At 73.8% G+C, this 56,854-nt stretch carries 43 protein-coding genes (1 of these 43 running past the window's edge); 29 read left to right on the top strand and 14 right to left on the bottom strand.

Going from position 1 to position 56,854, the window contains the following annotated elements:
* Positions 1–192: 192 nt before the first annotated feature.
* On the bottom strand, positions 193–1,299 hold the full coding sequence (locus tag ACFTWP_RS15200; RefSeq protein WP_380264969.1) for a polyprenyl synthetase family protein: 1,107 nt from the start codon (positions 1,297–1,299) through the stop codon (positions 193–195).
* A 162-nt stretch (positions 1,300–1,461) separates the two neighbouring features.
* On the opposite strand from ACFTWP_RS15200, the gene metF reads away from it, so the two are divergent.
* A complete protein-coding gene (gene metF / locus ACFTWP_RS15195) occupies positions 1,462–2,376 on the top strand; it encodes a methylenetetrahydrofolate reductase [NAD(P)H] (RefSeq protein WP_380264968.1) in 915 nt (304 codons plus the stop codon).
* A gap of 150 nt (positions 2,377–2,526) precedes the next feature.
* Complete coding sequence (locus ACFTWP_RS15190; RefSeq protein WP_380264967.1) at positions 2,527–3,453, top strand: hypothetical protein; 927 nt, start codon at positions 2,527–2,529, stop codon at positions 3,451–3,453.
* A gap of 15 nt (positions 3,454–3,468) precedes the next feature.
* On the opposite strand, the gene ACFTWP_RS15185 is transcribed toward ACFTWP_RS15190, so the two are convergent.
* From ACFTWP_RS15185 to ACFTWP_RS15175, 3 genes are all read right to left on the bottom strand, one after another.
* Complete coding sequence (locus tag ACFTWP_RS15185; RefSeq protein ID WP_380264966.1) at positions 3,469–4,815, bottom strand: glycosyltransferase 87 family protein; 1,347 nt, start codon at positions 4,813–4,815, stop codon at positions 3,469–3,471.
* A 178-nt stretch (positions 4,816–4,993) separates the two neighbouring features.
* Positions 4,994–6,496 carry a phytoene desaturase family protein gene (locus ACFTWP_RS15180; RefSeq protein ID WP_380264965.1) on the bottom strand — a complete coding sequence of 501 codons (1,503 nt, stop codon included), beginning with the start codon at positions 6,494–6,496 and terminating at the stop codon, positions 4,994–4,996.
* 26 nt (positions 6,497–6,522) lie between these two features.
* A complete protein-coding gene (locus ACFTWP_RS15175; protein WP_380264964.1) occupies positions 6,523–7,176 on the bottom strand; it encodes a DUF4126 domain-containing protein in 654 nt (217 codons plus the stop codon).
* A gap of 907 nt (positions 7,177–8,083) precedes the next feature.
* On the opposite strand from ACFTWP_RS15175, the gene ACFTWP_RS15170 reads away from it, so the two are divergent.
* The 3 genes from ACFTWP_RS15170 (at position 8,084) to ACFTWP_RS15160 (ending at position 10,413) form a co-directional block, all read left to right on the top strand.
* Complete coding sequence (locus tag ACFTWP_RS15170; protein ID WP_380264981.1) at positions 8,084–8,698, top strand: SAV_6107 family HEPN domain-containing protein; 615 nt, start codon at positions 8,084–8,086, stop codon at positions 8,696–8,698.
* A gap of 158 nt (positions 8,699–8,856) precedes the next feature.
* Positions 8,857–9,609, top strand: a complete 753-nt coding sequence (locus ACFTWP_RS15165) for a methyltransferase domain-containing protein (protein WP_380264963.1) — start codon at positions 8,857–8,859, stop codon at positions 9,607–9,609.
* A 420-nt stretch (positions 9,610–10,029) separates the two neighbouring features.
* Positions 10,030–10,413 (top strand): DUF3040 domain-containing protein, encoded by a 384-nt coding sequence (locus ACFTWP_RS15160; RefSeq protein WP_380264962.1) that lies wholly within the window; start codon positions 10,030–10,032, stop codon positions 10,411–10,413.
* A 134-nt stretch (positions 10,414–10,547) separates the two neighbouring features.
* On the opposite strand, the gene ACFTWP_RS15155 is transcribed toward ACFTWP_RS15160, so the two are convergent.
* The 4 genes from ACFTWP_RS15155 to ACFTWP_RS15140 form a co-directional block, all read right to left on the bottom strand.
* A complete protein-coding gene (locus ACFTWP_RS15155) occupies positions 10,548–13,019 on the bottom strand; it encodes a transglutaminaseTgpA domain-containing protein (protein WP_380264961.1) in 2,472 nt (823 codons plus the stop codon).
* On the bottom strand, positions 13,016–14,365 hold the full coding sequence (locus tag ACFTWP_RS15150) for a DUF58 domain-containing protein (protein WP_380264960.1): 1,350 nt from the start codon (positions 14,363–14,365) through the stop codon (positions 13,016–13,018). The genes ACFTWP_RS15155 and ACFTWP_RS15150 overlap by 4 nt, the downstream gene beginning before the upstream one ends.
* Before the next feature lies 1 nt (position 14,366).
* Positions 14,367–15,329: an AAA family ATPase gene (locus tag ACFTWP_RS15145; protein ID WP_380264980.1), complete on the bottom strand. Its 963-nt coding sequence runs from the start codon at positions 15,327–15,329 to the stop codon at positions 14,367–14,369.
* Positions 15,330–15,799: 470 nt separating this feature from the next.
* Entirely contained in the window at positions 15,800–16,381 is a 582-nt protein-coding gene (locus tag ACFTWP_RS15140) for a beta-class carbonic anhydrase (RefSeq protein ID WP_380264959.1), read from the bottom strand.
* 706 nt (positions 16,382–17,087) lie between these two features.
* Here ACFTWP_RS15140 and rsmH point away from each other — a divergent pair.
* The 16 genes from rsmH to ACFTWP_RS15060 all read left to right on the top strand — a co-directional run bounded on the left by rsmH (position 17,088) and on the right by ACFTWP_RS15060 (position 35,918).
* Positions 17,088–18,062, top strand: a complete 975-nt coding sequence (rsmH, locus tag ACFTWP_RS15135; RefSeq protein ID WP_380264958.1) for a 16S rRNA (cytosine(1402)-N(4))-methyltransferase RsmH — start codon at positions 17,088–17,090, stop codon at positions 18,060–18,062.
* Positions 18,063–18,178: 116 nt separating this feature from the next.
* Complete coding sequence (locus ACFTWP_RS15130; protein WP_380264956.1) at positions 18,179–18,790, top strand: septum formation initiator family protein; 612 nt, start codon at positions 18,179–18,181, stop codon at positions 18,788–18,790.
* Positions 18,787–21,099, top strand: coding sequence for a penicillin-binding transpeptidase domain-containing protein (locus ACFTWP_RS15125; protein WP_380264955.1), 2,313 nt, complete (start codon positions 18,787–18,789; stop codon positions 21,097–21,099). Before ACFTWP_RS15130 ends, ACFTWP_RS15125 begins: the two co-directional genes overlap by 4 nt.
* Positions 21,100–21,105: 6 nt before the next feature.
* Complete coding sequence (locus ACFTWP_RS15120; protein ID WP_380264954.1) at positions 21,106–22,812, top strand: UDP-N-acetylmuramoyl-L-alanyl-D-glutamate--2,6-diaminopimelate ligase; 1,707 nt, start codon at positions 21,106–21,108, stop codon at positions 22,810–22,812.
* Positions 22,809–24,233, top strand: a complete 1,425-nt coding sequence (gene murF, locus ACFTWP_RS15115) for a UDP-N-acetylmuramoyl-tripeptide--D-alanyl-D-alanine ligase (RefSeq protein ID WP_380264953.1) — start codon at positions 22,809–22,811, stop codon at positions 24,231–24,233. Before ACFTWP_RS15120 ends, murF begins: the two co-directional genes overlap by 4 nt.
* The gene (gene mraY / locus ACFTWP_RS15110; protein ID WP_380264952.1) at positions 24,233–25,294 is read left to right on the top strand and encodes a phospho-N-acetylmuramoyl-pentapeptide-transferase; all 1,062 of its coding nucleotides are present in this window, start codon (positions 24,233–24,235) and stop codon (positions 25,292–25,294) included. Before murF ends, mraY begins: the two co-directional genes overlap by 1 nt.
* Positions 25,291–26,727: a UDP-N-acetylmuramoyl-L-alanine--D-glutamate ligase gene (gene murD / locus ACFTWP_RS15105; protein ID WP_380264951.1), complete on the top strand. Its 1,437-nt coding sequence runs from the start codon at positions 25,291–25,293 to the stop codon at positions 26,725–26,727. The genes mraY and murD overlap by 4 nt, the downstream gene beginning before the upstream one ends.
* Positions 26,728–26,961: 234 nt before the next feature.
* Positions 26,962–28,335 (top strand): putative lipid II flippase FtsW, encoded by a 1,374-nt coding sequence (gene ftsW, locus ACFTWP_RS15100; RefSeq protein WP_380264950.1) that lies wholly within the window; start codon positions 26,962–26,964, stop codon positions 28,333–28,335.
* Positions 28,336–28,341: 6 nt separating this feature from the next.
* Positions 28,342–29,448, top strand: coding sequence for an undecaprenyldiphospho-muramoylpentapeptide beta-N-acetylglucosaminyltransferase (gene murG, locus ACFTWP_RS15095; RefSeq protein WP_380264949.1), 1,107 nt, complete (start codon positions 28,342–28,344; stop codon positions 29,446–29,448).
* Entirely contained in the window at positions 29,441–30,217 is a 777-nt protein-coding gene (locus ACFTWP_RS15090) for a cell division protein FtsQ/DivIB (RefSeq protein WP_380264948.1), read from the top strand. Before murG ends, ACFTWP_RS15090 begins: the two co-directional genes overlap by 8 nt.
* A 335-nt stretch (positions 30,218–30,552) precedes the next feature.
* Positions 30,553–31,758, top strand: coding sequence for a cell division protein FtsZ (gene ftsZ / locus ACFTWP_RS15085; protein WP_380264947.1), 1,206 nt, complete (start codon positions 30,553–30,555; stop codon positions 31,756–31,758).
* 11 nt (positions 31,759–31,769) lie between these two features.
* Positions 31,770–32,501: a peptidoglycan editing factor PgeF gene (gene pgeF, locus ACFTWP_RS15080; RefSeq protein WP_380264946.1), complete on the top strand. Its 732-nt coding sequence runs from the start codon at positions 31,770–31,772 to the stop codon at positions 32,499–32,501.
* Positions 32,501–33,289, top strand: coding sequence for a YggS family pyridoxal phosphate-dependent enzyme (locus ACFTWP_RS15075; protein WP_380264945.1), 789 nt, complete (start codon positions 32,501–32,503; stop codon positions 33,287–33,289). The genes pgeF and ACFTWP_RS15075 overlap by 1 nt, the downstream gene beginning before the upstream one ends.
* 209 nt (positions 33,290–33,498) lie before the next feature.
* Positions 33,499–34,101 carry a cell division protein SepF gene (locus ACFTWP_RS15070; protein ID WP_073923336.1) on the top strand — a complete coding sequence of 201 codons (603 nt, stop codon included), beginning with the start codon at positions 33,499–33,501 and terminating at the stop codon, positions 34,099–34,101.
* 117 nt (positions 34,102–34,218) lie between these two features.
* Entirely contained in the window at positions 34,219–34,506 is a 288-nt protein-coding gene (locus tag ACFTWP_RS15065) for a YggT family protein (RefSeq protein ID WP_073923337.1), read from the top strand.
* Between the two features lie 53 nt (positions 34,507–34,559).
* Positions 34,560–35,918 (top strand): DivIVA domain-containing protein, encoded by a 1,359-nt coding sequence (locus tag ACFTWP_RS15060; RefSeq protein ID WP_380264944.1) that lies wholly within the window; start codon positions 34,560–34,562, stop codon positions 35,916–35,918.
* A 572-nt stretch (positions 35,919–36,490) separates the two neighbouring features.
* Here ACFTWP_RS15060 and ileS read toward each other — a convergent pair.
* The gene (gene ileS / locus ACFTWP_RS15055) at positions 36,491–39,619 is read right to left on the bottom strand and encodes an isoleucine--tRNA ligase (protein ID WP_380264943.1); all 3,129 of its coding nucleotides are present in this window, start codon (positions 39,617–39,619) and stop codon (positions 36,491–36,493) included.
* Between the two features lie 699 nt (positions 39,620–40,318).
* On the opposite strand from ileS, the gene ACFTWP_RS15050 reads away from it, so the two are divergent.
* The 7 genes from ACFTWP_RS15050 (at position 40,319) to ACFTWP_RS15020 (ending at position 50,035) form a co-directional block, all read left to right on the top strand.
* Positions 40,319–40,825, top strand: a complete 507-nt coding sequence (locus ACFTWP_RS15050) for a TraR/DksA family transcriptional regulator (protein ID WP_380264942.1) — start codon at positions 40,319–40,321, stop codon at positions 40,823–40,825.
* A gap of 84 nt (positions 40,826–40,909) precedes the next feature.
* A complete protein-coding gene (lspA, locus tag ACFTWP_RS15045; RefSeq protein WP_380264979.1) occupies positions 40,910–41,716 on the top strand; it encodes a signal peptidase II in 807 nt (268 codons plus the stop codon).
* A gap of 103 nt (positions 41,717–41,819) precedes the next feature.
* Complete coding sequence (locus ACFTWP_RS15040; protein ID WP_380264941.1) at positions 41,820–42,758, top strand: RluA family pseudouridine synthase; 939 nt, start codon at positions 41,820–41,822, stop codon at positions 42,756–42,758.
* A 1-nt stretch (position 42,759) separates the two neighbouring features.
* Positions 42,760–43,221, top strand: a complete 462-nt coding sequence (locus ACFTWP_RS15035; protein WP_380264940.1) for a GNAT family N-acetyltransferase — start codon at positions 42,760–42,762, stop codon at positions 43,219–43,221.
* Positions 43,222–43,373: 152 nt separating this feature from the next.
* On the top strand, positions 43,374–46,217 hold the full coding sequence (locus tag ACFTWP_RS15030) for an alpha/beta fold hydrolase (RefSeq protein WP_380264939.1): 2,844 nt from the start codon (positions 43,374–43,376) through the stop codon (positions 46,215–46,217).
* A complete protein-coding gene (locus tag ACFTWP_RS15025) occupies positions 46,214–47,083 on the top strand; it encodes an ABC transporter permease (protein WP_380264938.1) in 870 nt (289 codons plus the stop codon). The genes ACFTWP_RS15030 and ACFTWP_RS15025 overlap by 4 nt, the downstream gene beginning before the upstream one ends.
* A 279-nt stretch (positions 47,084–47,362) precedes the next feature.
* Entirely contained in the window at positions 47,363–50,035 is a 2,673-nt protein-coding gene (locus ACFTWP_RS15020) for an MXAN_6230/SCO0854 family RING domain-containing protein (RefSeq protein WP_380264937.1), read from the top strand.
* A 27-nt stretch (positions 50,036–50,062) separates the two neighbouring features.
* On the opposite strand, the gene ACFTWP_RS15015 is transcribed toward ACFTWP_RS15020, so the two are convergent.
* The 5 genes from ACFTWP_RS15015 to ACFTWP_RS14995 form a co-directional block, all read right to left on the bottom strand.
* Complete coding sequence (locus tag ACFTWP_RS15015; protein WP_380264936.1) at positions 50,063–51,259, bottom strand: MFS transporter; 1,197 nt, start codon at positions 51,257–51,259, stop codon at positions 50,063–50,065.
* Positions 51,260–51,360: 101 nt separating this feature from the next.
* Positions 51,361–51,858 carry a GNAT family N-acetyltransferase gene (locus ACFTWP_RS15010; RefSeq protein ID WP_380264935.1) on the bottom strand — a complete coding sequence of 166 codons (498 nt, stop codon included), beginning with the start codon at positions 51,856–51,858 and terminating at the stop codon, positions 51,361–51,363.
* An 83-nt stretch (positions 51,859–51,941) separates the two neighbouring features.
* Complete coding sequence (locus ACFTWP_RS15005; RefSeq protein ID WP_380264934.1) at positions 51,942–53,315, bottom strand: DUF6271 family protein; 1,374 nt, start codon at positions 53,313–53,315, stop codon at positions 51,942–51,944.
* The gene (locus ACFTWP_RS15000) at positions 53,312–54,343 is read right to left on the bottom strand and encodes a phytanoyl-CoA dioxygenase family protein (protein ID WP_380264933.1); all 1,032 of its coding nucleotides are present in this window, start codon (positions 54,341–54,343) and stop codon (positions 53,312–53,314) included. The genes ACFTWP_RS15005 and ACFTWP_RS15000 overlap by 4 nt, the downstream gene beginning before the upstream one ends.
* 371 nt (positions 54,344–54,714) lie before the next feature.
* Entirely contained in the window at positions 54,715–55,911 is a 1,197-nt protein-coding gene (locus ACFTWP_RS14995; protein WP_380264932.1) for a type III PLP-dependent enzyme, read from the bottom strand.
* Between the two features lie 761 nt (positions 55,912–56,672).
* On the opposite strand from ACFTWP_RS14995, the gene ACFTWP_RS14990 reads away from it, so the two are divergent.
* Positions 56,673–56,854 carry the start of a Scr1 family TA system antitoxin-like transcriptional regulator gene (locus ACFTWP_RS14990; RefSeq protein WP_380264931.1) on the top strand. 931 nt of this gene lie beyond the right edge of the window, so only the first 182 of its 1,113 coding nucleotides appear in the window; its start codon is at positions 56,673–56,675; the stop codon falls past the right edge of the window.

The following is a 56,854-nucleotide window of genomic DNA, read 5'->3' as shown; positions in this document are numbered from 1 at the left end:
ATCCAAGTACGTCCAGTACGAGGACGATCCGGGCGCACGCCCAGACGGGCGCCCGACCCCGCGCGCCGATCCGCCAAGATCCGCCGGACAGGCCCCAGGACAGGTCACCAGCGGCGCGAAGCCGTCGGGAGGGCTCGACCGAGCCCGCCCGGCGGCTTCCGTGCTGTCGGGAGGGCTCGTCGGCGCCCGGGCTCAGTACCGCCGGACGGTCGCGGCCTCGGCCAGCGCCAGCAGGACGGTCCGGGCCGCCGGGTCCGCCAGCGGGGCCGCCTCCAGGGCCGCCAGCGACTGCCGCAGCAGCTCCTCGATCCGTGCCTCCACCCGCTCCGGCGCACCGCTGCGCTCCACCAGCTCCCGCAGCACCGTCACCTCCTCGGCCGCCAGGTCGGGCGCGCCGAGCCGCTCGTCCAGGTGCCGGGCGTCGGCCGCCGGCAGCCCGCGCATGGCGTGCGCGACCAGCAGGGTCCGCTTGCCCTCGCGCAGGTCGTCGCCGGCCGGCTTGCCGGTGACGGCCGGGTCGCCGAACACCCCCAGCAGGTCGTCCCGCAGCTGGAAGGCCTCGCCGAGCGGCAGGCCGAAGTCCGAGTACGCCGCGACCAGCTCCGGCGACGCCCCGGCGAGCAGCGCCCCGACCTGCAGCGGGCGCTCGATGGTGTACTTCGCGGACTTGTAGTGCAGCACGGTCTGCGCGCGCTCCAGCGCGCCCTCGTCGGTGGAGTCGCCGGCGACCGGCTCCAGCACGTCCAGGTACTGGCCGACCATCACCTCGGTGCGCATCAGGTCGAAGGCCGGCTTGGCCCGCAGCACCGCCTCGGCCGACAGCCCCGAGCGCAGGAAGAGCTCGTCGCACCAGATCAGCAGCAGGTCGCCGAGCAGGACGGCGGCGGAGGCCCCGAACTGCTCGCGGTCGCCGCGCCAGCCGCTGTCCCGGTGCAGCGCCTCGAAGCGCCGGTGCACCGAGGGCACCCCGCGCCGGGTGTCGCTGCGGTCCATCAGGTCGTCGTGCACCAGGGCGCTGGCCTGGAGCAGCTCCAGGGCCGCCGCCGCGTGCTCGATGCCGGCGCTCGCCGCGTCCCCGCCGGCGCCGCGCCAGCCCCAGTAGCAGAAGGCCGGCCGCAGCCGCTTGCCGCCGTCCAGCAGGAAGTCCCGCAGGGCGTCGACGGCCGGGCCGAGCTGCGGCGAGATCTTGCCGAGCAGGACCGCCTGGCCGTCCATGAACTCGCCGAGGGCGCCGTTGACGCGCATCCGCACGCCCTCCACGTCGATCGGGTTGGCCGGCCGGCTGCTGGACGAGGTCACGATGAGGCTCCGGGAGTCGCTGGGGGTACCGGTCAGCCTAACCGGGCGGTCGGGAACGGACGTACGACGACCCGTACCGGGGGCGCGTCGGGCGTCCAGGGGGTGTCTCAGTCGGTGGACCTGAGTTGTCCCGCCGCTCCGACCGGCGGCTAACCTGCCAGCATGGCACTCGGCATCGCTTCCACCAGAACCGACCGCGCACTGACCGTTCGCGAACTGCTGGCGGCGGGCAAGCGGTCCTACTCCTTCGAGTTCATGCCGCCGCGCACGGAGGCCGCCGAGAAGCGGCTCTGGGACGCGATCCGCCGGGTCGAGGCCCTCGACCCCAACTTCGTCTGCATGACGTACGGCGCGGGCGGCTCCTCGCGCGGCCGGACCGTCAACCTGGTCGGCCGGATCGCCACCGAGACCACGCTGACGCCGGTCGCCCACCTGACCGCCGTCGACCACTCGATCGCCGAGCTGCGCAACATCATCGGCCAGTACGCGGACCAGGGCGTGCGCAACGTCCTCGCGGTGCGCGGCGACCCGCCCGGCGACCCGATGGGCGAGTGGGTGCGCCACCCGGAGGGCGTCACCTACGCGGCCGAGCTGGTCGAGCTGATCAAGGGCATCGGGGACTTCTGCGTCGGCGTCGCGGCCTTCCCGCAGATGCACCCGCGCTCCGAGAACTGGGACGAGGACATCCGTCACTTCGTCGCCAAGTGCCGGGCCGGCGCGGACTACGCGATCACCCAGATGTTCTTCGAGGTGGACGACTACCTGCGGCTGCGCGACCGGGTCGCGGCGGCCGGCTGCGAGGTGCCGATCATCCCGGAGATCATGCCGGTCACCAACATCAAGCAGCTGGAGCGGTTCCCGCAGCTCAGCGGATCGGACTTCCCCGAGGCCCTGGTGCGCCGGTTCCGCGCCGTCGAGGACGACCCCGGGGCCGTCCGGGCGGTGGGCATCGACCACGCCACCGCGATGTCCGAGCGACTGCTGGCGGAGGGCGCCCCCGGGCTGCACTTCATCACCCTCAACCACTCCACCTCCACGCTGGAGATCTACCAGAACCTCGGCCTGCACCAGCGCTGATCCGGGCCCGCGCGGGCACCGCCGCCGGGCCCGCACGGGCGTGCGGTCCGGGCCCGCGCGGCCCGCACGATGCGGGTCGGGGCGCGATGACCCGGTACAGTCTCGGCACACGCGCGGGGCGCGCGGCACGCGACTGGAGGTAGCGGGCGGATGGGCATCGGATACCTGCTGCTGTACGCCGCGTTGGCGGTGGTGGCGCTCTGGCTGGTGGCCGAGCTGCTGCTGCAGAACCGCGCTCCGCTGCACTGGCGCGCGGTGGCGCTCGGCGGCTTCCTCGGCGTGGTCGCCGGGATGGCCCTGCGCTCGGTCGTGGTGATCGGCGCCGGCGCGGTGCTCTTCGCGCTCGGCCAGGTCTTCGTGACCCTCTCCGTCAAGCGGGGCTTTCGCGGCGGCTGGTCGCTGCGCCGGTCCGACGGCGAGCTGCCCGGGCCGCTGGCCAAGGTGCCGCTGCTGAGCGCGGCCACCGGCGGCGAGGACGTGGCCGAGGCGGTGGTCGTGCAGCAGGTCGGCGAGATCGGCGCGATCGAGGCCGACATCGCCGACTTCGAGACCGCCGCGTACGAGGCCGTGCCCTTCGAGGGCGGCGGGTTCGGGGCTCCGGCGCCGCAGCCGGCCGACCCGCGGGCGGGCGCCTTCGAGCAGCCCGAGCCGGCCGCCGACGGGGTCTACGCCGAGGCCGCCTACTACGGGCAGCAGCCCGGCCAGTCCGAGCAGTGGCAGCAGCAGGGCGCCGGCTACCAGCAGCAGGCCGCCGGCTACGAGCAGCAGGGCACGGGCTACGACCAGCAGGGCTACCAGCAGCAGTGGCAGCAGCAGCCCGCCTACGGGTACGACCAGGGCTACGCCGGCTACCAGCAGCAGGACGCGTACGCGGGCCAGGCCGACCAGCAGCAGTGGCAGCAGCAGAACCCCGGGTACGACCAGCAGGGCTACCAGCAGCAGCCGCAGCCCGGCTGGGACGGCGGTCAGCAGCAGGGCGGCCAGCAGCAGCAGTGGGAGCAGCAGCCCGGGCAGCCCCAGCCGGGGTACGACTACCAGCAGCAGCACCAGCAGGGCGGCTGGCAGCAGCAGGGCTGAACCGGGCCCGGGGCCCTACGTCCCCTCGTGGGCCAGCACCCGGCCCTCCGGGGCGGGCCCGGTCGGTCCGGCCGGTACCGCGGCCGCCGGACCGTCCGCCGGGGCCTCCGCGCCCCGGGCACCGTCCCCGCCCCGCGTACCGTCCCCGCCCGGCGTCCGCCGGAACTCCAGGGCGGTGGCCCGGACGGCGGCGACCATCGCCAGGGCCATCAGGGCGCCGAAGAGCTCGACCTTGGTGTACTGCGCCGCGTCGTGCGCCAGGTACTGCAGGTAGGTGCCCGCGGAGGCCAGCTGGACCAGCACCGGCAGGTACCAGAGCCGGCCCGGCAGGTAGAACGCCGCCACCACGCTCAGCACGTCCGCGAGGAAGAAGTACCGCTCGTGCATGGAGGGCAGCAGGAACGGCACCAGGATCACCGAGGTCGTCGCGAGCAGCACGATCTGCGTGTCGGTCAGCTCCCGCGCCCAGCCGCCCGGCCGTAGCGGCCCCCGCCCGGCCCGGCGCAGCACCACCCAGGCCACCAGGGCCAGCACCACCGCGCCGGTGACCAGGATGCCCGCCCGGCGGACGCCGTCGGCGTGGTCGCCCGGCTGGAAGAGCAGGTAGACGGTCGGCGCGTTCATCGAGAGGGTCTGGTAGGTGCCGGTCTGCCGCGAGTAGACGGACAGCAGCTGACCCGGGTCCGCGCCGAGCAGCAGGGCGGGCACGTCCAGCAGCAGGTACACCGCGGGGACGGCCAGCAGCGCCCGCCACGGCACCCGCCGGGTCAGCAGCAGGACGAGCAGGAACGGGAACACGAAGACGGTCTGCAGCTTGAACGCCAGCGCCACGCCGAGGAAGGCGCAGGCCCACCACGGCCGGTGGCGCAGTACGAGGTAGACGCCGCCGAGCGCGAACGAGGAGTAGACCGAGTCGGCCTGCCCCCACCAGCCGCTGTTGGCCACCACCGTGGGCAGGAAGAGCACCACCGCCCCCGCGAGCGGCGGGCGCCACGAGCCCCCGGGGTGGCGCAGGGCCACGATCCGGTACGCGAAGAAGGCCGTCAGCAGGTCGAACAGGGTGGAGACGGTCTTGATGCCGGCGAGGTCCTGCACCGGCAGGTGGCTGAGCGCGGCCAGCACGTAGAGGTACGGGACGTTGTAGTCGGAGAACCCGATGTCGCTCAGCGCCCGGAACCCGCCGTGGTCGGCGATGTGGGTGTACCAGGGGTGCAGGAAGTACCGGTAGTCGTCCGACTCCCAGGCGAACATCAGCTTGCGCACCGCCATCGCGGCCGTCACCACGGCGACGGCCGCGACGGTCTGACCGGTCGTCCGGCCGCGCGGGCCCGGCCGCTGCTCGGCAGCGGGAATGCTCGACATGACGGACCTCCGGTAACGGCGTGCACGGCCGGGCGACGCCTGGATGCTAGCCCGTGCGGAACTGACTGTCATTCACCCTGCGCCGGCCTGCGGCCACGCCCCGGCGGACGGTCGCTCCGCCCACGGACGGACCGCCGGCCGCCGCGGCCCGGGCGGGGCCGGTGGACGGCCTCAGGGGTCAGGCCGGGCCGATCAGACCGGCCGTGATGCAGGCGGACATCCCCACCCGGGCCAGGCCGCCGCCGGGGTGGGCGGCGCCCCCGATCACGAACAGGCCCGGCTGCGGCCGCCGGTTGGGCGACTGGAGCAGGCCACCGCCGGCACCGGCCAGGGCGGGCCGCGGGACGGAGCCGGACCACGCGCCGGTCTCGGCCTCGGTGTCGAGCGGCGTGCGGACCACCCGCCACATCAGCCGTTCGCGCAGGCCGAGGCCGGCCGCGTCGGCGTGGTCCAGCACCTGGTCGGCGAAGCGGTCGGCCACACCCGGCGCCGCCCAGTCGAGGCCCCGGCAGGGCACGGTGACGGTGAGGACGGCGCTCTCGTACCCGTCCGGCCGCAGTGCGGGGTCGTCGGGCCGCAGGACCTGGACGGTCGGACGCCCCGTCGGCGGCGCGTCGCGGTCGAACACCCAGGACTGCTCGGCCGCCGGGTCGGCCGCGTGCACCACGGTGCGGTGCGCCGTCCCGGCCGGCCGGGGGCCGCGCAGTGCGAGCAGCACGCTGACCCGGCCGGGAGCGTCCGGCCGACCGTCGGAGGGTGCGGGGCCACCGTCACCCCGCGGGCCGGCCGCGCCGATCCGCTCGGGGTCGAAGAGCCGGGTGTCCGTCGAGGAGACCACGATGTCGCCCGCCACCCGCTCGCCGCCGGTCAGCACCACGCCGCTCGCCCGCCCGGCGTCCAGGGCGACCCGGGCGACCCGGGCGTCGAACCTGACCTCCACCCCGCGGTCCAGGCACCGCCGGTACACCGCGTCGGCCAGCGCCCGCAGGCCGCCCCGGACGTACCAGACGCCGAAGGACTGCTCCATGTACGGCAGCACGGTGGCGCCGGCGGGGGCGGTGCGGGGGTCGAAGCCGAAGCGCAGGGCGTGCTCGTGGAGCAGCGCGGTCAGGCCCGGGTGGCCGCCGAGCTCTTGCCGGGCGACGTCGGCCAGCGTCCACGGCGTGCGCCGCAGGCGGGCCAGGCCCCTGCGCGGCGGGGCCGGGTAGGGGTCGGTGCCCAGGCGCGCCGGGTCCTCGGGGAGCGGCTCCTCCAGCAGCGGACGGCGGGTGGCCTCCCAGACGGTCCGGCCGCGGTTCACCACCTCGCTCCAGCGCTCGCCGGAGCCGGCGCCGAAGGCGGCGTCCAGGGCCTGGGCCACGCCGCCCCGGGAGGCGTTGGGGAGCAGCAGGGAGGTGCCGTCGGGCAGCAGGTGCCGGCTCTCCGGATCCACCGGGGCGAGCTCGACCAGCTCCTCCAGCGGCTCCCGGCCGGTCTTCAGGGCCAGGTCGCGGTAGACGGCGGGCAGGGTGAGCAGGCCGGGGCCGGTGTCGAAGGCGAAGCCGTCCCGCTCGTGGCGGCCGAGCATGCCGCCGTACGTGCCGGAGGCCTCGCAGACCGTCACCCGGTGCCCGAGGGTGGCCAGCCGGGAGGCTGCCGCGAGCCCGCTCATTCCTGCGCCGATGACGACGATCCGTGCCATGGCCCCGATCCTAGGACCGACCGGCTCTACCGTGCCCCCGTGGGGCCGCCGTAGCGGCTCCCGGCGGGCCCCGCGGTCGCGGCCGTACGGCCGGCGGCGCGGGCGGCCCTGCGGTCGCGGCGCCGGGCCAGGAAGCGCCGGATCCGGGACACGGCGAACCAGACCAGGACGAGGCCGATCACCAGCAGCACCGAGGCGATCGAGGCGGCCAGCCAGGGATGGAAGACCGCCAGGGTCACCAGCCCGGCCACCGAGAGGTCCTCGGCGAGACTGATGCCGATGTTGCTGGCGGGTTCGGGCGAGGTGTTGACGGCCATCCGCAGCGAGGCCTTGACGGCGTGGCTGAGCAGCGCCGTGGTGCCGCCCATCGCCCCGGCCGCGACGGTGCCGAGCGAGCCGGGGTCGTGGCTGGCGAGCAGCGCCGCCACGGTGGCGCCGGCCACCGGACGGATCGCGGTGTGCACGGCGTCCCAGGCGCTGTCCAGGTACGGGATCTTGTCCGCCACGGCCTCCAGGAGGAAGAGCACGGTGGCGGCGATCAGCACGTCGGGGCGCTCCAGCACCGGCGGCACGCTGTCGGCCACGCCGAAGCGTCCCAGCAGGCCGAGCAGCAGGACCACCGCGTACGCGTTGATCCCGCTGGCCCAGCCGCTGGTGAAGATCAACGGAATGATCGACATGCCTCTCCTGCTCTCTGCCGTCGCCGCGGGGGCGCCGCCTCTGGTGGTGCCGTTCGGTGTCCATGGTGCGGGTAGGGCCGGTGGTGCGTTCAAGGCCGGTGGTGCGGGTAGGGCCGGTGGTGCCCGGCCCGCGGCACGTCCGGCGCTCTCAGGACGCCCACCGCCGCCCGGCGGTTCCCGCTCCGCCCGGTCGGCGCGAATCTGAGTACGGGTACTCAGGCCGACGGTTGAGTAGGGCAACGGATAGTGCTCCGACCTGCAAGGACGAGAGAGTTGGGGCACCGGGAGGACGGGCCGCGAGGCACGGGGGCCCCGGGAGCGGACCGGATCTGGTCCGCCGGTCACGGGGGTGCCGGCGGACGGGTACGTGCCGTGCACACGAGCCGGTTCGAGACCGCGCACCGCCGACACGGGGCGGCGGAGCGCGGTCACGGGGGACACCGGCGGTGGGGGAACCGGAGCGCGCTGGCGCTCCGGGGGACGTGCGGGGCGACACCGCGCGGCCGGCTCGGACGGGGGACACGTCGGGCCGGCCGCCGGGGTGTCGCTCGCACGCGTTTCGGCCCGCGCGCCGCTCGCGGCGGCTCCGCGCCGCCCGCCCGCGGTGCGCCGGCCGGTGGTCCCGGGGTGGTCCGCGTACGGCCGGCCCCGTACCGAATGTCAGTGGCGACCTTCACGATGGAAGCGCACGGGTCGACCGGCCCGAGCGAGTCGCCTCGGACCGGGGGAGACCATGACCATCAGCCACCCTGAGCCCGTCACCGCCAGCCACCGCCACCCCGACGACGACCAAGCGCAACCCGGCCGGCCGCCGGCCGGCCAGCACCGGCCTCCGGCAGCGCCGCCCCAGGGCCAGCAACCCCAGGGCCCGCACTCCCAGGGCCAGCATCCCCAGGCACACCGGCCCGTGCCGCACCAGCCGGTGGAGCGCCGCCCCGCCGCACGCCCGCCCGCGCCGCACCAGCCCGTGATCCCCTTCCCGCCGGCCGGCCCACCCGCGCCGGCCTTACCCGCGCCCGCACCCGCGCCCGACTCCGCGGCGCCCGCCCCGCCAGCATCCGGCCGCACGGCGGACGTGCACCCGGTGCTGCGCCGGACCGCCGCCCCGCCCGGCGCGCTCGACCTGCTCCGGCAGGCCCAGCGCACCCTCGTCCAGGCCGGCCGGACGGAGGACCCGCTCCAGCGGTACGCCACCGCCCACCTCGCCGCGCTGCGCACGGTGGCCGCCGTGCTCGCGGTCCGCGGCCGGCCCGAGAAGAACCCGCGGCGCCGCAAGGCCATCCGCAGCGCCTGGGAGGTGCTGCCGGAGATCGCGCCCGAGCTGGCCGAGTGGGCGGTGTACTTCGCGGCGGGCGCGCGGCGCCGGGCGGCCGCCGAGGCCGGCATCAAGAGCGCGGCCAGCGCCCGGGACGCGGACGACCTGATCCGCAACACCGCGCTGTTCCTGCGGATCGTCCAGCGGCTGCTGGGCCTGCACCCCACGCCTCCGGCGCCCCGGCTGCCCCTGGACGGTGCGGCCTGAGAGCGGGGGCGGGCCGCTGATCGCGGGCGGGGCGGCGCGGAGCCCGCAGGGCCGGACCGGCCCCGGACCGACCGGCCCCGGTGGGGCGCCGCCCACCGTGTGCCGGTCGGTCTAAGGTGGAGCCGTCCGACGTACCTGCCCGTCAAGGAGTCCTCACCTTGTACCCGACGCGTCCCCGCAGTGCCCTGCGTACCGCCGTGGTGTGGGAGGTGGTGCGGGCGGCCCTGGAGAAGCGGGCCGCCGAGCTCGACCAGCCGGTCCTCGACGTCGTCGACACGGGCGGCGGGACGGGCAACTTCGCCGTGCCCGTGGCCCGGCTCGGCCACCGCGTGACGGTGGTGGACCCGAGCCCGGACGCGCTGTTCGCGCTGGAGCGGCGGGCCGCCGAGGCCGGCGTCACCGAGCTGGTGCGCGCCGTCCAGGGGGACACCCAGACGCTGCCCGAGCTGATCGCTCCCGGCAGCGTGGACGCGGTGCTCTGCCACGGCGTGCTGGAGGTCGTCGACGACCCGGCCGAGGCGCTCGGCAGCCTGGCCGGGACGCTGCGCCCCGGCGGGCTGGTCAGCCTGCTGGCCGCCAACCGCAACGGGGCGGTGCTCGCCCGGGCCCTGGCCGGCCACTTCGACGAGGCCCGCGCGGTGCTCGGCGCCGCCGAGGGCCGCTGGGGCGCGGGGGACCCGATGCCCCGCCGGTTCACCGGCGAGGAGCTGGGCCTGCTGGCCGGCGCGGCGGGCCTGCGGGTGGACTCGGTGCACGGCGTCCGGGTCTTCGCCGATCTGGTGCCCGGGGTCCTGGTGGACACCGAGCCGGGGGCGATGGAGGCCCTGCTGAAGTTGGAGCAGGCGGCGGCCGAGCAACCGGCGTTCCACGCCGTGGCCACCCAGCTTCACCTCCTGGCCACACGCTCCTGACCTTTCCTTCGTATGCGGTACACCTCTCGTTCGGTTACGTATCCGCCCATGTCCGGGGTGATTCCGGCGACTCGGGCACTTGTACGCCCCCTCCTCCGTTGGGAAGCGTGCGGATCCAAGCGTTCCGACGTGGCCCGACCCCGCGTGGTCGACCACGCCGGAAAGCGCCGGTGGACCGTATGATCTGGGTAAAGCCGGAAAGCATGACAGCCGGACGCATGGGGCATATGGACGACACAAGGCCGGGCCGGTGGACCCTTCGGGGCACCCACCGCGACCGTCCTGACCGGGCGGTGGCGGTATGCGCCGGAGTCGGGTTCCACGCAAGCGTCTGACTGGTGTCTTGAAAGCTGAATGGACTGGCCGCCCCGCCTGGGGCGGCGGACCGGTCGCCCCGCGACCGACGAGTAGGAGGACTCCGTGCCGCTCTCGGAGCACGAGCAGCGTCTGCTCGAGCAGATGGAGCGAGCGCTGTACGCCGAAGATCCCAAATTCGCGTCAGCGCTTGAGGGAACCGGGCTGCGCGCCTACACCCGTCGGCGGGTCTACCAGGCCGCGGCGGGGTTCGTGGTGGGCATCGCCCTGCTGATGGGGGGCATGGTCGCCCAACTGATCTGGGTGAGCGTCGTCGGGTTCCTGGTGATGCTGGGTTGCGCGGTCCTCGCCGTCACAGGCTGGAGGCGCGGCCCGGCCGGGCACGGGGCGGGGCCGAAGCCGGCCACGACTCCGCGCCGCAAGGCCGGGGTGATGAACCGGATGGAGCAGCGCTGGCAGCGCCGCAGGGATGAGCAGAGCGGCCTCTGAGGCAACGGCCTCCGCAGGCGGTCGCGGGCCCCGTGCGAACGCGGGCCCGGAGCGGGGACCGGCCCTGAAGCGGAGACGGACGAGGGCGGGCAGTCGATCGACTGCCCGCCCTCACCCGTGTCGCCGTCCCGCCGCTACTCCGGCGGCCCCTGCGGGTCGCCCTGGCCGGTGTGACCGGAGCGGCCGGGCCGCAGCCGGGCCAGCGCCCGGCGCCACGGGCCGGTGATCGCGGCGGTGGCCCTGGAGCCGCGGTCGCGCACGGCGTCGCGGACGTCGTCCACGCGGTCGGTCGCCCGCCACCACAGTCGCGCCGAGGACGGCGGCAGCAGCAGCGCCCGGGCCCGCCCGGCCCGCTTGGCGGAGGCCCGCAGGCCCGCGCGGGCGGCCCGGACGTCCGGGGCCAGCGGGGCGGCCGGCACGCCGGGCCGGGCGTACAGCACCCGCTCGGTGGCCAGCGCGATCCGCCCGGCGGCGGCCGTGGCGCTCTCGTCCAGCTCGCCCGCCTCGGCGATCCGCCGGGCCGCCGACCGCGGGGTGCGGGCGTCGTCCGGCGGGATGCCGAGGTCCCAGGCGGAGTCGACCAGTTCCTCCCAGGCGGCGAGCACCTGCTGGTCCGACAGGTCCGTCCGGGCGTCCGAGCCGGGGCGCCGCCGGCCGCTCAGCCCGAGCCGCCGGCGGCGCAGCCGGCTGCGCCAGAGCATCGGCGCGGCCAGCAGGCCGACCAGCGCGATCCCGCCGGCGATGCCCGCCAGGACCTGCCAGGACATCCACCAGGACCGCTCCGCGGCCGCCTTGGCGGCGGCCTTGTCCTGGTCGGCGCAGTCGCCGAGCTGCTTCTGCTTGCCGTCGCAGGCGGTGCTGGCGCTCGCCGAGGGCAGCGCGCCGGCGCTCGGGGCGGCGGTGGTCGGCTGCTGGGTCGGGGCGGCGGTGGGAACGGCGACCGGGTCGGTGTAGTCCGGGGTGCTGCCCCGGGTCGGGGTCGGCTCGAAGCGCAGCCATCCGGTGCCCTGGAAGTACAGCTCGGGCCAGGCGTGGTACTCCCGGTCGGTGACCTTGAAGCTCTTGCCGCCCAGGCCCTGGCCCGGCGTGAAGCCGAGCGCCACCCGGGCGGGGATGCCCAGGGCGCGGGCCATCGCCGCCATCGTGGAGGCGTAGTGGACGCAGAAGCCCTTCTTGTTCTCCAGGAAGGTGATGATCGCGTCGTTGCCGGTGCCGCCGGCCACGTCGGTGCTGTACTGGAACCCGCCGGTGCGGGTGAACCAGGTCTGCAGCGCCACCGCCTTGTCGTAGCCGGTGCCCTTGCCTCGGGTGACGTCGGTCGCGATCGTCGCCACGGCCTGCGGGAAGTCGCCGGGCAGCGTCAGGTAGCGCTTGGCGATCGCCTCCGGGACGGGCCCGGCGGTGCGCAGCTGGGCGGCGGTCGGCCGTACGTCCAGGCTGGTCACCTCGTACTTGAGGCCGCGGGTGGTCTGCTTGCCGTCGCCGATGAGGGTCCGGGTGGAGCCCTCGTACCGCCAGTTGCCGGGCGGTGCGGCCTCGGTCACCGGGTAGGGCATCGGCAGCCAGGCCGAGTCCATCCGGTCCGTCACGGTGAACGCGGTCGCGACCGGGTCGGCCGAGACGCTCGGGGCCAGGCCCTCGGGGGTGGGCATGGTGCGGGGGTTGGCGGTGACGTCCTTCGGGCTGAGCTTCCACTCGGTGCCGTTGAACTCGTCGAGCGCGCCGGTGCGCAGGTAGGTGCTGCCGGCGTTGTCGCCCGACATCGTGTAGGTCAGCATCTCCTCGCCGCTGGGCCGGCTCACCTTCGCGGCCAGGGTGACCAGCGGGTCGAGGGTGGTGACCCCGGTGCCGTTGCCGCCGGAGCCCAGCCCGTTGCCGGTGCCGTGCCCGAACGGGCTGTCCCAGTGGCCGATGAACATCGGCAGCACCAGGGCGGTGGCCAGCGCCAGGACGCCGATCGGGTGGCCGTTGTGCGAGAGCCGGCCCCCGCGGTCGGTGCCGCGGGCGCCGCCGTGGAAGACCCGCCCCCAGCGCGAGAGCCGGTCCTGGCCCTCGGCGAGGAGCAGCAGCAGGTAGCCGAAGGCGGCGCACAGGAACCAGAGCCAGGCCCGGCCGTCCTCGTCCGCGAGGCCGGTGCCGACCGAGTACAGGGCGAGCAGCGGCAGGCCGGCCAGCGCCGCCCGGCGGAAGGTCACCGCGACGGTGTCCACCACGACGGCGACCAGCGCCACCGAGCCGACCAGGATCAGCCGCAGCCCCGGCGAGGCGGGCGCCGGGATGGCGTACTCCTGGATGTCCTGGAAGCCCCGGTCGAGCAGGGTGCCGACGGCGTCGATGGCCTGCGGCCCGGGCAGCACGCCGCCGGTCAGCGCGGAGCCGGTGAAGCCGAGCATCAGTGCGTACACCAGCACCAGCAGCTGGCCGGCGGGCACCAGCCAGCGGGGCAGCGGCAGCCGGCGCAGGCCGGCGCCGGCGCCGGCGACGAGGGCGATCAGCAGGCAGGCGTGCAGGTACCAGCCGCTGGAGGTGACCAGCGGCAGCAGGCAGAAGGTGGCCAGGGCGCACGCCAGCGCCGAGTAGACCGTGAGTTTGGCCCGGGGGGTCACGCGTCGGCCTCCTCTCGGTGGGCGGGGGTGGAGCCCGCGCGGTCGGCGGCCCGCCACAGGTCGGGAACGGAGTCGCCGGCCTGCGCGGGCAGCACCGTCCAGCCGGCCTCGCGCAGTTGCCGGACCCGGGCGCGCTGCTCGGCGCCGCCCGTCCCGGGGGCGACCATCCGCAGGCCGGTCCAGGTCTCGGTGTCGATCAGGAAGGCCACGGCGGTGCCGGTGCGCCGGCGCAGCCGGGCGAGCCGGGCGGTCTGCGCCTCGTCCAGCGAGCCGAGGACGGCGACCAGCAGGCCCTCGCCGGCGATCCGCACGGCCTCCTCCCCGCGGGAGAGCGAGCCGCCGTCGGAGAGGTCGACCAGGGCGAGCGCGTCCAGCAGCAGTCCGGAGGCCTCGGCGGGGCTGTTGACGCCGCCCTCCGGGCCCGGCACGGACAGGCCGGTGTCGGTCAGCAGGCGGACCTGGTAGCCGCGTTCCATCAGGTGCACGCCGACCGAGGCCGCGCAGCTGACCGCCCACTCGAAGGAGGAGGCCGGGCCGGTGCCGCGGTGGCCGATCTCGCGGGTGTCCAGCAGGACGGTGGCGCGGGCCTTCTGCGGCTGCTCCTCGCGGCGGACCATCAGCTCGCCGTACCGGGCGGTGGACTTCCAGTGCACCCGCCGCAGGTCGTCGCCGTGCCGGTACTCGCGCAGGATGACGTCGTCGTCCCCGGCCAGGGCCAGGGTCCTGGTGTGGCTCTCGCCCTGCCCGGCCCACTCGCCGCGCAGCCGGACCTCGGGCAGCGGCTGCACCCGGGGGACGACGGTGAGGACGTCGGAGGTCGCGAAGGCGCGGGTGAGCTCGCACATCCCGAAGGGGTCGGACAGGCGCAGTTGCAGCGGGCCGAGCGGGTACTGCCCGCGCAGGTCCGAGCGGACCCGGTAGGAGACCTCGCGGTGGCCGTGCGGCTCGATCCGGTCCAGGACGAAGCGCGGGCGCGGCCCGAGCACGTACGGGACCTTGTCCTCCAGTTGCAGCAGCCCGGTGGGGACCCGCGAGACGTTGTCGACCCGCAGGTGCACCCGGGCCTCCTGGCCGGCCGTCGCCCGGTGCGGGGTGAGCCGGCGACCGCTGGCGACCCGGTAGCGGGTGCGCAGCAGCAGGAGCGCGGCGGCCAGCGGCAGGGCCATCAGCAGCACGCCGACCCGGAGCAGCGCGTCCTGCCCGAGCAGCAGCGCGCAGAGCACCGCGGTGACGCCGGCGGCGAGGAAGGAACGCCCCCGGGTGGTCAGGCCGGCCAGGCCGGTGCGCAGTCCGTGGGGGGCCCTCCCGCCCGCAGCGGTCGGGGGAGGCGAGCCGGACGGAGCCACCTCAGCCCCTCCGGACGGCCGGGCCCTGCGGGCGCGGCAGCGGCAGCCGGGCGACCAGGTCGAGCACGATCTGCTCGGAGGTGCGCCGGCTCAGCTGGGTCTCGGCGGTCGGCATCAGGCGGTGCGCCAGCACCGGGACGGCGAGCGACTGGATGTCGTCCGGGGTGACGTAGTCGCGGCCCTCCAGCGCGGCGGCGGCCCGGGCGGCCCGGACCAGGTGCAGGGTGGCCCGGGGGGAGGCGCCCAGGCGCAGCTCGTGGCTGGTGCGGGTGGCGCCGACCAGGTCGACGGCGTAGCGGCGCACCGGGTCGGCGATGTGCACGGTGCGGACCAGCTCGATCAGCTTCAGGATGTCGGCGGCGTGCGCGACCGGGGTGAGGTCGTCCAGCGGGTTGGCGCCGCCGTGCACGTCCAGCATCGCGAACTCGGCCTCGGGGCTGGGGTAGCCGATGGAGATGCGGGCCATGAAGCGGTCGCGCTGGGCCTCGGGGAGGGGGTAGGTGCCCTCCATCTCGACCGGGTTCTGGGTGGCGATCACCATGAACGGCGAGGGCAGCTCGTAGCTGGTGCCGTCGATGGTGACCTGGCGCTCCTCCATCGACTCCAGCAGCGCGGACTGGGTCTTCGGCGAGGCGCGGTTGATCTCGTCGCCGACCACGATCTGCGCGAAGATCGCGCCGGGCCGGAACTCGAAGTCCCGCTGGTGCTGGTCGAAGATGTTGGTGCCGGTCACGTCCGAGGGCAGCAGGTCGGGGGTGAACTGGATCCGGCGCACGGTGCAGTCCACCGACCTGGCGAGCGCCTTGGCCAGCATGGTCTTGCCGACGCCGGGCACGTCCTCCAGCAGCAGGTGGCCCTCGGCGAGCATCACGGTCAGCGCGATCCGGACGGCCTCCGGCTTGCCCTCGATGACGCTCTCGACGGACGCGCGGACGCGCTCCACGACGGCGCCCAGCTCGTGCAGTCCGCCGCGCTGGAAGCTCTCGGGCTGCCGGTCGCCCCCACGACCGCTCTGACCGGCCTGATCGTATGTGCTCGTCACCCGTACGCTCCCTGGCATTGCGCCCTCATCCCGAAGGCGGCCCCCACCCCGTGACTGACGCGGCGTACCCGGGTGCGGTTCCGGTCGGAACGGCGCACCCGCACCACCTGCGGCCAGGCCGCCCCAGGTGGTGCGGGGTCAGGCCTGCCGTCGCATTCTTCCCTGTTCGGCGGCCAGAAGTCACCCTCCGCCCTCGCGGGCGGCCGCACGGGAGGGACGGGGCGGGCGACAAGAGCGCAGTGTCCCGGTTCGTCCCCGCAAGATTCCCCGCCGGGCCCGGTGACCTTGCCCGATCGGCCGCCCGGCGCCGGCCGGGCGGCGCGGCCGGGTGCTGCGGCGCGGGCACGGGAAAGGGCCCGGACGGCGCTGGCCGGGCCCTCGACGACGGGGGACTAGTGGATCTCGCGGAGCAGCCCGGTGTGGACGTCGAAGACGAAGCCGCGGACGTCGTCGGTGTGCAGCAGGAAGGGCGAGGTGCGCACCCGCTGCATGGACTGGCGGACGTCGCCGTCCAGGTCGACGAAGGACTCCACGGCCCACTGCGGGCGCTGGCCGACCTCCAGCTCCAGCTCGTGGCGGAAGTCCTCGGTGAGGCCGAGCAGGCCGCAGCCGGTGTGGTGGATCAGCGCGATCGAGCGGGTGCCCAGGGCGCGCTGGCTGATGGTGAGGGAGCGGATGGTGTCGTCGGTGACGACGCCGCCCGCGTTGCGGATGACGTGGGCGTCACCGAGTTCGAGGCCGAGCGCCGCGAACAGGTCGAGCCGGGCGTCCATGCAGGCCACCACGGTGACCTTCTGGACGGGGCGGGCGTCCATGCCGCCGTCGCGGAAGTCGACGGCGTACGCGCGGTTCGCGGTGACGAAGCGGTCGATGATGTCGGGGGTGCCCGCTGCCGTCGGGGCGCCGTCGGCGGGGACGGTGGTGGTCGCAGCGGCAGCGGCGGTCGGCGAGTGCCGGTCGGGGGTCACTGTCATAGCCCCGACGTTAGTGCGATTCGGGCGTCCGCGGTGAGGTGAGCGGCCCTCTGACCGGCCGGCTGTGATCGAGGGCATACCGCCGGCAGCGGGAACGGCCGGCGGTGTGCGGCGGTCTGGGGCGGATTGTCCGGATCCCCGTCCGGCGCGTGACACCCGGCGTGGCACCCGGCGTGGGCGGCCGTCCCGGGGCGCCGCCGGGCCCGGCGCGCTCCGTCCGGGCGGGCCGTCCGCGGACGTGCCGGAGGAGGTCGGCGGCCTGCGGGAATCCGTACCGCCGCCCGGGTGGCGCGCCGTCGCGGGCCATTGACGGGCAAGGTGTCCGCGATAGAGTTTGCGGCGCAGTGCAGCACAACCGCCGAGCACCGTCAACCGGGCCTTTCGGCCTTCCTGGCGGCGTCGGTGCGGCGTACGCAGCCCGCGGCCTCCTCCCGCTCCGTGTCACCTGGCGCACCTTCCCCGGTGCCGGGCGGTCACACTCTTCCCCAGTGAGCGGGCGGGGACCACGGGCGGCGTACGGGCCCCGTGCGGTGGGCCGGGCGCGGAGTGGGCCAAAATGGTCCCAGTCTCCCCGCGCCCCGGGCCCCTCCTCGCCGATGGGCCCCTCGTCCCCCGGTCTCCGGCCGGGGGCGCCCCCGCCCGACGTCGGGCGGGAGGACGGGGCAAGGAGGGAGGCTTCGCACCGAGGAAGGGCGCCACAGCGCACATGAGCACCAACGACCCGGCACCGAAGCACGTCCCGGTAATGCTCCAGCGGTGCATGGACGCGCTGGCCCCGGCGATCTCGGCCCCCGGAGCGGTGGTGGTGGACGCCACCCTGGGCCTCGGCGGGCACAGCGAGGCCCTGCTCACCCAGTTCCCCGAGGTCAGGCTGGTCGCCGTCGACCGCGACCCGGCCGCGCTCAAGCTGTCCGCCGAACGCCTCGCCCGCTTCGGCGAGCGCGCGACCCTGGTGCACGCCGTCTACGACGAGATCCCCGAGGTGCTGGAGCGCCTGGGCATCCCGCGGGTCCAGGGCGTCCTGTTCGACCTCGGCGTCTCCTCGATGCAGCTGGACGAGGCCGAGCGCGGCTTCGCCTACGCCCAGGACGCCCCGCTCGACATGCGGATGGACCAGACCCGGGGGCTGAGCGCCGCCGAGGTCCTGAACACCTACAGCCACGGGCAGCTGGCCCGGATCCTCAAGGTCTACGGCGAGGAGCGGTTCGCCGGGAAGATCGCCTCGGTGATCCTGCGCGAACGCGAGAAGGAACCGTTCACCAACAGCGCGCGTCTGGTGGAACTGGTGAGGAACGCCATCCCGGCCGCCACCCGGCGCACCGGCGGCAACCCCGCCAAGCGGACCTTCCAGGCGCTGCGGATCGAGGTCAACGGCGAGCTGGAGGTGCTGGACCGGGCCGTGCCGGGGGCGCTCGACGTGCTCGCGGTGGGCGGACGGATCGTGGTGATGTCCTACCAGTCGCTGGAGGACCGCCTCGTGAAGCAGTACTTCGCGGCGGGCGCCACCAACACCGCGCCGCCCGGGCTGCCGGTGATCCCCGAGGAGCACCAGCCCTGGCTCAAACTGATCACCCGCGGGGCCGAGCAGGCCACCGAGGAGGAGATCGAGGAGAACCGGCGTGCCGCGCCCGTGCGACTGCGGGTGGCGGAGAGGATCAGGGACCGGGGCAACCGGCGCTGACCAGCGCGGGGGCGAGCAGACGACACGACGGACGCGGGGGCGAGGAGAGCGTGGTGCCAGTGGCCGGCGGCGGGACCCGCCCACCAGCGGGGCAGGTCCGGGGGAGCGGTGCCGGGATGCTTCCCGGGCAGGGCGGCGCCGCCCGGATCACCGTCCGCCCGGGCCGGCGGCCGGTCCGCGGCCGCACACCGTTCGCCGTCCTGGTGGTGCTGCTGCTCACCGGCGGCCTGCTCGGCCTGCTGGCGCTCAACACGGCGCTCAACGAGGGCTCCTTCGAGCTCTCCCGGCTGCAGCGGCAGACCACCGTGCTGACCGACCAGCAGCAGACCCTCCAGCACCAGATCGACCAGGGTTCGGCCCCGGACGCGCTGGAGCGGCGGGCCCGCGAGCTGGGGATGGTGCCGGCCGGCGGCCCGGCCTTCCTCCAGGACGACGGCAAGGTGCTCGGCAAGCCCGGGCCGGCCCAGGACAACCCGCCGGTCAAGCGCTCCGGCGCGGAGCCCTGGCAGCTCCAGCCCGGCGTTCCGGCACCCTCCCCGGCCCCGGCGCCGGCCGCCCCGGCCCCCGCGCTGTCGCCCGCCCCGGGGTCGTCCACCGCGCCGCCGGCTCCCGCCCCGGCGGCCCCGGCGCCGTCGGCCGGCGCGACCGGGGACACCACCGTCCAGATCAACCCGGCAGGCCCGGCCACCCGGCCCGCGCCGAGCCCGAGCGGAGGCCCGGCCCGATGAGCACGCCCCGTCAGCCACCCCGTGGATCGGGCGACGGCAAGCCCGCCCGCGCCTCCGACGGCCGCCCGCGGGCGCAGGCGCCCCGGGCTCCCCGGGCGGCGCAGCCTCCGCAGGCCCGTCGCGCCGAGGGGCGGACGCAGGACGGTCAGTCGAAGCGGGCCCAGCCGAAGCCCGCCCAGCCCAAGTCCGCGCAGCCCAAGTCCGCGCAGCCGAAGGGGGCGCAGCCGAAGCCGGCGCAGCCCCGGGCGGCCGGGACCGCCCAGCGGAGGGCGGCCCGCCCCGCCGCCGGCGGGGCCTCGGCCAGGCCGTCCGCCAAGTCACCCGCCGGGCCGTCCGCCAAGTCACCCGCGAAGCCGCCCGCCAGGGCGCAGTCCAGGCTGCGTTCGGGCCCCGCCGGGCCCCGCCCGCCGGCCCGGCCGCCGACCCGCACGATCCGGCTGGCCGACCCCCGCAAGCGGCTGCGCTTCGTCACGGTGGTGCTGTCCCTGGTCTTCTCGGTCTTCGCCGGCCGGCTCGTCCAGCTCCAGCTGATCGACTCCGACGCGCTGGCCGCCGACGCGAACACCAACCGGTACCAGGTCGTCCCGCTGACCGCCGAGCGCGGCTCGATAACGTCCTCCGACGGCGTCGCCCTGGCCACCACCGTCGACGCGTACGACATCACCGCCGACCCGCAGATGTTCACCCCGGAGTCGACCGGGCTGCCCGACGCGCCCGAACAGGCGGCCGCCCTGCTGGCGCCGATCCTCGGCGTCTCCAAGGAGCAGCTCGCCGCCGACCTGCACACCCCCAAGACCCGCTACAAGCGCCTCGCCACCCAGCAGACGCCCGACGCCAAGAACCAGATCAGCGACCTCAAGTCGGCCCTGGACAAGAAGGCCGGCAGCAAGGCCTGCACGGCCCAGAAGGCCCAGTTGAAGCTGCCCGCGGACAAGGGCGGCCGCACCCGGGTCGACAACGAGTGCGCCAACCCGCTGGCCGGCGTCTTCAACCGGGAGACCCAGCGCCGGGTCTACCCCTCGGACGGGCTGGCCGCCAACCTGGTCGGCTTCGTCAACGCCGAGGGCGTCGGCGCCGGCGGCCTGGAGCAGCAGTACCAGGCCGAGCTGGCCGGCAAGGACGGCCGCAGCAGCTACGCCCAGGCGGGCGGCCGGCTGGTCCCCACCGCCGGCGGCTCCACGGACGCCGCGGTGCCCGGCACCGACCTGCGCCTGACCGTCAACCGGGACATCCAATGGGCGGCCCAGCGCGCCATCACCGACCAGGTGTCCAACGCCGGGGCGGAGAAGGGCTACGTCGTCGTCCAGGACGTCAGGACCGGCCAGGTGCTGGCGATGGCCACCTCGCCCGGCTTCAACCCCAACGACCTGGCGTCGGCCAAGGCCGGACAGCTGGGCAACGCGGCCGTGCAGGACGCCTACGAGCCCGGCAGCACCGCCAAGCTGATGACGATGGCCGCGGTGCTGGACACCGGCAAGGCGACCTGGGACACCCATGTGACCGTCCCGAACACCCTGCAGCGCGCGGACCGGGTCTTCCACGACGACGTGGACCACGAGACCTGGTACCTGACGCTGGCCGGGGTGCTCGCCAAGTCCTCCAACATCGGCACCATCGAGGCCGCCGAACAGCTCGGCGCCACCCAGCCTGAGGCCAACCAGGTGCTCGGCGGCTACCTGCAGAAGTTCGGCATCGGCCAGCCCAGCGGGCTGGGGTTCCCCGGCGAGACCCGCGGCATCCTGGCCAAGCCGGAGGACTGGAAGGGCTCGCAGCAGTACACCATCCCGTTCGGCCAGGGCCTGTCGGTGAACGCGCTGCAGGCCACCTCGGTCTTCTCCACCATCGCCAACGGCGGCGTCCGGGTGGCCCCCAGCGTCGTCCAGGGCACCACCTCGCCGGACGGGAAGTACACCCCGGCCGCGCCCGGCGCCCAGAGCCGGGTGGTCAGCGAGCAGACGGCGAAGACGCTGACCGAGATGCTGGAGTCCGTCGTCACCGACGAGCAGGGCACCGGCGGCAAGGCGGCGGTGCCCGGCTACCGGGTGGCCGGCAAGACCGGGACGGCCAACCGGGTGGACCCGAAGACGGGCCGGTACTCCGGCTACACCGCCTCGTTCATCGGCTTCGCGCCCGCCGAGCAGCCCCGGGTCACCGTCTCCTGCGTCATCCAGGACCCGGTGAACGGCCACTTCGGCGGCCAGCTCTGCGGGCCGGTGTTCAAGCAGGTGATGGAGTTCAGCCTGAAGACCCTCCAGGTGCCGCCGAGCGGCAGTGAGGCGCCCAACCTGCCCGTCGACTGGAAGCCGTGATCAACGATGATCCCCGAGCCCGACCGCGCCGAGAACCCGTCGGACCCGAGCGCCGCCCCGCGCCCGGCGGCGCCCGGCGAGCCGAGACCGAGCGGGGGAACCGGGCGGTTTGGCCCTGGACGCCCTTCGGCCGATAGCCTGCCCGCCGTGCCGAAACCCGATCAAATCACCGTGAGCCCTCCCCGCCCCGAGCGGGTGGCGGCGCTGCCGCTGCCCGAGGTGGCCCGCCTGCTGGGCCTCGACCCCCTCGAAGGCGGGCCGGTCACCGGCGTCACCCACGACTCCCGCGCGGTGCGCGCCGGCGACGTGTACGTGGCCTTCCCCGGGGCCAACCACCACGGTGCCGCCTTCGCCGCCCAGGCCGCCGCGGCCGGCGCGGTCGCCGTGCTGACCGATCCGGCCGGCGCCGAGCTCGCCGCCGGCGCCGGTGTCCCGCTGCTGGTGGTGGACCGCCCCCGGGCCCGGATGGGCGAGCTCGCCGCGGCCGTCTACGGCCACCCGTCCGAGCAGCTGCTGACCATCGGGCTGACCGGTACCAACGGCAAGACCACCACCTCCTACCTGGTCGAGGGCGGCCTGCTCGGCGCCGGCCGGGCACCGGGGGTGATCGGCACGGTGGAGATGCGGGTCGGCGCCGAGCGGATCAAGAGCGAGCGCACCACCCCCGAGGCCACCGACCTGCACGCGATCCTCGCGGTGATGCGCGAGCGCGGCGCCGACGCGGTGACGATGGAGGTCTCCAGCCACGCGCTGGTCTTCGGCCGGGTCGACGGCGTGACGTACGACGTCTCGCTGTTCAACAACCTGACCCCGGAGCACCTGGACTTCCACCCGGACATGGAGGACTACTTCCAGGCCAAGGCCCGGTTGTTCCAGCCCGGCAAGTCCCGGGCCGGCGTGGTCAACGTGGACGACGCGTACGGCCGTCGGCTCGCCGCCGAGGCGGCCATCCCGATGACGACCTTCTCGGCCACCGGCGCGGCCGGCGCCGACTGGCGCGCGGTGGACGTCCAGCTCGGGCCGGTCGGCTCGACCTTCCGGGTGCTCGGGCCCGGCGGCGCGGCGGCCGACGCCTCGGTGCCGCTGCCCGGACCGTTCAACGTGGCCAACGCGCTCGCCGCGATCACCCTGCTGGTGACCGCCGGGCTGCCGCTGGAGCGGGCCGTCGCCGGCATCGCGGCCGTCCCCGGCGTGCCGGGCCGGCTGGAGCGGGTCGACGCCGGGCAGCCGTTCGTCGCGGTGGTCGACTACGCGCACAAGCCGGACGCCCTGCAGGCCGTGCTGACCTCGCTGCGCGAGGTCACCAAGGGCCGGCTGCACGTGGTGGTCGGCTGCGGCGGCGACCGCGACCCGCACAAGCGCGCCCCGATGGGCGCCATCGCCGCCCGGCTGGCCGACACCACGGTGCTGACCAGTGACAACCCGCGCAGCGAGGACCCGTTGGCGATCCTCGCCACCATGCTCGGCGGCGCCGCAGGCGTCCCGGAGGGGGAGCGCGGCGCCGTCCTGGTCGTCCCCGACCGGGCCGAGGCGATCGCCGACGCCGTCGCCCGCGCGCACGCCGGCGACACCGTGCTGGTGGCCGGCAAGGGCCACGAGCTCGGCCAGTACGTACGAGACGAGATCCGCCCCTTCGACGACCGGGAGGTCCTCCGGGACGTCATCGCCCGCTCGTCGGCCGCCCGGGGCACCCGAGGAGTGGAACAGCCGTGATCGCACTGACCCTGGCCGAGGTGGCCGCCGCTGTCGGAGGAACCCTGGTGGACGGCGCCGACCCGGCCGCCCGGGTGACCGGCCCGGTCGAGTACGACTCGCGCAACGTCCGGCCCGGCGGGCTGTTCGTGGCCTTCGCGGGCGAGCACGTGGACGGCCACGACTACGCCGCCCGCGCGGTGGCCGCCGGCGCCGTCGCGGTGCTGGCCGCCCGCCCGGTCGGCGAGCCCGCCGTGCTGGTGCCGGACGTGCTGGACGCCCTCGGCAAGCTGGCCCGCACCGTGGTGGGCCTGGCCGACGCCACCTCGGTGGTGGCGCTGACCGGCTCCGCCGGCAAGACCAGCACCAAGGACCTGATCGCGCAGCTGCTGAGCCGCCGCGGCGAGACGGTCTTCACCCCGGGCTCGCTGAACAACGAGATCGGGCACCCGATGACGGCGCTCAGGGTCGAGCCGACCACCCGTCACCTGGTGCTGGAGATGGGCGCCCGGCACAAGGGCGACATCGAGTACCTGACCGCCATCACCCCGCCGGTGATCGGCCTGGTGCTCAACGTCGGCACCGCGCACGTCGGGGAGTTCGGCTCCAAGGAGGCGATCGCCGAGGCGAAGGGCGAGCTGGTCGAGTCGCTGCCGGCCGAGGGCGTCGCGATCCTGAACGCCGACGACCCGCTGGTGCGGGCGATGGCCTCGCGCACCAGGGCCCGGGTCCTGCTGTTCGGCGAGGCCGGCGACGCCGACGTACGCGCACAGGATGTTCGCCTGGACTCCACCGGACGGCCATCGTTCACGCTGACCACCCCGGCCGGTTCCGCGCCCGTACAGCTGCGCCTGTACGGTGAGCACCACGTCTCGAACGCCCTCGCCGCCGCTGCGGTGGCGATGGAGCTCGGGCTGTCCGTCGACGACACCGCCGCCGCCCTGGGCGAGGCGGGTGCGCTGTCCCGCTGGCGCATGGAGGTCGTCGACCGGGCCGACGGTGTCACGGTCGTGAACGACGCCTACAACGCGAACCCGGACTCGATGCGGGCCGCGCTGCGGGCGCTCGTGTCGATGGGGGGCCGCGGTCCGGGGCGCCGCCGTACCTGGGCGGTGCTCGGCGAGATGCGGGAGCTGGGCGAGGAGAGCTTCGCCGAGCACGACGCCATCGGGCGGCTCGTGGTCCGGCTGGACGTCACCAAGCTGGTGGCGGTCGGCGGACGCGAGGCGGCCTGCATGGAACTGGGCGCGAGGAACGAAGGTTCGTGGGGTGAGGAGTCGGTGCTGGTGTCCGACGCGGACGCGGCGGTCGAGCTGCTGCGCAGTCAGCTGCTGCCAGGGGACGTGGTCCTGGTGAAGGCCTCCCGTTCGGTGGGTCTGGAGAAGGTCGCCGAGGCACTGCTCTCGGACGGCACGCAGTCGACGGACGGTGCTGCCCTGTGATGAAGCAGATTCTCATCGCGGGCATCATCGGCCTGGTGCTGTCGCTGCTCGGCACCCCGGCGCTGATCAAGGTGCTGGCCAAGCGCGGCTACGGCCAGTACATCCGCGACGACGGGCCCAAGGCCCACCACAGCAAGCGCGGCACGCCCACCATGGGCGGCATCGCCTTCATCCTGGCCACCCTGATCGCCTACGCCGCGACCAAGGTGATAGCCGGGGAGAGCCCCACCGCCTCCGGGCTGCTGGTGCTGTTCCTGACGGCCGGTCTGGGCGTGGTGGGGTTCCTCGACGACTACATCAAGGTCGTCAAGCGGCGCTCGCTGGGCCTGCGGGCGAAGGCGAAGCTGCTCGGACAGTCCTTCGTCGGCCTGGCCTTCGCCGTGCTGTCGCTGCAGTTCAGCGACAGCCGGGGGCTCACGCCCGCGTCCCAGCACCTGTCATTCGTGCACGACTTCAGCTGGTCGATCGGCCCGGTGCTGTTCGTCATCTGGGCCTACTTCATGATCGCCGCGATGTCGAACGGCGTGAACCTGACCGACGGTCTGGACGGCCTGGCCACCGGCGCCTCGGTGATGGTCTTCGGCGCCTACGTCTTCATCGGCGTCTGGGAGTACGGCCAGAGCTGCGCCTACGCCATCTCCGCGACGGCCAACTGCTACGACGTGCGCGACCCGCTCGACCTCGCGGTGGTCGCCTCCGCCCTGATGGGCTCCTGCTTCGGCTTCCTGTGGTGGAACACCTCGCCCGCGAAGATCTTCATGGGGGACACCGGCTCGCTCGCCCTCGGCGGCGCCCTGGCCGGCCTGGCGATCTGCTCGCGCACCGAGATCCTGCTGGCCCTGCTCGGCGGCCTGTTCGTGATCATCACCCTGTCGGTGATCATCCAGGTCGGCTCGTTCCGGATGACCGGCAAGCGCGTCTTCAAGATGGCCCCGCTGCAGCACCACTTCGAGCTCAAGGGCTGGAGCGAGGTCCTGATCGTGGTCCGGTTCTGGATCATCCAGGGCCTGTGCGTCGCGGTCGGCCTCGGACTCTTCTACGCAGGATGGGTCACCGGATGACCGTCAACCCCGACTGGACCGACCTGCCGGTCGTGGTGGCCGGCCTCGGCGTCTCCGGCATCAGCGCCGCCCGCGTCCTGCACGGCCTCGGCGCCCGCGTCACCGTCGTGGACGGCGGCTCCGGAGCCGGGCTGTCGGCCCGCGCCGCCGAACTGGAGACCCGGGGCGTCGCCGTACGCCTCGGCGACGGCGACAGCCTCCCCGAGGGCACCCGGCTCGTCGTCACCTCGCCCGGCTGGCCGCCGAACAGCCCGCTGTTCCTGGCCGCCGACGCCGCCGGCGTCCCCGTCTGGGGCGACGTCGAACTCGCCTGGCGCCTGCGCCGGCCGCTGCCCGCCACCGGCGAACCCGCCCCCTGGCTGGCCATCACCGGCACCAACGGCAAGACCACGACCGTCCAGATGCTGGCCTCGATCCTCACCGCCGCCGGCCTGCGCACCGCCGCCGTCGGCAACGTCGGGGTCTCCGTCCTGGACGCGGTGCTCGCCGACGAGCCGTACGACGTGCTCGCCGTCGAGCTCTCCAGCTACCAGCTGCACTGGGCGCCCTCGCTGCGCCCGCACTCGGCGGCCGTGCTCAACCTGGCCCCCGACCACCTGGACTGGCACGGCTCGATGGAGGCCTACGCGGCCGACAAGGGCCGGATCTACCAGGGCAACCTGGTGGCCTGCGTCTACAACACGGCCGACCCGGCCACCGAGGCGCTGGTCCGCGAGGCCGACGTCGAGGAGGGCTGCCGGGCGGTCGGATTCACGCTGGGCGCCCCCGGCCTCTCCGAGTTCGGCGTGGTCGACGGCCTCCTGGTGGACCGCGCCTTCGTGCCCGACCGGCAGAAGAACGCCGCCGAACTCGGCTCGGTCGAGGACGTCCACCCGCCGGCCCCGCACAACATCGCCAACGCCCTCGCGGCGGCGGCGCTGGCCCGGGCGTACGGGGTGGACCCCAAGGCCGTCCGCGAGGGCCTGCGGGCCTTCCGGCCGGACGCCCACCGGATCGCCGAGGTCGCCGTCGTCGAGGACGTCACGTACATCGACGACTCCAAGGCCACCAACACCCACGCCGCGGCGGCCTCGCTGGCCGCCTACCGGCCGGTGGTCTGGATCGCCGGCGGGCTCGCCAAGGGCGCGGCCTTCGACGAGCTCGTCCAGGGCGCCGCGGGCCGGCTGCGGGCCGCCGTCCTGATCGGCGAGGACCGCGCGCTGATCCGGGACGCCCTGACGCGACACGCGCCGGATGTGCCCGTGATCGAGGCGGCCGAGGGCCAGACTGGCGCGGTGGCGATGGCCGAGGTGGTCGACGCGGCCGCCGGACTCGCCCGACCGGGTGACACGGTGCTGCTGGCCCCGGCCTGCGCCTCGATGGACATGTTCACCAACTACGCCGAGCGCGGCGACCTGTTCGCGGCGGCGGTACGGGAGCGGGCGGCCCGGTAGCGGCCCGGACCGGGCCCCGCGGGGCGACGGCCGGCGAACCGGTTTCCGTTCGGCAGGCACCGGTGGGCGTCCGGCACGAAGGGTCCGGCGAACGGGCCGAAGGGGTGCGCCGGTGCCGAAGGGGAGAAGGGCCGAGGTCCCGACGGAGGAGGGGCCGCAGCGCCCGCCGACCGTCGGCACCGGACGAGAAGCGCCCCCGGAGGCGAGTGAGCCACGAATCAGAGGGGAGCGTGCGTGGTGGCGGGTCAGGGCAAGGGCGGGACGGCGGCCCCGCCGGAGCGGGGCGACTCGCCGCTGAAGCTGATCTCGGCCACCACCACGACCTTCAAGTCGGCCGGGCCGCTCGCCCGGCTGCGGGCCTTCCGGGCCCGGCTGCGGTACACCCTGGACCGCCCGCTGACGCCGTACTACCTGATCCTCGGGGCGGCGCTGCTGCTGGTGGTGCTGGGGCTGGTGATGGTCTTCTCCTCCTCCCAGATCCTGGCGCTCGGCCAGCACCGCTCGGCGCTGTTCTACTTCCTCAAGCAGCTGGTCGCCGTGCTGCTCGGCACCGCCCTGCTGGTGACCCTCGCCTGGCTGCCGGTCGCGGTGCTCCGGGTGATCGTCTACCCGCTGATGTTCGGAGTGATCGGCGCCCTGGCGCTGGTCGCCGTACCGGGCATCGGGGTGGAGGTCGGCGGCAACCGGAACTGGCTGGACTTCGGCTTCTTCCAGGTCCAGCCGTCCGAGTTCGCGAAGCTCGCGCTCGTGCTGTGGGCCGCCGACCTGCTGGCCCGCAAGCAGAAGACCGGCATGCTCGACCAGTGGAAGCACCTGCTGATCCCGCTGGTGCCCGGGGCGCTGCTGCTGCTGATGCTCATCATGCTCGGCGGGGACATGGGCACCGCGATGATCCTGGTGGCCATGCTGTTCGGCCTGCTCTGGATGGTGGGCGCCCCGCTGCGGCTGTTCGTGGCCACCCTCGGGGTGGCCGTGGTGGCCTGCACCGCGCTGGTCGTCACGGTGCCGCACCGGGCCGAGCGGCTGTCCTGCATCGGGGTCACCCGGCTCGACGCCAACGGGGCCTGCTTCCAGGCCCTGCACGGCGTCTACTCGTTCGCGCTGGGCGGCCCCTTCGGCTCCGGACTCGGCGCCGGCGTCGAGAAATGGGGCCAGCTCCCCGAGGCCCACACGGACTTCATCTTCGCCGCGACGGGCGAGGAACTCGGACTGGTGGGGACGCTGTCGGTCATCGGACTCTTCGCGGCACTAGGCTACGCGGGTATCCGTGTGGCCATCGGTGCGAAGGACCCCTTCGTCAGGTACGCCGCGGGAGCCGCCACCACCTGGATCATGGCGCAGGCCATGGTCAACCTGGGGTCGGCGCTGGGACTGCTGCCCATCGCGGGCGTCCCGCTCCCGCTGTTCTCCTACGGCGGTTCCGCCATGCTGTCGGCCATGTGCGCCATCGGTGTGCTGCTCTGCTTCGCACGCAGCACACCGGGGGCTCAGGCGGCCCTGGCCGCCCGGACCACCAACTCCCGGCTCAGGACACGACTGGCCCGGGTGCTGCCACGACGACGAACCACAGCACGCCCGGCCTCCCGGCCGGCGCGCAGGGAGCGGTGAATTTCGGTGCATGTCGTACTCGCCGGCGGGGGGACCGCCGGTCACATCGAGCCGGCCCTCGCCCTCGCGGACGCCCTCCGCAGGCACGACCCGTCCATCGGGATCACCGCCCTGGGCACCGAACGCGGCCTGGAGACCCGTCTGGTGCCCGAGCGCGGCTACCAGCTGGAGCTGATCCCGGCCGTGCCGCTGCCCCGCAAGCCCACCCCCGAGCTGATCACCGTGCCGGGCCGGCTGCGCGGCACCGTCCGGGCCGCCCAGGAGATCATCGAGCGGGTCAAGGCGGACGCCGTGGTCGGCTTCGGCGGCTACGTCGCGATGCCCGCCTACCTGGCCGCCAAGCGCGCCGGCGTGCCCATCGTGGTGCACGAGGCGAACGCCCGCCCGGGCCTGGCCAACAAGATCGGCGCGCGGTACAGCGACTTCGTCGCGGTCTCCACGCCCGACAGCAAGCTGCGCGACTCCCGGTACATCGGCATCCCGCTGCGCCGCACCATCGCGACCCTGGACCGCAACGCGGCCCGCCCCGAGGCCCGGCAGTACTTCGGCCTCGACCAGCGGCTGCCCACCCTGCTGGTCTCCGGCGGCTCGCAGGGCGCCCGCCGGCTGAACGAGACCATCCAGACCATCGCCCCGCGCCTGCAGCAGTACGGCGTGCAGATCCTGCACGCGGTGGGCCCGAAGAACGAGCTGCCGACGGTGGACGACATCCCCGGGATGCCGCCGTACCGGGTGCTGCCGTACGTGGACCGGATGGACCTCGCGTACGCGGCGGCCGACCTCATGCTCTGCCGGGCCGGCGCGATGACCGTGGCCGAACTGGCGGCGGTCGGGCTGCCGGCCGCGTTCGTCCCGCTGCCGATCGGCAACGGCGAGCAGCGGCTGAACGCCCAGCCGATGGTCAAGGCGGGCGGCGGCCTGCTGGTGGACGACGCCGAGCTGTCCCCGGAGTGGGTGCTGGGCAACGTGCTGCCGGTGCTCACCGATCCGCAGCGGCTGTGGGACATGAGCCGGGCGGCCTCGGAGTTCGGCCGCCGGGACGCGGACGACCTGCTGGTCGGCATGGTGTACGAGGCCATCGAGGCAGCCCGGGGTGGTCGCCGCCGTGGCTGACGGCCCGCCCGGCGCCGGTGCGTTCGAGGAGGAGGAGGCCGAGGAGTTCGCTCCCCGGCTCCGGCTCTCCCGGCGCGGCTTCACGGTGCTGGGCGTGCTGGTCGCGGCCGTCCTGGGCACGGTGTCCTGGCTGGTCTTCTTCTCCTCGGTGCTCGACGTGCGGAGCGTCTCGGTGCAGGGCATGCGGGACGACCGGCTGACGGCCGACCAGGTCCGCCAGGCGGTGGGCGGGCTCGGCGACGGGCCGCTCGCGCGGGTGGACCTGGCGGACGTCGAGCGGCGGGTCAAGGCCATTCCGCGGGTGGCCGACGCCGAGGTCTGGCGCGGCTGGCCGCACACCCTGCGGGTCAAGGTCGAGCAGCGGCGGCCGGTGGCCGCCGTCAAGGGCGAGGACGGACAGTTCACCCAGGTGGATGCCGGTGGGGTGAGCTTCGCCACCGAGCCGACCGCCCCCGCGGGGGTGCCGGTGGTGGAGCTGCAGCTCAGTCAGCAGGCGAACGATGTCATCGAGGTGATCACCCGCCAGCAGCTGGTCCAGGGCGCCGTGACGGTGGCCGCGGGCCTGCCTGAGGAGGTCGCCAGGCGGGCCGGAGCCGTCCTGGTGCACAGCTACGACGACATCCAGCTGCAGCTCAGCGGTGGTGGGACGGTCCGTTGGGGGAGTCCGGACCGGACCGAACGCAAAGCCAGGGTGCTGACGGCCCTGATGCACCAGAAGGCGTCGAATTACGACGTGAGTGTGCCGGAGGCGCCTGCGTTGTCCGGATGATCCGGTAGGTTTCTGCATACGAGAGTTTCGGCGGTCACCCCGGTTTCCCAGGCCGGTTGATGATCACATAGGCTCAAAAGAAAAAAGGGAAGCTCGGCGTGTTCGTTGAACACGGGCCCGCCGCGACCTAGTGTCCTGTGTCACCAGGCTGTGTCCCACGGTGATGTGACAGAGGCGCAGCAACAACCCTAAAGGTCAAGTTTAGGGTTCGGGTCGGCGGTCGGCATTTCGGACATTCAGTCAGGAACCAGGCTCCCCACCCATCGACATCCGTCGGAACGGCGCGCACCCGGGCGCCGGGCCGACCCGGAAATTCGAGGCGAGAGGCCTTCGACGTGGCAGCACCGCAGAACTACCTCGCAGTCATCAAGGTCGTCGGCATCGGCGGCGGCGGTGTCAACGCCATCAACCGGATGATCGAGGTCGGTCTCAAGGGCGTCGAGTTCATCGCGATCAACACCGATGCGCAGGCCCTCCTGATGAGCGACGCCGACGTCAAGCTCGATGTGGGCCGTGAACTCACCCGGGGCCTCGGCGCCGGCGCGAACCCCGAGGTCGGCCGCAAGGCGGCGGAGGACCACCGCGAGGAGATCGAGGAGGTCCTCAAGGGGGCCGACATGGTCTTCGTGACGGCCGGCGAGGGCGGCGGCACCGGCACCGGCGGCGCGCCCGTCGTGGCCAACATCGCCCGCTCGCTCGGCGCCCTCACCATCGGCGTCGTCACCCGCCCCTTCACCTTCGAGGGCCGCCGTCGCGCGAACCAGGCCGAGGACGGCATCGCCGGCCTGCGCGAAGAGGTCGACACCCTCATCGTCATCCCCAACGACCGGCTGCTGTCCATCTCGGACCGCCAGGTCAGCGTGCTGGACGCGTTCCGCTCCGCCGACCAGGTGCTGCTCTCCGGCGTCCAGGGCATCACCGACCTGATCACCACCCCCGGTCTGATCAACCTCGACTTCGCCGACGTCAAGTCGGTCATGTCCGAGGCCGGCTCGGCCCTCATGGGCATCGGCTCGGCCCGGGGCGAGGACCGCGCCAAGGCGGCCGCCATCATGGCGATCTCCTCGCCGCTGCTGGAGGCCTCCATCGACGGCGCGCGCGGCGTGCTGCTCTCCATCTCCGGCGGTTCCGACCTCGGCCTGTTCGAGATCAACGAGTCGGCCCAGCTGGTCAGCGAGGCCGCCCACCCCGAGGCCAACATCATCTTCGGCGCGGTCATCGACGACGCGCTCGGCGACGAGGTGCGGGTCACCGTGATCGCGGCCGGCTTCGACGGCGGGCAGCCGCCGGCGATCGTCCGCGACCCGGTGGTCAAGGCGTCCCCGGCGACCGCGCCGGCCGCCCCCGAGCGCCCGGCCACCCGGCCGTCGTACGGGAGCATCGGCTCGGTGACCCGCTCGGACGGCGAGTCCGGCTCCCGGCACTCCGACTCGCACGCCACCACGACCGCCTCGCCGGTTCCCCCGCAGGTGCAGCCGGTCCGGCAGCCCTACGTGGAGAGCCCCGCCGAGGAGCTCGATGTGCCCGACTTCCTGAAGTAGGCACAGCCCGAGTGAAGCGGTTCGACACGCGAAACGGTGCTCACTTCGCCTTCACCGACCGGTGGGGCGGGGTGAGCATTTCGCCGTACGGGGAGCTGAACCTCGGCGGTGCGGTGGGGGACGACCCGGCCGCGGTCCGGGAGAACCGGCGGCTGGCGGCCCGCTCGCTGGGTCTCGACCCGGCGGACGTGGTCTGGATGAACCAGGTGCACGGCGCGGACGTGGCCGTGGTGACGGAGCGGCAGCCGCAGGGCTCGGCCCCGACGGTGGACGCGGTGGTCACCGACCGCCCGCTCGCCCTCGCGGTGCTGACCGCGGACTGCACGCCCGTCCTGCTGGCGGACCCGGTGGCGGGCGTGACCGGCGCGGCGCACGCCGGCCGGCCGGGCCTGGCCGCCGGCGTGGTGCCGGCGGTGGTCCGCGCGATGGTGGAGCTCGGCGCCCGTCCGGAGCGGATCACGGCGGCCACCGGCCCCGCGGTCTGCGGGCGGTGCTACGAGGTGCCCGACGCGCTCCGGGCGGAGGTGAGCACCCTGGTGCCGGCGGCGTACGCGCGGACCTCCTGGGGGACCCCGGCGCTGGACGTCCCGGCGGGAGTCGCGGCCCAACTGGCCGATGCGGGAGTCACCGAGTTGGTGCGATCATCTGACTGCACCCTCGAATCCGCCGATCACTTCTCCTATCGCCGCGAGCAGCGCACCGGTCGGCTCGCGAGCTACGTCTGGTTGGGCTCTGAACTCTGATGACGAACGACATCTACGGTCCGTTCCCGGGCGGACCCGCCTTCCTCGCTGCCCTGACCGACGGTCAGCGGGCACGCCTCGAACAGCTCGGGGCCAACCTCGACGTGGTGGAGCGCCGGATCGCGGCGGCCTGCCAGGCTGCCGGGCGCTCGCGCGACGAGGTCACCCTGATCGTCGTGACCAAGACCTACCCCGCCGAGGACAGCGCACTCCTGGCCGGACTCGGCGTCACCGACGTGGCGGAGAACCGCGACCAGGACGCCGCCCCCAAGGCCGAGCTGTGTGCGAACCTTCCGCTCGACTGGCACTTCGTCGGTCAGCTCCAGACCAACAAGGTCCGCTCGGTCGTCCGGTACGCGAACCGGGTGCACTCGGTGGACCGGCTGCGGCTGGTCGACTCGCTCTCGGCGGCCGTGCTCAAGGCCGAGCGGCCCGAGCTCGGCTGCCTGGTCCAGGTCGCCCTGGAGAAGGAGGCCGGTCTGGGGCAGGGGCGGGCCGGGGTGGCGCCGTCGGAGGTCGCCGAGCTGGCCGACGCGATCGCCGCCGCCCCCGGGCTGCGGCTCGACGGGGTGATGACGGTGGCTCCGCTGGTGGGGCCGCTGACCGGCGATCCCGCCGCCGCCTTCGCGCGGCTGGCGGAAATCTCAACCGCCGTACGGGCGAGCCATCCTGCTGCCACCATGGTTTCCGCGGGAATGAGCGGGGACCTCGAGCAGGCCGTGGCCGCCGGAGCGACACATGTGCGCGTCGGAACGGCGGTACTCGGAGTGCGGTCACCCCTCGGGTAACGTCACCGGGTAGTAGATCAGACTGCAGGACAAAACAGGACAGAACCTAGCAGCTTTCCTGAGCGCTAGCTAACCGTGGATCGCAACTTCACGACTCCCACGAGCCCGCCCGGACGACTCGTCCGGCGGGCCCTCGCGGGTCGCGGAATCCGCAGGCGAAGGCCGCCGGTGACGGAGCCGATCCACCACAGAGCGGAGGAGACAGGAGAATGGCCGGCGCAATGCGCAAGATGGCGGTCTACCTCGGCCTCGTGGAGGACGAGACGTACGACGGCCAGGGGTACGACCCCGACGACGACTACGACGCGGACCCCGAGCCGATCCGCACCGGGCGGACGGAGGACATCCCCCGCCCCGCGGCCGCGCAGCCCGCCCCGGTCGCGCAGATCGCACCGCAGCCCGTTCCCGCCGCGGTCCCGATCCGGCAGGAGACCCCGAGGATGGCCCCAGTGTCGTCCATCACACCCGAACGCCGCCACAACCTGGAGAAGAGCGCCCCGGTGATCATGCCCAAGGTCGTGAACGAACGAGAGCCGTACCGCATCACGACGTTGCACCCCAGGACCTACAACGAGGCCCGTACCATCGGGGAACAGTTCCGTGGCGGGACTCCTGTGATCATGAATTTGACCGAGATGGACGACACCGACGCGAAGCGCCTCGTAGACTTCGCCGCTGGACTCGTCTTCGGTCTGCACGGCAGTATCGAGCGCGTGACGCAGAAGGTGTTCCTCCTGTCGCCTGCTAACGTCGATGTCACGGCGGAGGACAAGGCCCGTATCGCCGAGGGTGGGTTCTTCAACCAGAGCTGACCCGGCCACGACTGTATGTGTGGATCTGATCGACAGTGAGTTAGCGACAGTTCAGCAAGTGACAAGCCGGACCGTTGAGCAAGCGAAGCGCCGAATGGCCAGGGAGAGGGATTCTCGATGGGGATCGTGGGGGCAGTGCTCGGTTATGCACTGACCGTCTTCCTGGTGTTCCTGCTCTTCCGGCTGGTCATGGACTGGGTCTTCCAGTTCGCACGTTCGTGGCAGCCCGGCAAGGCCATGGTCCTCGTCCTGGAGGCCACGTACACTGTCACGGATCCGCCGCTCAAGCTTCTTCGGCGGTTCATCCCGCCGTTGCGTCTCGGGGGCGTGGCGCTCGACCTGTCCTTCTTCGTACTGATGATCATTGTGTATGTCCTGATCTCGCTCGTGCAGCGCCTGTCGTAGGTGAGCGATGCGACAGGATGCCGGTGTGCCGACGATCACGTTGAGGTGAAGAGATGCCATTGACCCCCGAGGACGTTCGGAACAAGCAGTTCACGACCGTCCGCCTGCGCGAAGGCTATGACGAGGACGAGGTCGATGCCTTCCTCGACGAGGTCGAAGCCGAGCTGACCAAGCTGCTCCGCGAGAACGAGGACCTGCGCGCCAAGCTGGCCGCCGCGACTCGTGCCGCCGCGCAGAACCAGGCCAACATGCGCAAGGAGCCGCAGCAGGACTCGCGGCCCGGCGCCCCCGTTCCCGCGGCCATATCCGGCCCGCCGGTGCCCGGGCAGCAGGGCCCCGGCCAGTCCATGGGCGGCCCGATGGGCCAGCAGCAGATGGGCGGCCCCCAGCAGCAGATGGGCCAGCCCCAGCAGCAGCAGATGGGCAACCAGCCGCTGGGCCTGCCCTCCGGCGCCCCGCAGCTGCCCTCCGGCCAGGGCGGCCCCATGCAGCAGCAGATGGGCCAGCAGCAGATGGGCCAGACCATGGGCGGCCAGCAGCAGCTGGTCCAGCCGATGGGCGGTCAGATGCTGCAGCCGATGGGCCAGCAGGTGCCCGGCCAGCAGATGGGCCAGCAGCAGCACGGCCAGCAGCAGATGGGCCAGCTCCAGCCGATGGGCGGCCCGATGGGCGGTCCGATGGGTCAGCCGCAGCAGATGGGCGGCCCCATGGGCGGCCCGATGCAGCAGCAGCAGGCTCCCGGCGGCGACAGTGCGGCCCGCGTGCTCGCACTCGCCCAGCAGACCGCCGACCAGGCGATCTCCGAGGCCCGTTCCGAGGCCAACAAGATCGTCGGCGAGGCGCGCAGCCGGGCCGAGGGCCTGGAGCGCGACGCCCGCGCCAAGGCCGACGCCCTGGAGCGGGACGCGCAGGAGAAGCACCGCGTCGCGATGGGCTCCCTGGAGTCCGCGCGGGCCACGCTGGAGCGCAAGGTCGAGGACCTCCGCGCCTTCGAGCGTGAGTACCGCACGCGACTGAAGTCGTACCTGGAGACCCAGCTGCGCCAGCTGGAGTCGCAGGCCGACGACTCGCTCGCCCCGCCGCGCATCCCGGCCACCGCCTCGCTGCCGCCGGCCGCGTCGTCGATGGCTCCGGCCGGTGCCTCGGCGATGAGCAGCGGTCAGCCCTCCTTCGGTGGCGGCCAGCAGTCCTTCGGCGGCGGCCCGTCGTTCGGCGGGCAGAGCTCCTTCGGCGGCGGCAGCCAGCCCTCCTTCGGGAACGGCCAGGCGTCCGGCGGATCGGGTGCACCGCAGATGGCCCCGGCCGGGATGACCCAGCCGATGGCCGCGGTCCGTCCGCAGCCTCCGCAGCCGATGCAGCAGGCGCCGGCGCCGATGCGGGGCTTCCTGATCGACGAGGACGGCGACAACTGAGGTTGTCCTGCTAGGCGGTAGTGGTTGGCGCTCCCCCTGTGGCTTCGGCTGCGGGGGGAGCGCTTTTTTGCGCCGAAGCGCGGGGTTGCGCGGGGTTGCGCGGGGCGCGCGGGTTGTGGGGGTTCTCGGGAGGGTGGGTGCCGGGGGCGGCTCCCGGGGTGGGTGCTCCGGGGGGCTGCACGATTATCCGACTGCCGACTCTCGTGTGCGGGGTGCTCGCCGTTGGCAGTCGGATAATCGCGCACCACGCCCCCCTCCGCACCCACCCCGTCCGCCACCCCCTCCCGCAGCCCGTCCCTCGGGTGGGGGGTGGGGGGAGGGGGTGGGGAGGGGGAGGGCGGGTGGTGGGGGAGGGAGGGGGTCAGGGGTCGGGGGTCTGGGGGCGGGTGTCGGGGACGGCGAAGCGGGCGCCGCCCGGGGGGGGGGGGGGGCCGCGTGGTGGGGGGGGGGGTGGGGTGACGCCCTGGGGAGGTGGGAAGTCAAGCCCCCGGTTTAGTAGGGGGGGGGGCCCCGCCCCCCCCCCCCCCCCGGGGGGGGGGGGGGGGGCCGGCTTGGTGGGGGGCTGGCTGGGGTCAGGCCTTGCGGAGGTGGAAGGTCAGGCCCAGGGTTTCGTCGGTGAAGGGGGCGGACTCCCAGTCGGCTGCGCCGGGGGCGAAGTCGAGGGCGAGGACCTCGTCGGCGACCAGGGTGGTGTGTTCGGTGATGGCCTCGGCGGTCTCGTCGTTGGTGGTGTTCCAGCGCAGGATGATGCGGTCGGCGACGTCGAGGCCGGAGTTCTTGCGGGCCTCCTGGATCTGGCGGATGGCGTCGCGGGCGACGCCGAGGCGCTTGAGCTCCGGGGTGATGTGGAGGTCGAGGGCGACGGTGGCGCCGGACTCGTTGGCGACGGCCCAGCCCTCGCGCGGGGTCTCGGTGATGACGACCTCGTCGGGGGTGAGGGTGACGGGCTCGCCGTTCAGGTCGACGGTGGCGGTGCCGGTGCTGCGCAGGTCGGCGGCGAGGGCCGCCGCGTCGGCTGCGGCGACGGCCTTGGCGACGTCCTGGACGCCCTTGCCGAAGCGCTTGCCGAGGGCCCGGAAGTTGGCCTTGGCGGTGGTGTCGACCAGGGAGCCGCCGACGGCCGCGAGGGATTCGAGGGCCGTGACGTTGAGTTCCTCGGCGATCTGGGCGCGCAGGTCGGTGGGGAGTTCGTCCCAGCCCTGGGCGGCGATCAGGGCGCGGGAGAGCGGCTGGCGGGTCTTGACGCCGGACTCCGCGCGGGTGGCGCGGCCGAGCTCGACCAGGCGGCGGACCAGGGCCATGTGGCGGGAGAGGTCGGTGTCGATCAGGGCCTCGTCGGCGGTCGGCCAGGTGGCCAGGTGGACGGAGGCCGGGGCGCCGGGGACGACCGGGACGACCAGGTCCTGCCAGACCCGCTCGGTGATGAAGGGGGTGAGCGGCGCCATCAGGCGGGTGACGGTCTCCAGGGCCTCGTGCAGGGTGGCCAGGGCCGCCTTGTCGCCCTGCCAGAAGCGGCGGCGGCCGCGGCGGACGTACCAGTTGGAGAGGTCGTCGACGAAGCCGGAGAGCAGCTTGCCGGCCCGCTGGGTGTCGTAGGCCTCCAGGGCGGCGTCGACCTCGCGGACGAGGGTGTGCAGCTCGGAGAGCACCCAGCGGTCGAGCTGCGGGCGGTCGGCGGGGGCCGGGTCGGCCCCGGACGGCGCCCAGTCGGCGGTGCGGGCGTAGAGGGCCTGGAAGGCGACGGTGTTCCAGTAGGTGAGGAGGGTCTTGCGGACCACCTCCTGGATGGTGCCGTGGCCGACCCGGCGGGCGGACCAGGGCGAGCCGCCGGCCGCCATGAACCAGCGGACGGCGTCGGCGCCGTGCTGGTCCATCAGCGGGATGGGCTGCAGGATGTTGCCCAGGTGCTTGGACATCTTCCGGCCGTCCTCGGCCAGGATGTGGCCGAGGCAGACGACGTTCTCGTAGCTGTTCTTGTCGAACACCAGCGTGCCGACGGCCATCAGCGTGTAGAACCAGCCGCGGGTCTGGTCGATCGCCTCGGAGATGAACTGCGCCGGGTAGCGCTTCTCGAAGAGCTCCTTGTTCTGGTACGGGTAGCCGTACTGGGCGAAGGGCATCGAGCCCGAGTCGTACCAGGCGTCGATCACCTCGGGGACGCGGGTCGAGGTGCCGCCGCACTCGCGGCAGTCGAAGGTGACGTCGTCGATGTACGGGCGGTGCGGGTCGAGGCCGCTCTGGTCGGTGCCGGTGAGCTCGGAGAGCTCGGCGAGCGAGCCGACGCAGGTGAGGTGGTTCTCCTCGCAGCGCCAGATCGGCAGCGGCGTGCCCCAGTACCGGTTGCGGGAGAGCGCCCAGTCGATGTTGTTGTTCAGCCAGTCGCCGAAGCGGCCGTGCTTCACGTTCTCCGGGAACCAGTTGGTGGCCTCGTTCTCGCGGATCAGCGCGTCCTTGACGGCGGTGGTCCGGATGTACCAGGACGGCTGCGCGTAGTACAGCAGCGCGGTGTGGCAGCGCCAGCAGTGCGGGTAGCTGTGCTCGTACGGGAGGTGACGGAAGAGCAGGCCGCGCTCCTGGAGGTCCTTGACCAGCGCCTCGTCGGCCTTCTTGAAGAAGATGCCGCCGACCAGCGGGACCTCGGGCGAGAAGGTGCCGTCCGCGAGGACGGGGTTGACCACCGGCAGGCCGTACCTGCGGCAGGTCGCGAGGTCGTCCGCGCCGAAGGCGGGGGACTGGTGGACGATGCCGGTGCCGTCCTCGGTGGTGACGTAGTCGGCGTTGAGGACGTAGTGCGCGTCCTCGATCTCGACCAGGTCGAAGGGCCGGCGGTACGCCCAGCGCTCCATCTCGGCGCCGGTGAACCGCTCGCCGGTGGCCTCCCAGCCCTCGCCGAGGGACTTGGCGAGGAGGGGCTCGGCGACGACGAGCTGCTCGGTGCCGTCGGTGGCGACGACGTAGGTGACGTCCGGGTGGACGGCGGCGGCGGTGTTGGAGACCAGCGTCCACGGCGTGGTCGTCCAGACCAGCAGCGCGGCGCGGCCGGCCAGCGGGCCGGAGGTCAGCGGGAAGCGCACGAAGACCGACGGGTCGACGACGGTCTCGTAGCCCTGCGCCAGCTCGTGGTCGGACAGGCCGGTGCCGCAGCGCGGGCACCAGGGGGCGACGCGGTGGTCCTGGACGAGCAGGCCCTTGTCGAAGATCTGCTTGAGCGACCACCAGACGGACTGGACGTAGGACGGGTCCATCGTCCGGTACGCCTCGTCGAGGTCGACCCAGTAGCCCATCCGGGTGGTGAGCTCGGTGAAGGCGTCGGTGTGCCGGGTCACGGACTCGCGGCACTTCGCGTTGAACTCGGCGATGCCGTAGCGCTCGATGTCCTGCTTGCCGGAGAAGCCCAGCTCCTTCTCGACGGCGAGCTCGACCGGGAGGCCGTGGCAGTCCCAGCCGGCCTTGCGGGCGACGTGGTAGCCCTTCATCGTCCGGTACCGGGGGAAGACGTCCTTGAAGACGCGGGCCTCGATGTGGTGGGCGCCGGGCATGCCGTTGGCGGTCGGCGGGCCCTCGTAGAACACCCACTCGGGGCGGCCCTCGGACTGCTCCAGGCTCTGCCGGAAGACCTTGTTGTCCTGCCAGAAGCTCAGGATCTGATGTTCGAGCGCGGGGAGGTCCACCTGGGCGGGGACGGGGTTGTAGCTGGTCATCGCGGTTCTCTGCCTCCGGCGGATACGTGGGCCTGATCCGACGGAGGGACGAGACGGCGTGCCGTCCCGCGGTACCACCCTCCTTGGCCGCGATGGTGCCTGCGGCCCTCTTGTTTGGGCTTGCTGCCGGGTCTAGTAGGCCGGTGGGCCGTTCTTCCGGCGGCTCCGGGGTGATCTTCCCGCCGTGCACACCCCCGGGCTCGCACCGTCCCCGGGTCGCTGGTGGCTGCGTACGTCGGTACTCGTCCCATCTGCGCCTTGCAGGCCCAGTGTATCGGCCCCGGCAAGTCGGTTTGGTACCGCGCGCCCGCGGCCCGACGGTCGCGGGAACACCCGTGCGGGAGGGGGTGGGACGTGCGCGCCGGGCCCGGGTGCCGGCCGCCTGCGGTGCAGGTCGGTGGGGTGGGCGTGATTAGCCGATGACGATCTGGGCACAAGTTGGTCAGCGCGGGGGCGGGTGCGGTCGAGCGGAGGTGGTGTCGGGCGGCTGGCCGGGTGGGATCGGCAGGTCGTTTCGGTATGTCACGTTGTGACCGGATTTGATGGGGATTATCGTTCCGGCACTGGAGGCCGCCGGGAACCGGCGGCTCGATTCATTCGTAGATGGGGTCGAAAGCCATGGCTGAGAAGGCAACCGTCGCGAGCACCGCAACCAAGCGGGCCCGCAAGGCCGTGGCAGGCGAACCAGGGGAGGGGACCGTGACCACTGCACGGCACAAGACCAGCACCGGGCGCGTCGCAGCGCCGAGCCGTACCCGCACGCCCGTGGCCAGCGGGGCCAGGGCGGGCGCCGGGGCGGAGTCGGTCGACCCGGCCGAGCTGCCCGTACGCACCGGTGAGGACCCCTGGACCTCCGTGGAGGTCGCCGAACTGCACGCCGAGCTGATCAGCGATCTGGAGCGCCTGCAGGCCGAGATCGACGCCTCCGAGGCCGCGATCACCGGCCTGATGCGCGACTCCAACGACGGCGCCGGCGACGACCAGGTGGACGCCGGCACCAAGAACATCTCCCGCGAGAGCGAGCTGGCCCTCGCCAACAACGCCCGGGACAGCCTGGCCCAGACCGAGCGCGCGCTGGCCCGGCTGGAGGGCGTCGGCTTCGGCGTCTGCGAGTCCTGTGGCCAGGCGATCGGGAAGGCCCGGATGCAGGCCTTCCCGCGGGCCACGCTCTGCGTCACGTGCAAGGCGAAGCAGGAACGGCGGTAGCCGGGGCGCCGAACGGGGCCGGGCTTGCCGTACGCTCGACCCCGTAACGTCGGCCCTCCCCCAGCCTCCGGCCGGGGGGACCTCATTGCGGCAGCGGAGCGGATCATCAGTACGTCAGGTTCCCCCAAGACACGGGACGACTCCGTCCCGACCACTGCCGCCCCGGCGCAGACCCCCGACGCAGGTGCGGAGGGCGCCGCGGAGGCCGTGCAGAGCGCGAGGACGGCGATCGTGGTCGAGCCCGATCCGTCGGCGACCCCCGCGGCACCCGCCGAGGCCCCGGCCACCGGCGCCACCGGCGTCGCCCGCCGCCGCCGGATCGGCGTCCTGCTGGTCGTCGCGCTGCTCGCCTACCTGATCGACCTGGGCAGCAAGCTGCTGGTGGTCGCCAGGCTGGAGGGCCACTCGCCGATCGCGGTGCTCGGTGACGTGGTCACCCTCCAGGTGATCCGCAACGGCGGGGCCGCCTTCGGGATGGGCCAGGCGATGACCATCGTCTTCACCATGATCGCGACGGCCGTGATCGTGGTGATCTGGCGGATCGCCCGGCGCCTCTACAGCCTGCCCTGGGCCGTCGCCCTCGGGATGCTGCTCGGCGGGGCCCTCGGCAACCTGACCGACCGCCTCTTCCGCTCGCCGGAGGTGTTCCGCGGCCACGTCGTGGACTTCATCTCCGTCCAGCACTTCGCCGTCTTCAACCTGGCCGACTCCGCGATCGTCTGCGGCGGCATCCTGGTGGTGCTGCTCTCGTTCCGCGGCAGCAACCCGGACGGGACCACCCACCACGCCGCCGCCGGCAAGGCGGAGCCCGGCGCCGACGCGAACGGCGGGGCGGCCGGGGATCCCGGCTCCGAGCAGGACGTCCGGGGAGCCGGCCGGGACGCCGAGTAGCGGGACGCTGACCACCGCCCCGGCACGGCCCGCGCGGCCGGGCCGGGGCGCCCGCGGGGCCGTCGAGTGAGGAGCGCCCCCGCAGTCCGGCATACTCGTACGGGTGAGTACCGCAGCGCAGACCCGCAGCCTCCCCGTTCCCGACGGCCTGGAGGGCGAGCGACTCGACGCCGCCCTCGCCCGGATGTTCGGCTTCTCCCGGACGAAGGCCGCCGAGCTGGCCGCCGACGGCAAGGTGACCATCGACGGGGCGACGGCCGGCAAGTCCGACCGGGTGATGGCCGGATCCTGGCTGGAGGTCGAGATCCCCGCCCCCGCCGCGCCCGTGCAGATCGTCGCCGAGCACGTCGAGGGCATGCGGATCGTCCACGACGACGACGACATCGTGCTCGTCGACAAGCCGGTCGGCGTCGCCGCCCACCCCAGCCCCGGCTGGACCGGCACCACCGTGATCGGCGGCCTGGCCGCCGCCGGCTACCGCATCTCCACCTCCGGCGCCGCCGAGCGCCAGGGCGTCGTGCACCGCCTCGACGTCGGCACCTCGGGCCTGATGGTGGTCGCCAAGTCGGAGCGCGCGTACACCGACCTCAAGCGGCAGTTCCACGACCGCGTGGTGGAGAAGAAGTACAACACCCTCGTCCAGGGCCACCCGGACCCGATGAGCGGCACCGTCGACGCCCCGATCGGCCGCCACCCCAGCTCGGACTGGAAGTGGGCCGTCACCCAGGCCGGCAAGCCGTCCGTCACGCACTACGACCTGATCGAGGCCTACCGCGCCGCCTCGCTGCTGGACATCAAGCTGGAGACCGGCCGCACCCACCAGATCCGGGTGCACATGTCCGCACTGCGCCACCCCTGCGTCGGCGACCTGACCTACGGCGCCGACCCGACGCTCGCCAAGCGCCTCGGGCTGACCCGGCAGTGGCTGCACGCGGTCTCGCTCGGCTTCGAGCACCCCGCCAACGGCGAGTGGGTGCAGTTCGACAGCGAGTACCCGGCGGACCTGAAGAAGGCCCTCGACATCATCTCCTCGGAGAGCTGAGATGGCCGCGGACATCCGGATCGCCACCGGCGCGGACGACCTGGCCCTGGTGCACGCCGTGCGGCGCGAGGTCTTCATCGTCGAGCAGCAGATCTCCGAGGACGAGGAGTGGGACGACCTCGACGCCACCTCCGAGCACCTGCTCGCGGTGGGCGCCGACGGCACCGCGCTGGGCACCGCCCGCCTGATCCACGGCGAGCAGGCGCTGAAGGTCACCGGCGGCGTGCCCGGCCGGGTACTGCTCGGACGGCTCGCGGTGCTCAAGGCGGCGCGCGGCACCGGTCTGGGCGCGGCCCTGGTACGGGCCGTCGAGGACGCCGGCCGGGCCCGCGGCGCCACCGGGCTGGAGCTGCACGCCCAGGTCCAGGCCCTCGGCTTCTACGAGCGCCTCGGCTACACCGCCGAGGGCCCGGAGTACCTGGACGCGGGCATCCCGCACCGCACGATGACCCGGGTGCTGTAGACCGGAGGGTGTTGGGAACCCGGCCCGGGCGGCGCTGCCGCCCGGGCCGGTCGCACGCCGTCGCCCGCCCGGTCGTGCGAGCGGATCCGGGGACGGGTGTCCCGTCCGCCTTTACGGCTTCCCTACCCGAGGCGCCCATAGGATCGCTGTCCATGGAGTTCGGTGGGGCATGGCGCCGGTGGCGCGGGCGCGGGACGTTCACGGCTCGACGGGTGGCGGCCGCCTCACTGGCGGTGGTCGCGCTGGCCGGAGCGGGTACCTGGACGGCGGTCGCGGCGGGCGGCGAGGCCACCGTCCGCCAGGAGGACCACGTCCTGCAGATGCCCGAGACGCCGGGCAGCGCCCAGACCGTCGCCCTGGACACCTCGTACTTCACCACCGGGACCAGCCCGCGCCCGGCCGTCCTGCTGGCCCACGGCTTCGGTGGCAGCAAGGAGGGCGAACGGGCTCGCGCCCAGCAGCTCGCCCGCTCCGGCTACGCCGTGCTCACCTGGTCGGCCCGCGGGTTCGGCCACTCCGGCGGCCGGATCGGCCTCAACGCGCCCGAGCGTGAGATCGAGGACGTCAAGCACCTGGTCGACTGGCTCGGCACCCGCCCCGAAGTCCGGCTGGACGCGCCCGGCGACCCCCGGGTGGGCATCACCGGGGCCTCCTACGGCGGCGCGGCCGCCCTGCTCGGATCGGCCTACGATCCGCGGATCGACGCGGTGGCCAGCCAGATCACCTGGTGGAACCTGGCCGATTCACTCTTCCCGCAGGGAAGCAGGGAGCAGAGCCCCCAGGGAGGTAGCCCCCAGGGGAGCACCGACCAGGGCCCGGAGGCGGCGGCCGGCTCCGGCGCCGTGGACGGGGTGTTCAAGAAGCTCTGGGCCGGAATCTTCTTCACCACCGGTTCGGCCGGTGACCTGGCCGACGCCCAGGGCGGCAAGGCCGGGCCGAATCCGGCCCCGGAGGGGACGGTCGGCTGCGGCCGGTTCCTGGACGAGCTCTGCGCGATGTACGACCGGGTCGCCACCACCGGGCACGCCGACCCGCAGGCCGTCGCGCTGCTCGACCGCTCCAGCCCGTCCTCGGTGGCCGCGCGGCTCAAGGCGCCGACCCTGGTCGTCCAGGGGCAGCAGGACTCGCTCTTCCCGCTCGACCAGGGCGACGCCATCGCCGGGGCGGTGGCCGACAACGGCGCACCGGTGGCGGTGGACTGGTTCGCCGGCGGCCACGACGGGGGCACCGAGAGCAGCGAGCGCGTCGACGCCCGGGTGGACGGCTGGTTCGACCACTATCTGAAGGGCGCCGGGAACGACGTCGGCCCCGCGTTCCGGGTCACCCGTACCGGCGGCGTCGACTCCACCGGATTCCAGGCCGTGCTGCGCGGCGCCACCGCCGACGCCTACCCGGGGCTGACCGGCACCGCCTCCCGTACGGTCGAACTCACCGGCGCCGAACAGGCCTTCGCCAACCCGCCGGGCGGCGCCCCGCCGAACATCTCCACGCTGCCCGGTATCGGCGCGCTGTCCCAGGCCGCCTCGCTGGGCGGCGGCATCTCGCTGGACTTCCCCGGGCAGAACGCGGCCTTCGACTCCGCGCCGCTGGGCAGCGACCTGCACCTGACCGGGCAGCCGACCGTGTCGGTGCGCGTCGGCGCCGACCGGCCCGAGGCCGTGCTGTTCGCCAAGCTGTACGACGTCGGCCCGGACGGGAAGCAGAGCCTGCCGCAGCAGCTGGTCGCCCCGCTGCGGGTCACCGGCGCGGACACCCCCGGCGGCCGGACCGTGCAGGTCGCGCTGCCCGCCGTCGACCACGACTTCCCCGCCGGGCACCGGCTGCGGCTGGTGCTCGCCAGCACCGACCTGGCGTACGCCTCCCCGGCCGAACCCGCCACCTACCGGGTGGCGGTGGCGAGCCCGGTGAACCTGCCGACGGACGAGGCGCTCACCACCGAGGCCGCGCCGCTGCCGGCCCGCACCTGGCTGCTGCCGCTGGTCGCGGTCGGCCTCGCCGCCCTGCTGCTGCTCGGCCGGCGCGGGGTGCGGCGGCGCGGGCAGCGCAGCGCCCCCGATCCGGCGCTGGCCGACGTGCCGCTGCAGATCACCGGCCTGAGCAAGCGGTACAAGGGTGCCGCCGACCGGTACGCCGTCCGCGATCTGGGGTTCCGGGTGGAGCAGGGCCAGGTGCTGGGCCTGCTCGGCCCGAACGGCGCCGGCAAGACCACCACGCTGCGGATGCTGATGGGCCTGATCCGACCCGACGAGGGCGAGATCCGGATCTTCGGGCACGCCGTCCGGGCCGGCGCCCCCGTGCTCTCCCGGGTCGGCTCCTTCGTCGAGGGCGCCGGCTTCCTGCCGCACCTCACCGGCCGGGCCAACCTCCAGCTGTACTGGCAGGCCACCGGTCGTCCCGCCGAGGACTCCCACCTGGACGAGGCCCTGGTCATCGCCGACCTCGGCGAGGCCCTGGACCGGGCCGTGCGCACCTACTCCCAGGGCATGCGCCAGCGCCTGGCCATCGCCCAGGCCATGCTGGGCCTGCCCGACCTGCTGATCCTGGACGAGCCCACCAACGGGCTCGACCCGCCGCAGATCCGGGAGATGCGCGAGGTGATGATCCGCTACGCGGCCGCCGGACGCACCGTGATCGTCTCCAGCCACCTGCTCTCCGAGGTCGAGCAGTCCTGCACCCACCTCGTGGTGATGGACCACGGCCGGCTGGTCAGCGCGGGCGACGTGGCCGAGATCGTCGGCGCGGGCGAGCTGCTGCTGATCGGCACGCCGCCCGAGTACGGGCCGGACGAGCTGGCGATCGCCGCCGACAAGACGGCGGCGCTGGCCGGCGTCGGCTCCGTCGACGTGGTCGAGGGCGGTCTGCTGGTGCACCTCGACGGCATGACGGCCGGCCGGCTGGTCGCCGAACTCGTCCGCCTCGGTGTCCCGGTGGAGCGCGCGGGTCCGCACCGCCGCCTGGAGGACGCCTTCCTCTCCCTGATCGGAGGCTCCGCATGAGCACCGTCGAGACACGGGAGGCGGCGCCCGACCACGCCGCCGGCTACCGGGCCGGCCGCACCCTGCCGCTGCGGGTCGAGGCGATGCGCCAACTGCGCCGGCGCCGCACGATGGTGATCGGCGGGGTGCTGGCGGCGATGCCGTTCGTGATCCTGCTGGCGTTCCAGATCGGCGGCACCCCGGACCGCGCCGACCGGACCACCTTCATCGAGCTCGCCACCGCCTCCGGCCTCAACTTCGCCACCACCATGCTGTTCATGGGCACCGGGTTCCTGCTGGTGATCCCGGTGGCCCTGTTCTGCGGGGACACCGTGGCGTCCGAGGCGAGCTGGTCCTCGCTGCGCTACCTGCTGGCCGCGCCCGTCCCGCGGGCCCGGCTGCTGGCCCGCAAGTTCGCGGTCGGGCTGGCCTTCTCGGCCGCCTCCATCGTGCTGCTGCCGCTGATCGGCCTGGCGGTCGGGACGGCCGCCTACGGCTGGGGGGACCTGCGACTGCCGGCCGGCATCAGCCTGCCCGCCGACGTCGCGCTGCCCCGGCTGGCGATCGCCGTCGCCTTCGTCTTCCTCGCCGAACTCGTCATCGCCGCCCTGGCGTTCTGGCTCTCCACGGCCACCGACGCGCCGCTCGGCGCGGTCGGCGGCGCCGTCTTCGCCTCGATCATCACGGGTGTCCTGGACGCCGTCACGGCCCTGGGCGGGCTGCGGGAGTGGCTGCCCGCGCACTGGCAGTACGCCTGGGCGGACGCCCTGCAGCCGCAACTCGAGTGGGGCGGGATGCTGCAGGGCGTCTCGCTCTCCGTCTCGTACGCGATCGTGCTGCTGGCCCTGGCCTTCCGGGGATTCGCCCGCAAGGACGTCGTCTCCTGACGGAGCGGAGGGGGCGGCTGTACGGCGGGCAGTGGGCGGCGCACGGCGGGCGGCGGGCGGGGGTGTGAGCGGCGGGGGTCTGAGCCGTCGAGGGTGTGAGCGGGCGGGAGGGCGAGCGGGCCGCCGTTAATTCGGTGGCCCGCCGGGTGGGCCCCCGCTAGTGTTCCCGGTGCGGGCGGCTCCGCGGCGTGCTTCCTTCTCACTCACCCTGACAACGAACCAGCGTGCCCCCTCTCCGCCCCCCTTCTTCTTCTGCCTTCCTCTCCTCGGGGGACATCTTTGACCCGAGTCGCTTCGGCTGTCCTCGACGCCGACCTTGACTCATTCCTGCTCCGCCGGCACGGCGTCGTCTGCGTGCCGACCACCGACCTGCTGCCCGCCACCGACCCGTGGAACGCCGACGGCCTGCTGGCCCTGGACGCCGACCTGGTCCGCCGCGGCTATCTGCTCACCGGCCAACTCCGGTCCACCCTCGGCAGGTTGACGCCCGCCGGGCTGGCCGCCGTCGGCGGCGGGCTGCTCGCCCGGATCGACCGCCTGCTGGGCGCCGACCGCCGGCACCAGACGCTGTTCCACCGCTTCCCCGACGCGGTGCCCGACCACGCGCACCTGCTGTACTCACGCAGCATCCGGGCGTTCCTGCTCAACCAGCCCCGCCAGCCCTGCGCCCACTGCGGCCGCACCGGCGAGGAGGCCGGCATCGGCGCCCTCGCCCCCTGCGCCCACCTGCTGTGCGGCGGCTGCCACGAGGGGCTGGTGGCGGCCGGACGCGGCGGGGCGTGCCCGCTCTGCGACGCCCCGCTCGCCGAGGGGACGTACCTGGGGGAGGACAGTCGGGCCGGCCGGATGGCCGCCGAGGACTTCGGCGGGCAGCTGACCCTGCGTCCGCTGCGCCTGGCCGAGGGCGACGCCCGGACGGTCGCGCTCGCCGGGCTGGAGCGCCTGCTGGCCCGGCGCACCCCGCTCAACCCGCAGGACCGCGAGGACCTCGGGATGCTGCTCGCCCTCGCCCCCGACGACCTGGCCGAGCAGCTTCCGGAGCGGATCCCCGTCCGGGAGACCAAGGCCGTCGTCCTCGCCGCGCTGCTGCGGCGCGACCCGGGCAGGGCGCTGCCGGTGCTCGCCGAGCGGATCGACACCGCGACGGACGTGCTGCGGCTGCTCTGGGCGCGCTCCGGCGCCGAGCCGGACCTGCTCCCGGCCACCGCCCGCCGGCTGCGGCTGCACAACCTGCCGAGGCCGCTGCGCCGCGACCTGCTGGCCATCCTCGACGCCCTCCCGCTGGCCGGCCTCGCCGAGGACCTCCGCCGTCACCGGTCCGCCTGGCTGCGGGTGGGCGAACTGCTCCACCCGTACGAGTTCCGGCACCGCTACCCGAACGTCGCGGCGGCCTTCGCCCTGCTGCGCGGCACCGACCTGGACGACCACCCGGTGGGCGCCGAGTTCGCCGTGCCGCCGGCCCCGCTCACGGTGGCGCGCGGCGGCGGGCGCGCCCGGCTCGCCTTCACCGGCTTCGCCGGGCAGGTGGAGAGTCTGCTGGCGGTGGGGGACGTGCCCGGCGCCGTGCAGGTGCTGGCCCGCCGGCCGGGCGAGTTGGCCCGTCGGCTGCACCACCTGCTCCGGGTACAGGCCACCGTCGATCCCGGCGAACCGCTGTCCGAGGCCGTCCTGCGGACCGTCGCCGACGCCCTGCGCGGCGCCGCGCCTGGCCCGCTGCTCGGCGCGTACGGGCGGTTGCGGGGTGTCCGCGAGCAGGGGGAGCGGCGGTTGTACTTCCCGCGCGGAACGGTCTCGCTGGCCCATGCCCGGGCCGACCACGGCACTCTGGTTCCGGCGGAACTCAGCTCTTCGGTCTGCGAGTTGATCGAGGCCGAGCTGCTGCGGCGAAGCGCCGGCGAGCGGTACGAGCTGGCGCTGCTGGACGAGGGCCTGGCCGACCTGGTGGCGCCGTTCGCCGAGCGGGCCGCGGCCCGCACCTTGGTCGCCGTGCCGCGCGGCAGCCGCCAGCGCCTCCCGGCCGGCGAGCGCCTGCGGCTCTTCCTGCACTGGATGCAGCCCGAGGACCTCCGGGTCGACCTCGACCTGTCCGTCGCCCTGTACGACGCCGAGTGGCGGTTCACCGGATTGTGCGACTACACCGCGCTGGTGCACGGCGACCGCGCGGCCGTCCACTCCGGGGACTTCGTCTCGGCCCCGCCGCCGCACGGCGCCACCGAGTTCGTGGACCTGGACCTCGGCCGCCTGGCGGCCGGTGGCTCCCGCTACGCCGTGATGATCGTCTTCAGTTACAACGACGTCTCCTTCGAGGACCTCGATGACGCCTTCGCCGGATTCCTCCAACTGGACGCCGCCGACCGCGCGGCCGGCCCGTTCGACCCGAAGGCCGTCCGACAGCGGCTGGACCTGCTGGGGGACGCCAAGGTCTGCGTTCCGATGATCATCGACCTGGCGGACCGCCGGTACACCTGGACGGACCTCAACACCGGTGCCGACGGCGGGTTCCACAGTGTCCGGCGGTACCAGGAGGAGGTGGGCCGGCTCTCCCGCGACGTGCTCGCCCACTTCTCCCCCGGCAACCGGGCCACGCTCTGGGACCTCGCCTGCGCGACCGCCGCCGCGGGCACGGACGAGGTGCTGGTGCGCGGCCGGGACGACGCGGGCCTGCGCCGCTGGCGCCGGGGCGCGGACGAGCCGGTGGCGGCCTTCGCCGGCCGGATCCGGGCCCTGCGCGGCGGCGAGGTCGTCGACACGGGCGCCGGCGGCGCAGGCCCGCTGCTGGCCGGCCGGCGGGTGTTCGCCGCCCTGGTGGACGGCGACGTCCCCGCGCCCGAGCAGCTGTCCGGCGCCGTGTACCGGCTCTACCCGGGCCCGCTGGACGCCGCGCCGCCGGAGCTGGAACGCCTCACCGCGGGGGACTTGGTGGCGCGTTTCGGCCCCGGCGGGCCCGGCTAGGGCCGGCGCGGTCAGGCGGCCTTGAGGTCAGGCGGCCTTGACCAGGGCCGTCCAGCGGATCCGGGTGGCGCACAGCGAGACCAGCCCGGCCGAGACGGCGACGGCGCCCATGCCCCACACCAGGCTGCTGCCGTTCGCGATGAAGCCGATCAGGGCGGGACCGGCCAGCAGGCCGGTCGTCCCCGTCGCGGCCACCAGGGCCAGCGCCTCCGCGCCCTGGCGGGCCGCGGCCACGTAGACGCACGGCGTCACCGCCGCGACGCCCAGGCCCACGCAGGCGAACCCGAGCAGCGCCGGCGCCACCCCGCCGACCAGCAGCGCCGCGGCCAGCCCGGCACCGGCCAGCGCGCTCCCGGCCACCACGATCCGGCCGTCGCCCCAGCGGGCGCGCCAGCCGTCGGCGAAGATCCGGGCGAGCACCATCATCCCGGACACCACGGCGATGCCCAGCGGTGCGACCTCGGGGCCCGCCCCGGCGACGTCCTTCAGGTACAGCGAGGACCAGTCGTTCATCGCGCCCTCGGTCACGGTGCCGAACACCATGGCGAGGCCCATCCAGATCGTCACCCGGGACGGCAGGGGCAGCCCGCGGCGCTTCGCCGGCTGCGCCGGCGCCTCGGCGTCCGCCGGCTGGGCCGGCTCGTCGGCCGGCTGCTGGTCGCGGGGCAGCAGGCCCGGGTACGTCAGCCCCACGACGAGCAGCAGCAGGGCGGCGCCGGCCGTGAAGTGCACCGCCAGGGAGGAGGTGAACACGTTCACGCCGGAGGCGAGCAGGGCCGCGACCAGCGAGCCGGCGCTGAAGGTGGCGTGGAACCTGGCCATCACGGTGCGCTCGTACTCGACCTCCAGGGCGGCGCCCTGCGCGTTCATCGCGACGTTGAGGAAGCCCACGGCCACGCCGTCGAGAGCGATCACCAGCAGGGTGACGGGGTAGTTCGGCGTGCCGGCCAGCACGAGCAGGATCAGGCCGAGGACGAGGGCGGACAGCAACGACAGCCGCCGCGAGCCCAGCCGCTTCATCACGATCGGCACCAGCGGGAACGAGAGCACCGCCCCCAGCCCGCCCGCCATCAGGAGCAGGCCCACCTGGGCCTCGCTCAGGTCGAGCCGGGTCTTCAGGGCGGGCAGCCGGGAGACCCAGGTGGCGTACTGGAAGCCGAGGAAGAGGAACAGGGCGGCGATGGCCACCTGGGCTCTGCGGAAGGGATCGTGAATGCCGGACATGTGGGAATCAGCCCTACTCGTTCATTCGGTGGTGACCCGGGCAGCGGATCGCTGGTGGTTCGGAGGCCGGGGACGGACGCGGGGGCGCGGGCGGCCGCGGCCTAGAGGGCCTTGGACATGTAGACCGCCTCGGTGCCGTAGCTCACCGGGAGGCCGACCGCCGGATCGGCGACGAAGCCGAGCCGGCGCCAGAGGATGTGGCTGCGCTGGACGGCCACCATGGAGATCCGCCCGAACCCCTGCGAGCGGGCCTCCTGCTCGATCTCCCGCACGAAGTGCGGTGACAGGCCCCGGGCGCGCAGCTCCTCGGTGATCACGAAGTCGTGCGCGTGCAGGTTGTCCGACTCGAAGCCGGCGCCCTCGGCGAGGGTCAGCTCCGGGCACGCGCCGCGCGGGTAGGGCAGGGCGAGCAGGTAGCCGCCGAACTCCCCGTTGTGCTCCAGCACGAAGCAGGTGCCCGGCGATACCCGGCCCCTGGACCGCAGCACCTCGGGCCCCTCGGACAGGCCGCTCTCCGCGTAGGCCCGCGCCTCCAGCGCCACGACCTCGTCCCAGTCGTCGTCCGCCAGCCGGCGCAGCCGGATGGTGTCCTCGGCCACCGTTCGATTCCCTTCCGTCGAAGACGCGACACCGCCGGTGCGGGCGCGTGGAGTTGCCGGCTCCGCCGCCGGCCGGGCCGTGGTCAGGGCCGGTGCGGCGGCCCGGCGAGGCCGGTCGCCCGGCTCGCCGCCACCAGTGCGGCCCAGGCCTCGACCAGCAGGGCGAAGTACTCGATGTCGGCCTGGGCCTCGTCGAGCAGGCGCTCCCGCAGCGGCTCCAGGTGGTCGGCGAACTCCCGGTACTTGCCGCCCAGTTCGCGGTAGCAGCGGTCGACGACGTCCAGCCGCCGGACGTTCTCCGCGCGGTCCGCCCGGGCGCTGCGCCGGGCGAATCCGGCGATGGCGCCGGCGCGTACCCGGTGCTCCTCGTCCAGCAGCGCCGGACCGGCCGCCTCCAGGTCGAAGTAGACGGGGTGCAGGTAGAGCATCGACAGCAGGAACTTCACGAACCGCAGCTGGTAGGCGACGAAGCCGGAGCCCGTACGCCGCTCCGGGGTGTAGTAGTTGACGATGTGGCGGTTGTGCACGACCGCCGGAAGCGGGGCGTGCCGCACCACGTGCAGCAGGAAGTAGTCGCTGCCGATGGTGGCGGTCGCCGGCGGCAGCGGCACCCGCTCGTACAGCTCGCGGTCGAACCCGATGTTGCACATGTCGAGGCGCCAGATGTCGGGGACGTCCAGGACGGACCGGTCCGCGCGGAACGGCTCGGTGCCGGCGCCGACGAAGGACTCCTCCACCAGCCCCCCGATCTCCTCCGCGGACCACTCGGGCGGCGCCCACAGGCTCACCACCTCGCGGTAGATCGCCGGGTCGCGCTCCTTGATCTCGCCGACGTCGACCGACAGTTCACCCACGAAGGAGCCGCCGACCATCGACACCGGCTTGTCGCCGTGCGCCGGGTCCAGCGCGTTCTCGGTGACGCCGTCCGCCGCCTCGGCACCCGAGCGCCCGAGCGACAGCAGCTCGTGGTGGATCGGGAACACCCGTCGGCCGTCCAGGCTCTGGTAGCCGCTGTCGGAGTCCCGGCGGTGGATCGAGTCGCAGCCCAGTGCGGCGGCGAGCAGGAAGGCGCGGTTGGTGCAGGCGCCGTAGGAGACGGCGTCCGGCAGCATCAGGTCGAGCAGCAGCTCCGGGTCACGGAGCGGGTCACCGGCCGGGGCGCCGGCCGCGTCGGCGGCCCTGGCGCGCGCGATCACCTCCCGCAGGAACCCGCGCTGCCGCTCCTCGTCGAGGTGGTGCACGGTCACGTCCACCGCGCCGGGGAGGGCGTCGACGGCCTTGGCGTGGTCGGCGAAGGTGGAGGGGGCGGAGGAGTCGAGGATCAGCAGGTGCACCTCGACCCCGAACGTCGTCGCGGCGTACGCGGCCTCCTCGCCGATGTCGGCGATGGTCTCCGTGCAGGCCCGGTCGGTGGGGAGGGCCAGGCAGATCCGGCGCGGGCGGGTGGCGCTGCTCACCGGGCCGCCTCCGATCCCTGCCAGGAGGTGAGACCGAGCAGCTTCCGGCCGAGCTCGTCGAGCTCGCCGGCGCCGTACCGCAGGGACTCGTGCCGGACGGCGTCGCCCACCAGGGTGCGGTTCCAGTCCGGGGTGGCGAGGGTGGACCAGGAGTCGATCCGGGAGCGGCGCATCTCCTCGTGCTCCTCCAGGGCGGGCATCATCGAGAGGTACTGGACCGCCCGGACGCCGCTCTCGGAGATGTTGCGGGCGACCCCGTGGGCCAGCGCGCCGTTCCAGATCAGCAGGTCGCCGGCCGACAGTTCGGGCCGTACGACGGGGAACTCCTCCCGGTCGACGGCGGGCCGGATCGGGTCGCGGTCGGCCGGCTGGCCGAGCTTCCACTCGTCGAAGCGCCGGAAGAGCTCGGGGTTGCACTGGAATCCGCCGTGGTCCGGCTCGGTGTCGTTGAGCGCGATGATGCCCTGGACGCGCTGCGGCACCACGCCGAGCGTGCTGTCGATGTCCCAGTGGAGTTCGATGTCGAAGCCGGTCTCGGTGGGCTCGATCAGCGCCCGGTCGCGGTTGCGGACGTTGGGCGGGTTGAGGTTCAGCCGGTCGAGGGTGACCCAGAGCTCCTCGCAGTCCCAGACGTCGACGAAGGCGTCGTAGACCCGCCGGGTCTGGCGGTTGTCCCAGATCAGCTGATGGTGGTACGCCTCGACGAAGCCGTAGACGTGCAGGTGCCGGTCCAACTCGTCGCGGTAGGGCCGGGGTTCGTACCAGCTCTCCGGGCGCTGCGGGTCGAGCCCCTGGAACTCCCAGGCGAAGTCCAGCAGTCGCCGGGCGGACTCGGCGGGGACGGCCTCCTTGACCACGACGTAGCCGTAGGTCTGCCAGAAGGCGAGGTCCTCCTCGGACAGCACCCGCAGCGGCTGCGTCTTGCGGATGTCCCTCAGGGGTGTCTGCGCGAGGTAGGTCTCGCCGTCCGCACTGAAGTACGGGCGGTCGGACGCGGCTCGGTACAGGTAGCGGTCGGGCGTGGGCATGCGGGAACTCCAGGGACCGAATGGGTTGTCGGTGATGGTTGGTTGGTTGGTCGGTTGGTCGGTTGGTTGGTTGCGTTGGGTCGCGTCGGTCGCGTCGGTCGCGTCGGTTGCGGACCACGAGGGCCGGGTGCCGCGGCGTTCGGGCCGGAGCGGCGGAATGCGAGGCGGCGGTCGGTTGTCCTCGGCTGCCGGAATGCGGTGCGGTCGCGCGGTGCGGCCGGGAATGCCCAGGTCGGCGGGCGAGCCGGCGCACGGTGCGGTCCAGCGGTCAAATGCCCGGCCGGACAGCGGAATTCGATGTTCTTCGTCGACGGAGAATCATCCGCGCGCAGCCGGCCGACGGACGCGTATCGCGGCTCCGTCGGGGCCGGTCACGGTCGGTCTGCCGGATCCCCGGAAATCCAGCCGCACGGCAGCGGGTCGAATCCGTTGAATCCCCGGGTCGTGTAACTGGCCGCGTAGGCACCGCTGGAGAGGATCCAGACCGGATCGCCGGAGGCGACGTCCCTGGGCACCCGGACGAGGCTGTGTTCGTGGTCGTACGCGTCGTCGCTGTCGCAGCTGGGACCGGCCACCACGGCCTCGACGTACTCCGCGTCCGGATGGGTGGGAAAGACCAGCCGGTACTGCAACTCGTCCATCTCGTAGAGGCCGTTGAACTTCCCGCAGCTCAGGTAGAGCCAGTGCCGGCGCTCGCCGTCGAGCTGCTGGCGCGAGGACAGCCGGGAGACGTGTGCCCTGATCGCGCCGTGGTCGGCCACCAGGTAGCGGCCGGGTTCCATCACGAGGTCCAGCTCGGTGCCGGAGATCTCCCGCAGGCGCTCGACGCCCTCCCGGATCACGGCGAACATCTTGTCCAGCGGGGGGTCCAGCGGGTCGCCGCGCCGGTCCAGGTAGCCGAGGGCGGGCAGGCCTCCGCCGAGGTTGACGTGGTCCAGCGCGATCCCGATCCGCGCGAGCGCCACGATGACGTCGGCGATCCGCTCGAAGGCGTCCTGCCAGGCCTCGGTGGTCATCTGCTGCGAGCCGACGTGCACCGACAGGCCGGCCGGCGTCAGACCCGCCCTCCGAGCCGCCTCCAGGACGAGCACGGCGTCGGTGCCCGAGCAGCCGAACTTCCCGCTCAGGCCCCAGAGCGCGCCCTCGCCGGTGGTCGCGAGCCGGCAGAACACCCGGGAGCCCGGGGCGTGCGCGGCGATCGCCGCGACGTCCTCCAGGCTGTCGGTCGCGAAGTCCCGCACGCCCAGCCGGTACGCCTGCGCGATGCTCCGGTCGGACTTGACCGTGTTCCCGTAGTGGATCCGGTCGAGCGGTACGCCCGTGCGGACGGCCTGGGCGATCTCGTTCGGGCTCGCCGCGTCGAAGCCGGCGCCGCGCGCCGCCAGGTGGGCGAGCACCTCGTCCACCGGGCAGGCCTTCATGGCGAACCGGACGTCCACGCCCGGCAGTTCCTCGACGAGGGTGGTGTACCGCTCGCCGATGCCGGACAGGTCGTAGATGATCCCGTCTCCGGAATCGGCCGCGAGGGCGGCCGTCAGAGCCGCACTGATCGCCGGTGGCCCCGCCACCGTCACCGTCCCCGCTCCCCTCACGGCCGCACCCGACCGCTGCTCGGGGAGCCGCCCGCCGGTGGCCGCACGCTCTGCCGGCCGTGGCGCGTCGCCGGGCGTCGCAGCAGCGGTAAGGCGATGGCGAACTCCCCCCAGGGGGAGGGTTCCAGGGGCGCCCGCGCCGGGCGGACCGCTCGCGTGGCGCCGGGGGACGGCCGGTGCGACGGGGGACGGTGGAGAGGTCGGTCGGATCCGGTCATGCGGTCACTCCAGGCTCGGGTCGTTCGGTACAGGGCGGATCGGGAGCACGGCGGGGCCGGGCCGGCCGACAGCGGGCAGCCCGCCGCGAGGGCGTGGAGGAATTCCCGTCGGGGAGCCGATGGCCGTCGGAGGATGAGGCGCGCGTGGATTCCGTACGCCCCTGGGGAATTGACGCCCCCTCACGAGTCCGAACCCTAGATTGGACTAGACCAAGATTCGGCGTCAACCCTTTCGGGCGAACAACTCGTCCCGGAAGGCCGGGATACGGCGAATTCACTGCTCCGGCGGTCATTCGAGGATGGGCGAGAAGGGCACGCAAAGAGAGCCCGGTGGCGGCACGCATTATGTGTAATTGGAAAACAAAGAACGCCGCTCGCCGACCCGGCGGCCTTTTCTCCGGTCGATCGGGAGATTCGGTGAAGACCGAGCACTCATCGGGCCCCTGATGACGGAAAGTGGGCAAGTTGTGACGTTCCGCTGTCGGTCGCCCATGGTGAAGCTACGCTGACGATCAGTCAGTGAATCCGCCCGGCCGCATCGCCGACACCACCGGAGAGACCATGACCGGTCGCAAGTCCTCCCCGCCCCGCCCGTCCCCGCCGCTGCGGGCCAGCGCCGGATCGGTCTTCGGCGGCCTGCTCCGCCGCACCCGCGAGGCCAAGGGCATGTCGCAGGGGGAGCTCGCACGTCTGATCCCGTG

The organism is Kitasatospora sp. NPDC057015 (assembly GCF_042673745.1).
Lineage (GTDB): Bacteria > Actinomycetota > Actinomycetes > Streptomycetales > Streptomycetaceae > Kitasatospora.
Note: the sequence above shows the minus strand (reverse complement) of the source record. Positions and strands in the feature narration are given on the sequence as shown.

Coding starts and splice junctions, on each gene's coding strand:
- ACFTWP_RS15140 (WP_380264959.1), bottom strand. CDS start 16,381: ATGACAGTGACCCCCGACCGGCACTCGCCGACCGCCGCTGCCGCTGCG.
- ACFTWP_RS15175 (WP_380264964.1), bottom strand. CDS start 7,176: ATGTCGATCATTCCGTTGATCTTCACCAGCGGCTGGGCCAGCGGGATC.
- ACFTWP_RS15120 (WP_380264954.1), top strand. CDS start 21,106: ATGATCCCCGAGCCCGACCGCGCCGAGAACCCGTCGGACCCGAGCGCC.
- ACFTWP_RS15015 (WP_380264936.1), bottom strand. CDS start 51,259: ATGTCCGGCATTCACGATCCCTTCCGCAGAGCCCAGGTGGCCATCGCC.
- ACFTWP_RS15185 (WP_380264966.1), bottom strand. CDS start 4,815: ATGTCGAGCATTCCCGCTGCCGAGCAGCGGCCGGGCCCGCGCGGCCGG.
- mraY (WP_380264952.1), top strand. CDS start 24,233: ATGAAGCAGATTCTCATCGCGGGCATCATCGGCCTGGTGCTGTCGCTG.
- ileS (WP_380264943.1), bottom strand. CDS start 39,619: ATGACCAGCTACAACCCCGTCCCCGCCCAGGTGGACCTCCCCGCGCTC.
- ACFTWP_RS15025 (WP_380264938.1), top strand. CDS start 46,214: ATGAGCACCGTCGAGACACGGGAGGCGGCGCCCGACCACGCCGCCGGC.
- ACFTWP_RS15035 (WP_380264940.1), top strand. CDS start 42,760: ATGGCCGCGGACATCCGGATCGCCACCGGCGCGGACGACCTGGCCCTG.
- rsmH (WP_380264958.1), top strand. CDS start 17,088: ATGAGCACCAACGACCCGGCACCGAAGCACGTCCCGGTAATGCTCCAG.
- ACFTWP_RS15065 (WP_073923337.1), top strand. CDS start 34,219: ATGGGGATCGTGGGGGCAGTGCTCGGTTATGCACTGACCGTCTTCCTG.
- metF (WP_380264968.1), top strand. CDS start 1,462: ATGGCACTCGGCATCGCTTCCACCAGAACCGACCGCGCACTGACCGTT.
- ACFTWP_RS15070 (WP_073923336.1), top strand. CDS start 33,499: ATGGCCGGCGCAATGCGCAAGATGGCGGTCTACCTCGGCCTCGTGGAG.
- ACFTWP_RS15180 (WP_380264965.1), bottom strand. CDS start 6,496: ATGGCACGGATCGTCGTCATCGGCGCAGGAATGAGCGGGCTCGCGGCA.
- ACFTWP_RS15000 (WP_380264933.1), bottom strand. CDS start 54,343: ATGCCCACGCCCGACCGCTACCTGTACCGAGCCGCGTCCGACCGCCCG.
- ACFTWP_RS15190 (WP_380264967.1), top strand. CDS start 2,527: ATGGGCATCGGATACCTGCTGCTGTACGCCGCGTTGGCGGTGGTGGCG.
- murD (WP_380264951.1), top strand. CDS start 25,291: ATGACCGTCAACCCCGACTGGACCGACCTGCCGGTCGTGGTGGCCGGC.
- ACFTWP_RS15130 (WP_380264956.1), top strand. CDS start 18,179: ATGCTTCCCGGGCAGGGCGGCGCCGCCCGGATCACCGTCCGCCCGGGC.
- ACFTWP_RS15060 (WP_380264944.1), top strand. CDS start 34,560: ATGCCATTGACCCCCGAGGACGTTCGGAACAAGCAGTTCACGACCGTC.
- ACFTWP_RS15030 (WP_380264939.1), top strand. CDS start 43,374: ATGGAGTTCGGTGGGGCATGGCGCCGGTGGCGCGGGCGCGGGACGTTC.
- ACFTWP_RS15075 (WP_380264945.1), top strand. CDS start 32,501: ATGACGAACGACATCTACGGTCCGTTCCCGGGCGGACCCGCCTTCCTC.
- ACFTWP_RS15125 (WP_380264955.1), top strand. CDS start 18,787: ATGAGCACGCCCCGTCAGCCACCCCGTGGATCGGGCGACGGCAAGCCC.